Genomic DNA, 57,671 nt, shown 5'->3' on the forward strand with positions numbered 1-57,671 from the left:
AACTGGGAGCCGTACACCACCGACGCGATCGACGAGCTCGAGCGCCTCGGTGCCCAGCGCGCCGTCGCCCTGGTCACCAGCGCCTACTCCAGCTACTCCGGCTGCCGCCAGTACCGCGAGGACCTCGCCGTCGTGCTCGACGAGCGCGGCCAGCTCGGCCCCGACGGCTCCACGGGCGTCCAGTTCGACAAGATCCGCTCGTACTTCAACACCCCCGGGTTCGTGCAGGCCAACGTCGACGCCGTCGTCGAGGCGTTCGAGCAGCTCACCGCCCAGGGCGGGGACGCCCAGGCCGCGAAGATCGTGTTCGTCACCCACTCCATCCCCACCACGATGGAGGAGGCGTCGGGCGTCGGTCACGCCACCTACTCCGAGCAGCACCTGGACGTCGCCGCCGTCATCGCCGCCGCCGTGGGCGAGCGCCTCGGCCACGGCGTCGAGTGGGAGCTCGCCTACTGCTCGCGCTCCGGCCCGCCGAGCCAGCCGTGGCTCGAGCCGGACGTCAACGACCTGCTCGAGGAGCGTGCCGGCGAGGGCCTGCGCAACGTGGTGCTGTCCCCGATCGGGTTCGTCTCCGACCACATGGAGGTCGCTTACGACCTCGACACCGAGGCGCTGGAGACGGCCCGCGAGCTGGGCGTGCACGCCGTGCGCGCCGGCACCGTCGGCACCCGCGAGGTGTTCGTCAAGCAGCTCGTGGACCTCGTCCTGGAGCGCGCCGCCCTGGCCCGCGGCGAGGACGTGCAGGAGGCCGTCGTCGGCAACCTCCCGGCCTTCCCCTCGGTCACCCCGAACGACTGCTGCCTGCGCGTGCACGAGCAGCCCAGCGGCATCCCGGCACTCTGCAGCGAGGACATGCACCGATGAGCGAGAACGCCACCCACGTCCACGGCGACACCGGCGAGGCCGTCGAGACCTCCGCGATCAACGAGACGATCCGTTACGCGCTGATCGCCGCGTTCGCGACGACGACGCCGCTGCCCGCCGACGCCGCCGAGCGCGCCAGCCTGGTCGCCGACGCCGAGGACGCCCTCTGGGGCGGCCAGCCCGAGGCCGCGCGCGACGCGGCCCGTGCCGACGGTGACGTCGTCGTGCGCGGCACCTACGACGTCGGCGGCCTGCGCTCCGACGCCGACCTCATGATCTGGGTGCACGGCCCCTCCGTGGAGTCGGTCCAGGCCGCCTACCACCGCCTGCGCGCCTCCGACCTCGGTGCCGCGCTCGAGCCCGTCTGGTCCACGGTGGCCCTGCACCGTGCCGCCGAGTTCAACAAGGGCCACGTGCCGGCCTTCCTCGCCGGCGAGGCGCCCCGCGGCTACCTGTGCGTCTACCCGTTCGTGCGCTCCTACGAGTGGTACCTGCTGCCCGAGGACGAGCGCCGCACCATGCTGCGCGACCACGGCATGGCCGCCGCCGGCTACAAGGACGTGCGCGCCAACACCATGAGCACGTTCGCCCTCAGCGACTACGAGTGGCTGCTCGCCTTCGAGGCCGACGAGCTGCACCGCATCGTGGACCTCATGCGCGACCTGCGTGCCACCGAGGCCCGCCGCCACGTGCGCGAGGAGACGCCGTTCTTCACCGGCCCGCGCGTGACGCTGGCCGCGTGGGCGGCCCAGCAGCCGCTCGCCTGACCGGCCCTGCTCGCGATGGCGGTTGACCCGGCCGTGCTCGCGATGGTCGGCTGACCCGGCCCTGCGCCCCGCGACGGACGCCCCGCACCCTCTCCGGGTGCGGGGCGTCCGTCGTCGTCGGCCCGGGCGGTGTCCGGGCGCCCGCGCCTCCGGTTCAGCGGCCGGGGTTGGCGCGCCGGACGGCGTCCGCCAGCACCGTCGCGAACGCCGTCCACCCCGCGTAGGGCACCAGGGCCGCGCCAGCACCCGTGCTGGTGGCGGCCGCGCGGCGTGCGAGGTCGGCCGAGCTCACCGCCAGGGCGCCGGACACCACGACGGAGGCGCCCAGGCGGTGCCACACGAAGAACGTCCAGCACCAGCCGGCGTTGAGCGTCATGTTGACCGCGAGAGCCGCGCGGTAGGAGGAGCGGGAGGCGGCGTCCCCGTGCGCCTGGGCGACGAGGGACGCCCCGGCGACCGCTGCGTACAGCGCCGACCACACCACCGGGAACACGGCGCCCGGCGGCTGGATCGCGGGCTTGCGCAGTCGCCGGTACCAGCGCGAGCGCGTGCCGCGGGCCGAGGCGACGCTGCCCGCCACCGCGCCCGCCAGCGGGAGTCCCACGGAGCTGAGGACGACGCGAGGTTCCATCTCGGCAGGCTATGCAGGGACCCGCCCGCTCGCGCCCGGTCCGCCCTCAGCCCGCTCGGCCCTCCCACCGTTGTGGGCGGAAGACTCGCCGCAGTCCTGTGGTAGTTGCGGCGAGTCTTCCGCCCACAACCGTGGCCGGGGGTGGTGGCGCGGGGCCACGGGGGCGGTGCTCAGGCCGCCGCGCTCGTGCGGGCCGTGCCGACGACGACGGTCGCTCCCGCCTCGTCGTCCTGCACCACCGCGGGAGTCAGCCCGGCGCGGCCCAGCAGCGCCGTCGTCTCCGTCAGCTGGTGCTCGTCGCCCACCTCGAAGAGCAGGCTTCCGCCCGGTGCGAGCCACCGGGGCGCGCCCGCGACGACGCGGCGCAGCACGTCGAGGCCGTCCGGGCCGCCGTCGAGCGCCGTGCGCGGCTCGTGGTCGCGCGCCTCGGGAGGCATCGTGGCCAGCGCGGCGGTGGGGACGTACGGGGCGTGGCACAGCAGCAGGTCCACCGTGCCGCGCAACGTGACGGGCAGGGCGGAGTACAGGTCTCCGGTGTGGACGGTGCCGCCCAGGGGCTCGAGGTTCCGCGCGGCGTACGCGGTGGCCGCCGGATCGACGTCGGCGGCGTGGAGCACGACGGCCGGCTCGGGGTGGTGCTTTCCACCGTCGCCGCTGCCGCTGCCGTCGCCGCTGCCGTCGCCGGTGCGCGAGCGGCGGGCGGCCCGGGCGAGGAGCCGTGCCACGACGGCCCCGCCCACGGCCCCGCTGCCGCAGCACAGGTCGAGCACCGTCAGGGTCGGCCCGGCCGTGCGGCACCACGGACCGGCAGCGACGAGGTCCAGCGCCTGGGCCACCATGAGCTCCGAGCGCTGCCGGGGCACGAACACCCCGGGCCCCACGTGCCAGCGCCGCCCGGCGAGCTCGACCCAGCCGAGCAGGTGCTCGAGAGGCTCGCCGGCCTCCCGCCGGGTCACCAGGGCGTCCAGCGCCTCCAGGCTCGCTGCTCGTCCCGGCGGCGCCGTGCCCGCGTCCCGCTCGGCAGCCCCCTGCGGGATCGGCAGCTCGAGCTGCCGATCCGGCGACGTCCTGCCGGGCGGCACGTCGAGCCCCGCCGCCTCCAGCAGCAGCCGCGCCTCCTCCTCGGGGAACACGCAGCCGGCGGCACGCAGCCGCGCCACGACGTCGTGGCGCAGCCGCGTGCCGCCGGCCGGGAGCGGTGCCTGGGTCAGGGGTAGAGCCCGCGGATCTTGTGCGCCTCCGCCACCCGCTGCACACCGATCGTCAGGGCGGCGTCACGCAGCGACAGACCGTCGCGGCGGGCGTGCTCGGCGACGTCCTGGTACGCGGTGACCATGCGGTGGGCGAGCTTCTCGGAGATCTCCTCAGCGGTCCACCAGTACGCCTGGTTGGCCTGCACCCACTCGAAGTAGGAGACGACGACGCCGCCGGCGTTGGCCAGCACGTCGGGCACCACGGTGATGCCGTTCTTCGCGAGGATCTCGTCACCGGCCGTCGTCGTCGGGCCGTTGGCGCCCTCGACCACGAACCGGGCGCGCACGTGCTGGGCGGTGGTCTCGTCGATGACGCCCTGGATCGCGGCGGGCACCAGCACGTCGACGTCGAGGGCCAGCAGCTCGGTGTTCGAGACGGGGTCGGCGTCCTCGAAGTCCACCACGGACCCGGTGGCGGCCACGTGCTGCACCAGGCGGGCCACGTCCAGGCCGTCGTCGGCCCGCACACCGCCGTACTGGTCGCTGACGGCCACGACGCGGGCGCCGCGGGCGGCGAAGATCTCGGCGGCGTGCCCACCGACCTTGCCGAAGCCCTGGATGGCGATCCGCGTGCCCTCGAGCCGTTCGCCCGCCTGCCGCAGGGCAGCCTCGGTGACGTGCACGATGCCCGCGCTCGTGGCGGTGCCGCGGCCCAGCGAGCCGCCCACGGCGATGGGCTTGCCCGTCACCACGGCGGGGATGGTGTACCCGCGGTTGACGGAGTAGGTGTCCATGACCCAGGCCATGGTGCGCTCGTCGGTGCCCATGTCGGGCGCCATGATGTCGGTGTCCGGGCCGATCATCGGCATGATCTCGGACGTGTACCGCCGGGTGACGCGCTCCAGCTCGGCCCTCGAGTGGTCGCGCGGGTCGATGGTGACGCCGCCCTTGGCGCCCCCGTACGGCAGGTCCACGATGGCGCACTTCCACGTCATCCACATGGCCAGCGCCCGCACCTCGTCGATGTCGACGTCGGGGTGGAAGCGCAGGCCGCCCTTGCCGGGCCCGCGGGAGACGTTGTGCTGCACCCGGAAGCCGCGGAACAGCCGCACCTCGCCGGAGTCCATGCGCAGCGGCACCGAGACGTGGATCTCGCGGCGCGGGGTGGCGAGGTTGGCGTGCAGGCCCTCGTCGTAGCCCAGGTGGCGCACGGCGGCGGCGAGCTGGGCGTGGGCGGTGGCCAGCGGGGAGTGTTCCGCGGGTGTGGTGGTGGTGTCAGGCGTGGTGATCGACGGCGTCGTCACTGGTCCTCCTGGTGCGGCGCCGGGGGCTGGGCACGATGAGCCGGGCCGACGGCGCGGGGTGGCAGGGCGCGGGATGGGCGCCACGCCACCAACGTAGCGACCGTCGGGCCTTCCGCGCGACGCCACGTCGGCTGACGGGGGCATTCACCCGCGGTGGCGCGCCCCGGTGCCGGTGCCGGGCGTGCGGGGCACCGGCACCGGGGCGTGCGCGGTCAGTGGCCGAACTCGTCGGAGTCGGTCACGTGCTCCTCGCCGCGGTCGAGCGCGCTGATCGCGGTGATCTCCTCGTCCGTGAGGGTGAACCCGAAGATCTCGAGGTTCTCCACCTGGCGCTGCGGGGAGGAGGACTTGGGGATGGGCACGTACCCGAGCTGGGTGTGCCAGCGCAGCACCACCTGGGCGGGCGTGACGCCGTGGGCCTCGGCGGCGGCCGCGATCGCGGGCTCGGCCAGCATCTCGGCGGGCTTGATGGGGCTCCACGACTCGGTGACGGTGCCGTGCTCGGCGTTGGCGGCCACGCTGGCGCCGCGCGTGGCGTACGGGTTGAGGTTGATCTGGTTGACGTCCGGCGCGAACCCGGTGGCCTCGACGATCCTCGCCAGGTGCGCCGGCTTGAAGTTGGAGGTGCCGACGGCCCGCACCTTGCCCTCCTCGTGCAGCCTCACGAGCCCCTCCCACGCCTGGACGTAGGTGCCCTGGTCGGGGTTGGGCCAGTGGATGAGGAACAGGTCGAGGTAGTCGACGCCGAGGCGCCGGACGCTGTTCTCCCACGCCTCGCGCACGCCCTGGGCGGAGTGCCACTCGCGGTTGAGCTTGGTGGTGAGGAACACCTCCTCGCGGGGCACGCCGGAGTCGCGCAGGGCGCGCCCGACGCCCACCTCGTTGCGGTAGTTCTCGGCGGTGTCGACCAGCCGGTAGCCGGCCTGGAGGGCGGAGCGGACGGCGACGGCGGCCTCGGCGTCGTCCATCGGCCAGGTGCCGAGGCCGATCGCCGGGATCTGTGCGCCGTGGGGCAGCGTGAGGGTGGGTGCGAGGCTCATGGCTCCCAGGACACCAGGTCAGCGGGCGAGTCGCCACGCGGCCGGGAGCAGGGCGGCGGCGAGCACGGCCTTGAGCACGTCGCCGGGCAGGAACACCGCCAGGCCGCCCCACAGCGCCTGCGCGGGGTCCATGCCGGCCACGACGGCCAGCCACGGCACGCCCACGGCGTAGACGGTGAGGGTGCCGACGGCGTAGGCGCCGGCCGCGCCCAGCACGCGGCGGTCGGCGCCGCGGCGGGCGAGGGCGCCGACGGCGAGGGAGGCGAGCACGAACCCGACGATGTAGCCGCCGCTCGCGCCGACGATCACCTCCCAGCCCGAGGCGCCCCCGGTGAACACGGGCATCCCCGCCACACCGACGCCGATGTACAGCACCTGGGCGAGGGCGCCGCGCACCGGCCCGAGGGCGGCGGCGCCGAGCAGCACGGCAAAGGTCTGGCCGGTCACCGGCACGGGCAGGCCGGGCACGGGGACGCGCACCTGGGCGGCGAGCGCGGTGAGCAGGGCGAGGCCGGCGACGAGCGCGACGTCGCGGGCGATCGCACGGGCGCGGGTGCCGGCGGGCAGCAGGTCGGCGAGGACGGCGGGGGCGGGGTGCAGGGGGAGAGCGGCGGTCGTCATGTCCGACGACGCTAGGTGCGTCCGCCGAGCGGGGTCACGAGGCCCGGTGGCCAGCACCGCCGGGCCACCGTTGTGTGGTTCCTCCAACGGGAGGGGTGGTTCGACGACGTTCGCTGCTCGTCGTTGTGGGGATCGCCCAAGGCCCGGGTGTCGGCGGAAGAGCGGACGGCGCCGTGCTGCCGGGCGGTGCTGCCCGGCTCAGTGCCGCCGTGCCCGGCGCCGGAACGACGACGGCGTCTCGCCCGTCAGCCGGGCGAACTGCCGGGTGAACGACGGCTGGTCGTAGAACCCGGCGGCGGCGGCCACCTGCGCCAGAGGCGTGGCGGTGTCGGCCAGCAGGTGCGCGGCCCGGTCGACGCGTGCCCGCAGCACGAGCTGGCGGGGGGACAGGCCGAACACGCGCCGTACCCGCCGGTCGAGCACGTGCGTGCTGCACCCGGCCATCGCCGCGAGGTCGGCCACCGACAGGCCGGTGCCCGGGGTGGCGTCGAGGTGTGCCTGGATCCCGGCCACGAGCCGGGACATCGCCTCCATCGTCGCGTCGTCGGCGTTCTCGGAGCGCAGGTCCTGAGACACGGACACCAGGCCCACCACGCCGCCCTCGGCGTCGTGCACCGCGAGCTTGGAGGTGAGGAACCAGCCGGGGGCCCCGCCGGTGCGGCGGATCAGCTCGAGCTCGCCGCGCAGCGGGCGGCCGGTGCGCAGCACCTCGGCGTCCTGCGCCTCGTAGCGCTCGGCGAGGTCGGGCACGAACAGGTCGGTGGCGCGCCGGCCGACGACACCGCGGCGCGAGCGCTCGTGGGTGCGGCGCACGAACACCTCGTTGACGAGCACGTAGCGGCCGCTGACGTCCTTGGCGCAGAACATGACGCTGGACAGCTCGTCCATGAGCGCCACCATGGCAGGGGAGAGGGCCGCCAGCAGCGCCTCGGCCTCTGGCCACGTCGTGTTGTCAGAATCCCGTGCCATGGCGGGCCCAACCGTACAAGACGAGCACCCGCCGCCGGATGCACCCTGTCACCATGACCACCCATGCCACGACCGCGCCGGCCACCGCCGGCGCGACCCCTCCGATCGCGGACCTCGTCGAGGACGCCGTCGCCCTCGCCGGGCGCTGGGCCGCGGCGTCGGAGGGCACCGGCGGCCGCGCCACGCGCGCCGACCGCCGGGCCAAGGCCGACGCCGAGCGTCTCGGCCGCCTCGTCGCCGACCCGGCGGGCCTCGAGCTCGCCGTCGGCTTCGTCGACGACGTCGCCCGCCCGCAGGACGTACGCGTCGCCGCCAAGGCCCTGGCCCGTCTGGGCGAGCGCGCCGGCGACGCCAGCTTCCTCGGCGCCGTCGACCGCACCCTGTTCAAGATCGGCGCACGTCTCGCCCCGGCTCTGCCGGGCGTCGTGGTGCCCGCCGCGCGCGTGCGGCTGCGCCAGCTCGTGGGCCACCTCGTGGCCGACGCCGGCAAGGGCCTCGGCGCCCACCTGGCCCGCACCCGCGCCGAGGGCTACGCCCTGAACGTGAACCTCCTGGGCGAGGCCGTGCTCGGCGAGGACGAGGCCAGGGCCCGCCTCGAGCGCACCATCGCGCTCGTCGAGCGGCCCGACGTCGACTACGTCTCGATCAAGGTCTCCTCCGTCGCGGCGCAGCTCGTCACCTGGGACCTGGAGGGCTCCAAGAACCGTGTCGTCGAGCGCCTGCTGCCGCTGTACCACGCGGCCAAGGAGCACGGCGTGTTCCTCAACCTGGACATGGAGGAGTACCGCGACCTGGCGCTGACCACCGCGGTGTTCCAGGAGATCCTCGAGCGCCCCGAGCTGCACGACCTCGAGGCCGGCATCGTGCTGCAGGCCTACCTGCCCGACGCGCTCGGCGCCCTGGAGGAGCTCACCGAGTTCGCCCGTGCCCGCGTGGCCGCCGGGGGTGCCCGCATCAAGGTGCGCCTGGTCAAGGGCGCCAACCTCGCCATGGAGCAGGTCGAGGCCGAGCTGCACGACTGGGCGCAGGCCCCCTACACCACCAAGGCCGACGTCGACGCGAACTACCTGCGCGTGCTCGACGCCGCCCTGACGCCCGAGCGCACCGCCGCGGTGCGCCTGGGCGTCGCCTCCCACAACCTCTTCCACCTCGCGCTCGCGGTGCTCGCCGCCCGCGCCCGCGGCGTCAGCGAGGGCATGGACCTGGAGATGCTGCAGGGCATGGCCCCCACGGAGGCCCGGGCCGTGCGCGAGGAGTTCGCGAAGGACGGCGGCCGCGTGGTGCTCTACACGCCCGTGGTGCGCGACGAGGACTTCGACGTCGCCATCTCCTACCTGGTGCGCCGCCTGGAGGAGAACGCCGCCGAGCAGAACTTCCTGCACGCCATGTTCGCCCCCGGCGCCGGTGCCGCTCCGGGGAGCACTGGCGGGAGCACCGCGATGGACCGCCAGCAGCAGGCGTTCCGCGACGCCGTCGCCGCCGCCGTGCCGTTCGGGCCCGACGACGTCGCCCCGCGCCGCAAGGCCGTGCCGGCGCTCGCAGCGGCCGCCCGCGGCGAGTCCTCGCAGGCCCCGGCGCAGGCCGCCGAGGCCGGGCCGTTCCGCAACGCCGTCGACACCGACCCGGCCGTGGCGGAGCACCGCACCTGGGCGCAGCACGTGATCGGCGACGCGTCGGGCTACGTGCCGGTGCAGGCCGCCGAGGTGGGTGCGACCGAGGAGATCGACGCGGCCGTGGCCCGCGCGGTCGCCGCCCAGCGGGTCTGGGGCGCGGTCCCCGCCGCCGCCCGCGCGGCCGCACTGCGCGCGATCGCCGTCCGCCTGGAGGAGCGCCGCACCGACCTGGTGGCCGCGATGGTGCACGAGGCCGGCAAGACGGTGGGCGAGGCCGACCCCGAGGTCAGCGAGGCCGTGGACTTCGCGCGCTACTACGCGGGATCGGCCGAGCGGCTCGGGTCCGTGCCCGGCGCCGAGTTCTCCCCGGAGGGCGTCACCCTGGTGACCCCGCCGTGGAACTTCCCCGTCGCGATCCCGCTCGGCGGCGTCGTGGCGGCGCTGGCCGCCGGCTCGTCCGTGCTCGCCAAGCCCGCCCCGCCGACGCCCCGCTGCTACGAGATCGCGATCGAGGCGGTGCACGCCGGCCTCGCGGACGCCGCGGCCGAGACCGGCCTGAGCGCCGAGCAGGCCGCCGACGTCGTGCAGTACCTGCGGGTGCCCGACGGCGATCTCGGCCGCCACCTGGTGACCCACGCCGACGTCGCGCGCGTCATCCTCACCGGCTCGATCGAGACGGCCGAGATGTTCGCCTCCTGGCGTCCCGAGCGCCCGGTGCTGGCGGAGACGAGCGGCAAGAACGCCGTCGTGGTGACGCCGTCGGCGGACCTGGACCTGGCCGCCGCCGACGTGCTGCGCAGCGCGTTCGGCCACGCGGGCCAGAAGTGCTCGGCCGGCTCGCTGGTGATCCTCGTGGGCTCGGTGGGCGACCCGAGCACGGCGACGGGCGAGCGGTTCCGCCGCCAGCTCGTGGACGCGGTGCGCTCCCTGGCCGTGGGCCCGGCCACCGACCTGGCCACCGTGATGGGTCCGCTGACCGAGCCCGCGAGCGGCAAGCTGCTGCGCGCCCTGACCACCCTCGAGCCGGGCGAGACCTGGCTGGTCGAGCCGCGCCGGCTCGACGAGGAGGCCGCCGCGGCGGGCCTCGAGCCGGGCCGCCTGTGGACGCCGGGCCTGCGCGACGGCGTCGCGCCCGGGTCGTTCTTCCACCTCACCGAGGCGTTCGGCCCGGTGCTCGGCATCATGACGGCCAAGGACCTGGACGAGGCCATCGCCTTGCAGAACCAGGTCGACTTCGGCCTCACCGCCGGCCTGCACTCCCTCGACGAGGACGAGATCGCCACCTGGTGCGACCGCGTCGAGGCAGGGAACCTGTACGTCAACCGGCACATCACCGGCGCCATCGTGCAGCGCCAGCCGTTCGGCGGCTGGAAGTCCTCGAGCGTGGGCCCGGGCGCCAAGGCGGGCGGCCCGCACTACGTGGCCCAGCTCGGCACGTGGTCCGACGCCGCGGACGTGCCCTCCAAGGGCAACGACCCCGAAGGGTGGCTGGCCTGGGCGCAGGCCGACGACGAGCGCGCGTGGACCGAGGACCTCGGCGTCACGCACGATCCGTCCGGTCTGCGGGCGGAGGAGAACTCCTTCCGCATGCGCCCGGTCGAGCGGGTGACCGTCCGCGTGGGCGACGGCGCGCTGCCGGTCGAGGTGCAGCGTGTGCTCGCCGCCGCCCGGCGCGCCGGGGTGCCCGCCGTCGTGGTGCCCGAGTCCGACTCCGGCTGGGGCGTGCCGCACGAGGCCCCCGTCTCCCACGCGGACTTCGCCGCCGCCGTCGCCGCGGGCGAGGTGACCGGCCGCATCCGCGTGGTGGGCTCGGCTCCTGGCCTGCGGGAGGCCGCGGCCGCGCACCCCGGCACGACGACGGTGCTCGACGCGCCCGTCGTGGCCTCGGGCAGCCGAGAGCTGCTGACGTTCCTGCGCGAGCAGGCCCTCAGCCGCACGCGCCACCGCTACGGGCACGTGCACGCCTGAGCAGCACAGACGCCGTCGGGCCCCGGAGGGAGATCCTCCGGGGCCCGACGGCGTCCTGCCGTGCAGCCGCAGCCGGCCGCTGTCGCCTGTGCGGTTGCCGCCGGCACGGTGCCGGAGCGCTCAGGCGCTCCCGCCCTCCGTCAGGCGCGCGGGGTAGGTGCGCGACGGCGGTGCCCCGCCGTCCAGCAGCTCGAGCAGGGCCGCGGTCGCACCGGCGGCCAGGTCGACCACGGGCTGGTGCACCGTCGTCAGGGGCGGGGTGGTCCGCTCGGCCCCGCCCAGGTCGTCGAAGCCGACCACGGCGACGTCCTGCGGCACGCGACGGCCCGCGGCGGCCAGGACGCGCAGCGCCCCCTCGGCCATGAGGTCCGACGCGACGAAGACGGCGTCGAGGTCCGGGTACCGGTCCAGCAGCAGCTCCATGCCGGCGGCGCCCCCGGCCACGGTGAAGTCGCCCTCGACGACGGCGTCGTCCGGCAGCCCCGCTGCCGTGACCACCTCGCGCCACCCGGCGAGCCGGTCGAGCGGCGCCGTCATGTCGAGCGGGCCGGAGATGGTGCCGATCCGGCGCCGGCCACGCTCCACCAGGCGACGGGCGGCGATCCGCCCGCCCTCGAGGTTGTCGGCGTCGACGTACGTGCGGACCCGCTCGTCGAACGGCCGCCCGATGAACACCACCGGCATGGCGCCGCCCGCCAGCTCCGTCTCCAGGCGGTCGTCCCGGTGGTGGGAGACCACGATCGCGCCGTCCACGTGACCGCTGCGCAGGTACCGGGCGCTGCGGCCCGGCTCCCCGGCCCGGGAGAGCAGCAGCACGAGCTGCAGGTCGGTGCCGGCGAGCCCCTCGTTGACGCCCACCAGCACGGCCGAGAGGAACGGGTCGGACAGCAGGCGCCGGTCCGGTTCCGACATCACGAGCGCGATCGAACCGGTGCGCCGGGTCACCAGCGAGCGGGCCGCCCGGTTGGGGGCGTACCCCAGCCGGGCCACCGCGTCCTCCACCGCCGACATCGCCGCCGGCGAGACGCGCGAGCCGCCGTTGATGGCGCGCGACGCCGTCGACCGGGAGACACCCGCCTCCCGGGCGACGTCGTCGAGCGTGGGCAGCGCGGTGCTCGCCGCCTCCGGCACGGACTCTCTCACCGGGCGGGCACGACGCCGGTCGCCGCGACCTGCCCGTACCAGCGGCCGGACGCCTTGACCGTGCGCTCGAGCGTCTCGTAGTCCACCCGCACGATGCCGAACCGCTTGTCGTAGCCGTGCGCCCACTCGAAGTTGTCCATGAGCGACCACGCGAAGTAGCCGCGCACGTCCGCCCCGGCGTCCACCGCGTCCTTGACGGCCCGCAGGTGGAGGTCGATGAACGCCAGACGGTCCTGGTCGTCCACGAACCCCGTCTCGTCGGGCTCGTCGTCGTAGGCGGCACCGTTCTCGGTGACGTACAGCGCCACACCGCGCGGGCCGGTGTAGTCCTGCTGCAGGCGCAGCAGGAGGCGGGTCAGGCCCTCGGGCTGGACCTCCCAGCCCATCGCCGTGCGGGGCAGGCCGCGCGAGCGGTGGTGCACGCCCTCGGGCACGGGCGTCGGCGCCTGCGTCCAGTGCTCGCCCTCGGGCCGGGGCGGCGTCGCCCCCGACGGCCCGGTGGCGGCGTCGTCGGATGGGGCGGGGTGACCCGACAGGGCGGCACCGTTGTAGTAGTTCACGCCCAGGGCGTCGAGCGGAGTCGAGATCACCTCGAGGTCGCCGTCCTGCACCACGTCGCCCAGCCCGTACGGCTCGAGCAGCTCGACGACGTCGGGGGCGTACGCCCCGGCGAAGATCGGGTCCAGGAAGAACCGGTTGAAGATGGCGTCCTCACGGCGGGCGGCCTCGACGTCGGCCGGGTCCTGCGGGTCCACCGGGTCGGCCACCGTGAAGTTCAGCGTGATGCCGAGCGCCGCCTCCGGGTCCGCCTCCCGCAGCGCCTGGGTGGCCAGGCCGTGGGCCAGCAGCAGGTGGTGCCCGGCGTGGACGCCGTCCGTGCGGCTGTGCCCGCCCGGCGCGTGCTCCCCGCCCGTGTACGACAGGAACGAGGAGCACCACGGCTCGTTGAGCGTGGTCCACACCCGCACCCGGTCGCCCAGCGCCTCGTGCATCGTCATCGCGTAGTCGACGAAGCGGTACGCCGTGTCCCGGTTGCGCCAGCCGCCCTTCTCCTCCAGGGCCTGCGGCAGGTCCCAGTGGTAGAGCGTCAGCCACGGCACGATGCCGCGGCCCAGCAGCTCGTCCACCAGGCGGGAGTAGAAGTCCACGCCCTCCGGGTTGGGGGCGCCGCCGCCCGGGCGCACGCGCGCCCACGAGGTCGAGAACCGGTAGGCGCCCAGGTTGAGGTCCGCCATGAGGGCCACGTCGTCCGCGTACCGGTGGTAGTGGTCGCACGCCACGCTGCCGTCGTCACCGTTCTTCACGGCGCCGGGCACGCGGGCGAACGCGTCCCAGATGGAGTCCTGGCGGCCGCCCTCCGCGGCGGCGCCCTCGATCTGGAACGCGGCGGTGGCGGTGCCCCACAGGAAGCCGGGCGGGAAGGCGACCTCACCGCTGCCCGTCGACCTGACCAGCGGCTCCGACGGTACGAACGGCACGGTGGTGCCGCTGGCCGGGAGGCGGGGGCCGGGCTGGGGGGTGCGGGCCGGCAGGCCCTGGTGCTGGAGGTTCATCCCTTGACGGCTCCTTGCATGATGCCGGCCACCAGCTGGCGACCGAGGATGGCGAAGATCACGAGCAACGGTAGGGTCACGAGGAACACGCCGCTCATGACCAGCGAGTAGTCCACGAAGTAGTTGGCCTGCAGCATCCGGACCACGAGCGGCAGGGTGGGGTTGTCCTGGTTGAGCACGATGGACGGCCAGAAGAAGTTCGTCCACTGCTGCACGAACGTGAACAGCGCCAGCATCGCCGCCGCCGGGCGCGCCGCGGGCAGCGCCACGTGCCAGAACGTGCGGATCATCGACGCCCCGTCGACGCGGGCGGCCTCGATCAGCTCGTACGGCAGCGCCTCCGACAGGTACTGGGTCATCCAGAACACACCGAACGCGCTCACCAGCGCCGGCACGATCACCGCCTGCAGCTTGCCGATCCACCCGATCTCGGACATCAGGATGTACATCGGGATGATGCCGAGCTGGGTGGGCACCGCCATGGTGGCGATGACGAAGACGAGCAGCGGCCCGCGGCCACGGAAGCGCAGCTTGGCGAAGGAGTAGCCCGCCAGGGTCGAGAACAGCACCACCGCGAACGCGACGGTCACCGAGACGATCACCGAGTTGGTCAGCGCCTTGACGAAGTTGACGTTGTCCGACGTCACGATCTCGGCGAACCGGTCGAACAGCGAGGCGTCAGGCAGCCACTGCGGGATCGCTCGCTGCGCGATCTCCTGCGGCGTCGAGGAGCCCAGCACCAGCGTGAAGTACAGCGGGAACAGCGAGATCAGCACGGTGGCGGCCAGCACGGTGTACGTCACCCAGCCCGGGCGGCGTGCGGCCCCGTAGCCGTGCGAGCCCCGGGGTCCCTTGCCGGCGGCGCGGCGTCGTGCGGCGGCGCGGGCAGCCCCGCTGCCCGCGGTCTGGGCGGTGACGGCGACGGAGCTCATGCGCCCCTCCTCGGTCGTGCGCCGGAGCGCGGGTCGGACGTCGAGATGCGGCGGGTGATCAGGAAGTTCACCAGGCCGATCACCACGATGATCAGGAACAGGATCCAGGCCACCGCGGCGCCTCGGCCGAAGTTCTTCTGGTTGCCCCACGCGACGTCGTACAGGTACAGCACGACGGTCATCCACTGCCGGTCGGCGCCGCCCAGGCCCTGCTGGTCGAACAGGCGCACCTCGTCGAAGATCTGCAGGCCGCCGATGGTCGCGGTGATGACGATGAAGATGATCGTCGCGCGGATCTGCGGCACGGTCACCGAGAAGAACTGTCGCACCCGCCCGGCACCGTCGATCACGGCTGCCTCGTACAGCTCGCGCGGCACGGCCTGCATCGCCGCGAGGAAGATCAGGGTGTTGTACCCGGTCCACCGGAAGTTGACCATCGTGGCGATGGCGACGTGGCTGGCGAACCGGTCACCGTGCCAGGCCACCGGGTCCATGCCGACGACGCCCAGCAGCTCGTTGATGAAGCCGTACTGGTCGGCGAACAGGCGGCCGAAGATCATCGACACCGCCACGGGCATGACCACGTACGGCACCAGCACGCCCATGCGCCAGAACGTCGCGGCGCGCAGGTTCTGGTCGAGCAGCGCCGCGAGCGCGATCGCCACCAGCACCTGCGGCACGCTCGACAGCACGAAGATCGAGAAGGTGTTGGTCAGCGCCTTCCAGAACGTGGGCTGGGCCAGCACGTCCGCGTAGTTCTGCAGCCCCACGAACTCGCCCTGGCCGCCCAGCAGGTTCCACTGGTGCACCGAGACGTAGGCCGTGTAGAGCAGAGGGAACAGACCCGTCAGCGCGAACAGCACGAAGAACGGGGAGATGTACAGGTAGGGGGAGAGCTTCACGTCCCAGCGGCCGAGCCGCTGCGTGAACCCGATGCGCCGCGCGGGGCGGGGGGTCGTGTCGGGTCCGGGGCCGGGCGGGTCCGTGGCGCCGCGGCCCGCCGTAGGTGTCAGGACGGCCATGTCTTCGCGTTCCTCCGTGCGTCAGGGCGATCGCTGGGGCAGAGCGGACGGGAGCGGACGGGTGCGGGGCGGGCCCGGTCGGACGGCGTCGTCCGGTCCCGCCCCGCACCACGTCAGGCGGTCAGGGGCGTCAGAGCCCCAGGTCGGCGTACGACTGGAGGGCGCCCTTCCAGCTCGTCTCGGCGTCCTGCGTCTTCTCGATGTCGACGCGCTTGATGGCGTCCTGCACCGTCTGGTGGATCGAGAAGTAGTTCGGACCCTTGTACGCGTTGCCCGTGATGGCCTGCGCGCGGGTCGAGAAGATCTGGCCCACCGGCGCGTCGTTGAAGAACGGGTTGGTGAACGACTGGACCTGCTCGGTCTCCTGCGCCTCGAGCTGCGAGGGGAACGTGCCCGCGTTCTCGAACGCCTGGGTCTGCTGCTCCGGGGCGGTCAGCCAGGCGGCGAGCGCCTTGGCCTCCTCGGTGTGCTTGCCGGCCGCCGGGACGGTGAGGAACGAACCGCCCCAGTTGCCGCCGCCGCCGGGGAAGACGTCGGCGACGTCCCAGCCGGTGATGCCGCCGGAGTTCTGCTCGATGGGGCCGGTCATCCACGCCGGGCAGGCCATCGTGGCGAACGCGTTCGCCTGGAAGCCGGCGACCCAGTCGTCGCCCCACTGCTCGAGGCCGGCGGACAGGCCGTCGTCGACGGACGCGGTCACCACGGCGTCGTACAGGCCCTTGACCTCGGTGTTGCCGTCGAGGGGGAGCGGCTCGGCGGTCTCCGGGTCCTCGTAGGCGGCCTCGACCTGGTTGACCATGGCCTGGTAGGTGGCCATGGCGGAGTCGTACCAGGCGGCGTCGGAGGCGGCCACGAACTGGCGGCCCACCTCGAAGTACTCCTCCCACGTGGCGTCCTCGCCGCCCAGGAGCTCGGCGACGGCCTCGCGGTCCGACGGCAGGCCGGCGGCCTCGAACAGGTCGGCGCGGTAGCAGATGGCCTCGGGGCCGATGTCGGTGCCGTAGCCGATGAGGCGGCCGTCGGCCGACGTGGCCTGCTGGACCTTCCAGTCGACCCAGCGGCCCTCGAGGGCGGGGTCGCTCAGGTCGGTGAACAGGTCGGGGTACTGGAGGAGCTCGGGCAGCCAGTCGACCTCGATGGCCTCGATGTCGGCCAGGCCGGCACCGCCGGCGGCGATCTTGGTGGTGAGGTTGCTGCGGGCGTCCTCCGACTTGGCGGCCTTGACCTGCTTGACCGTGACGTTCGGGTGGGCCTCGGTGTACGCGGCGAGCAGCTCGTCGGTGTAGCCGAAGTCGTTGAACGTGGCGACGGTCAGGGTGATCTTGCCGTCCGCGGACTGGTCCGTGGCGTCCGCGCCGCCGCCGCAGGCGGTCAGCGCGAGGGCGAGCGTGGCGGTGCCGGCGGCGGCCGCTGCGGTGCGGCGTCGACGGCGCATGGGGGTGCTGGGCACGGTGACTCCTTCGTCTGACGGCAGGCCCGTGCGTCGTCGCCGGGCCTTGGGAGCGCTCCCACACGTACGGTGGTAGCGCTCCCATGTGCGTCCTGATCGTGGCGTCACCGCCGCCTCGTGGCAAGGGCCGTACGGCCCCTCGTGACGAAGTCGTGACCTGCGGGGGGCCTCAGCGGGTGCCCGCGAGCCAGTCGCGGCCCGCCTGCTCCTCCGCGGCCAGGGTGGTGCGGACGGTCGCCGCAGCGGCCTCCTCCACGAACGAGGCGAACAGCGGCACGGCCGCCTTGACCTCCCCGCGGTACACCTGCAGGGTGCCGTCCGCCGTGGGCTCCAGCGCCACCGTGCCGGTCAGGCGCACGGGCGTCCCGGTGATCTCCAGCGCCACCGTGCCCACCCGGCGGCCCGCACCGCCGTCGGGCGCCTCCCAGGCCTCCGCCTGGCGCACCTCCAGGCGCTCGCCGACGAACGGCCGCACCTGCGCGGGGATCTGGTCGGTGGGCAGCGTGCGGCGCACCACGACGGTGAAGGCACCGTCAGGGGCGTGGTCCACGTCGGCCTGCTCCACGGTGCCCGCCGTGGTGGACCTCTCGGCCCGCCAGCGGACGAACGACTCGTCCGCGAGCATCGCGGCGACGTCGTCGACGCTCGCGGGATAGGTCTGCTCGACGGTCAGGTGCACGAGCCCTCCTTGCCGGGTACCGGTGCGCCGCACTCTACCTCCCAGGCGCGCACCGGCAGGTGGGACGGGCCGGACGGCCTCCCGCGGGCGCACGTACCCTGGGCCCGTGTCCGCCATGAGTGACCTGATCTCCCAGCACGCCGACCTCGAGCCGGCCGACGTCGAGTGGCTGCACCTGCTCGTGGGGGACTGGCAGGTGGTCTCCGACCTGGCGTTCGCCGACCTGGTGCTGTGGCTGCCCTCGCGCGACGGCGGCTTCGTGGCCGTGGCTCAGTGCCGCCCGTCCACCGGCGCGACCGTCCACTACGACGACATCGTGGGCGCCATCGCCCCCGAGGGGCTGCGCCCCCAGCTCGAGGCAGCCCTGGTGGAGGGTCGTGCCCAGCGCTCGCGCGAGCCGCGCTGGTTCGGCGCCTACGCCGTGCGCGAGGAGGCCGTGCCCGTGGTCCATGCCGGCCGTGCCATCGCCGTCGTGGCCCGCCAGACCAACCTGGGCTCGGGGCGCACGCCCAGCCGGCTGGAGCTCAACTACGTCGAGGCGGCCGACGACCTCATCGCGATGATCGCGCGCGGCGAGTACCCGGTGCCCAACGCGGCCACCGGCCCGCGCCGGGGTGCGCCCCGCGTGGGCGACGGTCTCATCCGCCTCAACTCCGAGGGCGAGGTGCTCTACGCCTCGCCCAACGCGCTCAGCTGCTTCCACCGCCTCGGGGTGATCGGGCCCCTCGTGGGGCAGTCGCTCGTCGAGGTGACGAGCGAGATGATCGAGTACCAGTCCACCGTCGACGAGGCGCTGCCCCTGGTGGTCATGGGCCGCGCGCCGTGGCGCACCGACATCGAGGCCCGCGGCGTGGCGCTGTCCTTGCGCGCCCTGCCGCTGACCGACAACGGCCAGCGGATCGGCGCCGTCCTGCTGTGCCGCGACGTGTCCGAGCTGCGTCGGCGCGAGCGCGAGCTGATGACCAAGGACGCGACCATCCGGGAGATCCACCACCGGGTCAAGAACAACCTGGCCACCGTGGCCGCCCTGCTGCGTCTGCAGGGCCGGCGCATGGAGGTCCCCGAGGCGCGCGCCGCGCTGGAGGAGGCCACCCGCCGCGTCACCACCATCTCCCTGGTGCACGAGTTCCTCTCCCAGACCCTCGACGAGCAGGTCGAGCTCGACGGCATGCTCAAGCGGGCGCTGCGCATGACCGCCGACGTCGCCTCCACGCGCACCTCCGTGCGCACCGTGCAGAACGGGTCGTTCGGCCTGGTGCCGGCCGAGGACGCGACCCCGCTGGCCCTGGTGCTGACCGAGCTGGTCACCAACGCCGTCGAGCACGGCTTCCCCGACGGGCGCGAGAGCGGCACGATCTCCATCGACGTGGAGCGGTCCGGCTCGAACCTGCGGGTCGTGGTCGCCGACGACGGCGTGGGGCTCGGCGAGGAGGACATCGCGACGCTCGGGCGCAGCTCCCGCTCCGGTCTGGGCAACCAGATCGTGCGGACGCTGGTGACCAACGAGCTCAGCGGCTCGATCGACTGGCGCCGGCGTGCGGGCGGCGGCACCGAGGTGGAGGTGCAGGCGCGCCTGCGCGACGGCGGGGCCTCGCGCTGAGCGCCGGGTCGCGCCCTGTGCCGCCCGAGCGCTCCTGACGGTGCAGGTCTGCGACCAGCCCGCTGCGCCAGGTCCGACGACGAAGGGCCCCGGACCGTGTGGTCCGGGGCCCTTCGTGGAGCGTTGCGGTCAGCCGGCGCGGCGGGCGCGGGCGGTGCGGCGCTTGAGGGCGCGGCGCTCGTCCTCCGACATGCCGCCCCACACGCCTGCGTCCTGGCCCGACTCGATGGCCCACTTCAGGCAGGTGTCGACGACCTCGCAGCGGCGGCAGACCTGCTTGGCCTCCTCGATCTGGAGCAGCGCCGGCCCGGTGTTGCCGATGGGGAAGAAGAGCTCGGGGTCCTCGTCGAGGCAGGCAGCCTTGTGGCGCCAGTCCATGGCGTTCTCCTTGGTCTCGTGGCTCGACAGCCTGACCGCCACGCTGTGCGCGCTCGGTGGACCCGCGCGAAGAAGGCACGGGTGGGCTACGAGTTCGATAGGGGTTTGGGCGGAAACTGCATCAAGGTTCACACCTCGTGATGCCGTACACAAGGGGTGACGAGAAGATTTCTGGGAGGTAAACCCTGAGGCCTTCCTCACACTGTTGTGAAAGTCCTGGTCGCGGGTAATCTGGCGCGTCATGCCGCAGTCCGAGCCGCCCCGCAGGCCGGGTCAGGAGCCGCTCCCCGAGGGCCAGCCCGCCGGTCGTCCTGCGCCACCGCCCGCCCTCCGCGCGCTCGTCGCGGGGCTCGGGCTCGAGGCCGCGGTGCTCGCGGTGGCCGCCGCGCTGGTGGCCGTCGAGGCGTTCGCCGGAGGCTCCGGATCCATCCCGATGAGCGTGTTCCTCGTCCTCTCCGCCCTCGGCGTCGCCTGGGCCCTCCTGGCCGCCGGCCGGGCGCTGCTGGCCGGACGCCGCGGCGGGCGTTCCGTGGTGATGACCTGGCAGGTGTTCCAGGTCATCGTGGCCTTCAGCGCCCTGACCTCCGGTGCGGGCTGGGCGGTGGCGCTCGGCGTGGGGCTCCTCGTGGTGGGGCTCGGGGTGGCGGTGCTGCTGTTCACGCGACCCGTGGTGGAAGCGACGACCTGGGGCTGACCCGTGCGCGCTGCAGCGCGACCTGGACGGCCTGCGCGACGCCGTCGCCCACGAGCGCCCCGCGCCCCGGTAGCTGGACGCCCACCTCCGTCGCGTCGTCGAGCGGCGTGCCCAGCACCTCGTCCGACCCGCGCTCGGCCGGCGCCAGCACGATCCCGGTGCGGGTGGAGCGCAGGTGGGCGAGCAGCCCGCGGTGCGCGATCCCGGCCGAGAGCGTGGTGGACGCCGCGACCACCGCCACCGTGCCGGCAGCCGCCAGCTCGCCCAGCCGCTCGCACTCGAGCGGGCAGGCCTGCGAGACCACGTCGGCGTCGTCCACCAGCACCAGGGGCGGCTCGCCGGAGTCTCGCCAGCCCTCCTCCAGCAGGGCCAGGAGCTGACGCAGCCCGTCCGGCGTGGGCGGGATCGCCGTCGCACCGGCCTCCGTGGCCTCGGCGAGGAGGGCGCGGTCCCGGGCGACGACCGCCGCCACGGCGGGCAGCCGGTGCAGCAGGAGCCGCAGCGTCGTCGTGCGTCCCGACCCGCGCGGACCGGCGACCAGGGCTCCGGCACCGACCCCGAGGGCGACCGGTGCGGCGGCGTCCCCGCCGACCCCGACCACGGGCCGCCCCTCGGCGTCGTGCGCGGGCAGCTCACCGGCGTCGACGTGGCGGGGCAGCGGCAGCACCCGCGCCGGAGCAGCGCCGGAGCCCCCGGCAGCCGTCTCGTCACCGGGCACGGCCGCGGCAGACGTCCCTCCGGCGTGCGCAGTCGCAGCCAGTGCGGGCACCGCGGTCACGGCCGGCGCGGCATGGGCCTCGGTACGGGCACGGGGCGCAGGACTGCCGGGCATCGCCACCTGGCACTCGACCGGGTCGCCCTGACCGGCCCACGCTGCCCGCCCCGGCACCCGCCCGCGCCCGGCCAGGGCGGAGGGGGCACCCAGCATGACGTCGCCGTGCGCGTCGGGGGACAGGAGCACCAGCCGGGGCCCGACGCGGGAGGCGAGCCCGCCGACGGCAGCGGTGTCGGCCGAGAGGGCGAAGGTGACGGTGCCTGCCCCCAGCGCGGCGGCGAGCGGGTCGTGCGTGGGGGTGGCGAGCGCCCCGCGCAGGTCCTCGACGCCGTCGACCAGCACGAGCACCGGCGGCCGACCGGCGCCGGCAGCGCCGGGGTGCTGGAGCAGGCGCAGGAGCCGGGTGGCGCGGCGCGGGTCGTGCGGGCCGGCGAGGGTGCCGAGCCCGGGGTGGCCGCGGAGCGGCTCGAACGACTCCAGCGCGGGCGGCGGGGCGAGGACGTGCACGTGCCAGCCGCGGGCCAGGGCGGCGTGCGCGAGCCGCCGCAGCGTGGTGGTGCGGCCGGACCGCGCGCGCCCGAGCACCGCGAGGTGGCCGTCGGCGGGGTGCCAGGCGACCAGCGTGCGCGCCTGCTCCGCGGGCAGGTCGCCCAGAGCCAGGGGCAGCGCCCCCTCCCGAGCCGGGGCCGGAGCCGGGGCGGGGTGCGGCGGTGCCGGGGCCAGCCCGTCGGCTCGCGGTGCCGGGGCGAGGTCGCCCAGCTCGGCGTCCGTGACGACGTCGGGCAGCGGGGGCAGCCACGGTGCGGGCCACGGGGCGTGCCCGGCGGCCTCGGCGTCCGCGCGAGCCTGGGCGACCAGGGCCGCCACCACGTCCTGGTCGTCGGGGTGGCCGGGGCCGGTGTCGGCCTCCCGCCGGACGCCCTCGGGCCGTGCTGCGGCGTCGTGCTGCACGCCACCGACGGCCCCGCCAGCACCAGCACCACCGCCGCCAGCCCCGCCCCCCGGGCCGGGCTCCCGCGGCGTGGCGCCGGCGACCTCGGCCCACGCCGGCGCCCGCCGGACGCCCGGACCTCCGGTGGCGGCCGGGGTTCCGGCGTGGGCGCACTGGAGCGCCACGGGGGCGGACGCGCCGACGCGCAGCACGGCACGACCGGGCACGCCGACCGGGACGTGGGCGGCGACGGCGGAGTCCAGCACGTCGTGGGAGTCGGCGGCGTCCACGACGCGCAGCGCGATGCGGGCCGAGACGTTGGCGCGGACGTCCGGCCCCACCGCGCCGGCAGGCCGTTGCGTGGCCAGCACCAGGTGCACGCCCAGGGACCGCCCCTGCGCGGCGACGCGGAGCAGGCCGGGCAGGAGCTCGGGCAGGTCGTCGGCCAGGGCGCGGAACTCGTCGACCACCACCACGAGCCGCGGCAGCGTGCCCGCGGGCAGGGCCGCGAGGTCGCTGGCACCGTGTGCGGCCAGCACGTGCTCGCGCCGGCGCAGCTCGGCACGCAGGCCGTCCAGCGCCCGTGACGCGAGCGCGACGTCGAGGTCGGTCACCTGCCCGACGACGTGCGGCAGGCCCGCGCACGCACCGAACGACGCCCCGCCCTTGAAGTCCACGAGGGCCAGCGCCAGGTCCCGCGGCGGCACGCTCAGGGCGAGGCCGAGCACGAGCGACTGGAGCAGCTCGGACTTGCCCGCCCCGGTGGTGCCCGCGACCAGCAGGTGCGGGCCGTCCTCCACCAGGTCGAACGACACCGTCCGCCCGCGGGCGTCGACACCCAGGGGCACGGCCCACCGGCCCGCTGCCTGGCCGGACTGCAGCAGCCCGGCCAGCGGGACCATGGCCGGCAGGCGCGGGTCGGCAGGGTCCGCCCCTTCGGGGGCCCGCTGCGCCGCCAGGGCCGGGTGCGGAGCCGGGCCGAGCAGCAGGGCGACGTCGCGGCCCAGCCCGTGCAGGCCGGCGAGGCGGCGGGCCAGTCGTTCCGCCCACGCGACACTGACGCCCACGAGCGCCTCGTGCGACGTGGACCCGCCCGGCGTGCTGCGCCGCACGTGCGGCACCCCGGCTCCGGCTGCCCTGCTCCCCGAGCTGGTGCTGGTGCCGGTGCTGGTGCCGGTGCCGATGCCGGGGGCGTCGTCCGCCACGTCGAGCACCGCGCGGCACCACGGCGGCACGGGCACCCCCGCGGGCAGGAGGAGGACGACGGTGCCGCCCGCGCGGTGGGCCTCGTGCGCGGCGTGGAGGTCGACGGCGTCCCCGTCGTCGACGACGAGCACCAGGCGGCCCGGGGCGGTGGCACCAGCGGGACGGGCTCCGGCGGGACCGTCCGACGTGGGCCCGCCGGCGGTGCGGTCGCCGTGCGGACGGCGGTCCGGCAGCCAGCGGCACCAGGCCCACGTGTCACGGCGCTGGCCACGCACACGCACGGCAGCGCCGCCGACGGCCAGGCCTGCCACGACGGCACGGGCGACGGCCGCCGCAGCACGCTCCGGGCCGCGGACGGCGAGCGCACCGTCCGCCAGCAGACCGTCTCCCAGCAGGTCGTTCACCGCGCTGTCGTCCGTCGCACCGGCATCCGTCGCACTGTCGCTCAGCCCGCCGGCGCCCGGCCCGCCCGAGAGGCCCGTCACTGCTGCGGCCCCCGCGAACGGCCCCGGAGCCCGGGCGGCCAGCGCGCGCCGCCACGTGCCGGCCGGCGCCTGGTGCGCCGCCAGGACGGTCCACGCCACACGCGCCGGCCCCCCGCCGCGCGCCGTCGTGCTGTCCGCCACCGCGCCGTCCGCACCCGCCGTGGGGCTGCCGGGCGTCGGCCTGTCACCGTGGGCGCCGACCCCGCCGGCCCCTGCCCTCGCCGCCGCACGGCGCCGTACCGCCGCCACCAGCTGCGGTGCCACGGCCAGCAGGCCCACGAGCGCGAACAGCGCGAACACCGGCTGCCGGAGCGCCACGGCCAGACCGACCGAGCCCAGGACCGGCAGCAGCGCCGTCGCCAGCATGGTCGCGACCCCCGGCGTGCCGGAGCCGGTCGAGGCATGCCGTGCTCCGGGGGCCGGCGCGAGCAGCGCCCCGAGGTCGCCGGAGCGCCGCAGCGCGTACGCGGCGCCCCCGCCGTCGTGCAGCACCTCTTCGGGGCGCCAGCGGCGCCACGCCCGCCCCACGGTGCGACGGCGCTCGCGGCCCCACGGCGTGCGGCGGGAGAGACGGGGACGGACCGTCGCGTGCTGGGCGCGCACCAGCAGGCCGGGCCACGACGTGCCGGCTCGCGGGTCCGGCGGCGGCGGCCCGGCAGGTCGCCACCGTGCTGTGCGCACTCGCGGGGTGGATCGCCGCACGGTCACCGCTCCGCGCGCGCTCAGCCGGACCTCGAGCCCGCCAGGGACGGGCAGCGGCACCCCGGGGGCGAGGCCGGCGAGCTCTCCGGCGTCGAGGCCGGCCACGCGCGCCACCATCCACGGCGCGCCGGGTGCGGCGTCGTCGGACCACCGGGAGGCGGCTGCCGGCCGGCTCGGGCCGACGGCGAGCGTGGCCCCGGGCAGCAGGGGCCGCTCGCCCACCACGCTCCCCGGGGCGAGCGGCACGCCGTCGGCGGTCAGGGGCGCGTGCCGCAGCTCGGGCCGGCGCAGCAGGTCGGCCAGAGGGCCGCGCACGTCGGCGACGGTGCTCCCTGCGGGCAGGAGGACGTCCTCGCCGGGGTGCACGGTGACGCGTACGCCGCCGGTCTCCCGGGAGCCGGCGGCGTACGCGTCACCGATGAGCAGCTCGTGCATGCGCACAGCCTGCCCGCGCTCGTGCAGGGCGGCCGACGCCCTGTGGAAAACCCGGTCGGAGCCCCGGCCGGGGGCCGGGCAGGACCGCCGAAGAACGGCAACGGCGGCCGGGCGGCCCCCCTGGTGCCGCCCGACCGCCGGTCGTCGTCAGTCCGCGCCGAGCGCCGCGACGGGTGACGACTTCGCTGCGGACCGGCCGGGGAGGACCGAGGCGACCAGGCCGGCCACCAGCGCCACCACGGCGATCAGCAGGATCTCGGTCCACGGCACCGCCAGGCGCACGTCGCCCATGACGCCGAGCGCGGCCAGCGAGCCGCCCCAGCCGTAGAGGAGGCCGAGCAGGATGCCCAGCACCGCCCCGACGCCCGCGATGAGCATGCCCTCCACGGCCAGCATCCAGCGCAGCTGGCCGCGCGTGACGCCCACGGCGCGCAGCGTGGCGGACTCCCGGCGCCTCTCGATCACCGAGAGGGACAGGGTGTTGGCCACACCGATGAGCGCGATGATCACGGCCACGGCGAGCAGGCCCAGCACCATGCCGAGCGCCGTGTCGACGACGCTCTCGAAGCTGGCCCGCTCGACGGCGCCGCCCTGGACGCCCAGGGTCTCGCCGGTGTCGGCGACGAGGTCCTGGATGCGGCCCACGGCCGAGGTGTCGTCACCCTCCAGGGCCACCCACAGCGTGGTGACGAGAGGGTTCGGCTCCACCGTCGCGAGGTCCTGCGGCACCACGAGCAGCTCGTTGATCCGGTCGTTCGGCGCGACGGACACCGTCAGGGCCGTGGTGCCGCCCGCGCCCCGGACCTCGACGGTGTCGCCGTCGGAGACCCCGTAGAACGACGCCTGGCCGCTGGGCACCACGACCGTGCCGGGCTCGAGGTGCTGGACGTACGAGTCGTCCGTGAGCGCGGCCTCCGCCTCGGCGGGCTCGATGCCGGCCAGCGCGACCTGCACCTCGTCGTCGGGGGAGGAGGGCTCCCCGGCCACGACGCTGCCCTCGTCGTCGAACCGCTTCCCCTCGAGCGTCGCCAGGGCCATCTGAGGCTGGGCGACGGAGGCCACGCCGGCCACCGACCCCACCGCGTCGGCGATGCCCGCGGGCACGGCGGCCCCCCGGCTGTCGTCCGCGCTGCCCTCGGCCGTCACGTACACGTCGACGGGGTACATGCCCTCGAGCTGGTCGGCGAGGCTGTGGCGGGCGCTGGCCGCACCCGTGGACATCATCGCGACCAGGGTGACGCCGATGAGCAGCGCCGTGGAGGTCGCCGCCGTGCGGCGGGGGTTGCGCAGCGTGTTCGCCGCGGCCAGGCGGGCGGTGGGCCCGGATGCCGCGACCGCCCGGCCGGCCAGGGCCGTGACCTTCGGCAGCCAGAACACCGCGGACACCGTGACACCCACGAACGAGACGGCACCGCCGGCCACCCCGGCCAGCAGGCCGAGCTGCGGGTTCTGCGCGACGGTGCCCAGCACCGCCCCGCCGGCGAGCAGGGCGAGGCCGCCCACCACTGCCAGCAGGGACAGCACGAGCCGCACCCGGCCCGCCGACCCCTTCTCCGACGTCGGCGCCTCGGCAGGCCGCAGCGCCGCCAGCGGCGCGACCCGGGTGGCGACCCGCGCCGGCACCGACGCGGCCGCCACGGTGACAGCCGTGCCCACGAGCACCGGCAGCACCACCACCTGCCAGGTCAGCGTGATCGAGTCGGGCAGGAACACCGCTGCCGGGCCGTTGCCTGCCACCCACAGCGCGACCTGGCCCAGCCCCGCACCGACCGCCACGCCCGTCAGGGAGGCGGCCACGCCGAGGATCGCGGCCTCGGTGATCACGCTCGCACCGACCTGGCGCTTGTTCGCGCCGACGGCGCGCAGGAGCGCCAGGGTGCGGGCACGCTGGGCGACCAGCACCTGAAACGTGTTGGAGATGACGAGCCCGGCCACGACCAGCGCGATGGCGGCGAAGGTGAGCACGAAGACCAGGAAGAACATGTCCTGCCCGCCGGTCATCTCCTTGGCCGTCGCGGCAGCCTGCTCCTGCGGCGTGACCACGTCGACGGCCGAGCCGACCCCTGCGGCCAGCGCCGCGCGCACCGTCTCGAGCGACGCGCCGTCGGCCAGCACCACCGCCACCTGGCGATACGTCACCGGTGCGCCCTGCGCATCAGACTCCCACCCGGCCAGGGTGGCGGCGTCCATGACGGCCGCGCCGCCCAGCACGCCGTACGCGTTCTTCGGATCCTCGACCAGACCTGTGACGGTCAGCTGCTCGGACCGGTCCTCCCACGATTCGCCGTCGTCGACCGGCACCGTGCGCTGCACGTCGACCGTGCCGCCCACCTCCGTGCGCAGCCGCTCCGCCACGTCCGGCGGCAGCGCGACCTCGCCGGCCGCCGAGGGCATCCGCCCCTCCGTCACGGTCAGCGGCATCAGCCGCGGGTCCGACGTCGTCGGGATCACACCCTGGTAGATGGTGCGGCTGCCGCCGTCCGTCATGGCCTGGTAGGACAACAGCTGCCCGCCCGCGGCCGCGACGCCCGGCGTGGTGGCCACGCCCTCCAGCTGCGCCGTCGTCAGCTCCGCCGACGCCGGGGCCGCCACGACCAGGTCGGCCTCGCCGTACTGCGCGGCGATGGCGTCGTAGGTCGACCGGGTGATGAGGTTGCCCGCCAGGAGCGTCGCGGCCACGAACGCCGTGCCGATCACGATGGCGATGCCCGCCGCCGCGAGGCGGCCCATGCTGCGGCGCATCTGCGCCAGCGTCAGACGCAGCATCACGCACCCGCCCCACGGGTGGCGGTGCCGGTCGCGCCTGCCGGGTCGGCGGCGTCGGTCTGGTCGCCGTCCACCGGCGCCTCCAGCGAGCGCAGCGCGTCCAGGCCGGCGAGCACCGCCTCCGGCGTCGGGTCGGTGATCTCGCCCGCGATCCGGCCGTCGGCCAGCAGCACCACACGGTCCGCGTACGCGGCGGCCGCCGGGTCGTGCGTCACCATGATGATGGTGCGGCCCAGCTCGCGCACCGAGCGGCGCAGGAAGCTGAGCACCTGCGCGCCCGCACGGGAGTCCAGGTTGCCCGTCGGCTCGTCCGCGAACACCACGTCCGGCTTGGCGATCAGCGCCCGGGCGATGGCCACGCGCTGCTGCTGGCCGCCCGAGAGCTCGCTCGGCCGGTGGGCCAGCCGCTGCTCCAGGCCGAGCGTGCGCACCAGCGTGGCGAACCACTCGCGGTCCACCTGGCCGCCCGCCAGCTCCACCGGCAGCGTGATGTTCTGCTCGGCCGTGAACATCGGCAGCAGGTTGAACTGCTGGAACACGAAGCCCACCCGGTCACGGCGCAGCAGCGTCAGCTCCTTGTCGCCGAGGCCCGTGATCTCCGTGGTCCCGACGAAGGCCTGGCCCCCGGTGGCCGAGTCCAGCCCCGCGAGCAGGTGCATGAGGGTCGACTTGCCCGAGCCGGACGGGCCCATGATGGCCGTGAACCGGCCAGCCTGGAAGTCGACGTCGACGGCGTCCAGCGCCCGCACGGCGGCGGCGCCCTTGCCGTAGGTCTTGGCGAGCCCGCGGGCGCGCACGGCGGCCTCGGCGGGGCGGGACCCGGCGCCGGGGGCGTCGGTCATGGGGACGAACACGGTGGTGTCCAACGGGGTTCTCTCCGGTTCTTCTGGCCAGCTCTGACGAGCTGTCGGTCAGCTCTGCGACGACACCTCGAACCTAGGAGCCGGGGCACCGGCGCGTCGTCGGCCCTCAGGAGGGTTGTCGCCGCCGCCCTCGTCATACCCAGGTCGTACCCCGTGCTCCGGGGGCCTCAGGGTGTCACCCGGGCGAGGGCGCCGGCGCAGCCGTCGGCCGGCAGGCGGTCACGCGCCCGGCCGCACCAGCCCGGTCTCGTACGCCAGCACCACGGCCTGCACGCGGTCCCGCGCGCCGAGCTTCGCCAGCACCCGGCCCACGTGCGTCTTGACCGTCGCCTCGGCCACGAACAGCTCCTGGCCGATCTCCGTGTTCGAGCGCCCGCGCGCCATCAGCACCAGCACCTCGCGCTCCCGGTCCGTCAGGGTGGCCAGCGCCTCGTGCTCGGGGGAGCGGCCGCCGTCGGCGCTCGCGGGCAGCGCGGTGACGAGGTGCTCGAGGAGCCGCTTGGTGGACGACGGCGCGATCACGGCGTCACCGCGGTGCACGGTCCGGATCGCCGCGAGCATCTGCTCGGGAGGGGCGTCCTTGAGCAGGAACCCGGACGCGCCGCTGCGGATGGCCTCGAGCACGTACTCGTCGAGGTCGAACGTGGTCAGCACGATGACCCGCGGGCCGGTTCCGGTGGCGGTCAGGCGTGCGGTGGCGCCCAGGCCGTCCAGGCGCGGCATGCGCACGTCCATGAGGACGACGTCGGCGGGGGTGCGCTCCAGGACGCGCAGGGCCTCCACGCCGTCGCCGGCCTCGGCCACCACGGTGAGGTCCGGCTGGGAGTCGATCACCATGCGGAACCCCGCCCGCACCAGCTGCTGGTCGTCGACCAGCACCACGCGCACGGCGCCGGCCGCACCCTCCGGGGTGCCGTCGGCGCCGTCGGTCCAGCTCGTCACGTCCTGCGTCACGCGGTCTCCTTCGTCTCCTCGGGCAGCGGCATCGAGAACCGCACCCGCCATCCTCCGCCAGGGCGGGGGCCCGCCGTGACGCTGCCGCCGAACATCGCGGCGCGCTCCCGCATCCCCAGCAGGCCGTAGCCGGACGACCCGGCCCGGCCGTCGCCCGAGGAAGGCTCGGCCGCGGCGCCGCGGCCGTCGTCGGCCACCTCCAGCTCGACCGACCGCGGGCCCCACCGCGTGACCACGGTGACGGAGACCTCGGGCCCGGCGTGCTTGCGGACGTTGGTGAGCGCCTCCTGGCAGACCCGGTGCAGGGTGAGCCCGGCGCCGGGCGGCAGCCGCCGGGGGTCGCCCACGCGCACGAGGGACACGCGCATCCCGGCGCCGCGGGCCTGTTCGAGCAGCGACTCCAGGTCGGCGTCGTCGGGGCCCGGCGCCAGACCGGCCGGCACCGCCGGTGCCACGGGGGCGGGATGCCCGACGGCGCTGCTGACCGTCCCCGGCATGGGGGCCAGCGGGGCACGGGAGCCCGAGGGCAGGGGGTGAGGCGCGTCCGTCGTGGCGCGGGGCGCGTCGTCGGACCGCAGCACGCCGAGCAGCCGGCGCATGTCGGCCAGGGCCGCACGGCCCGTCTCCGAGACGACCCCCAGCACCCGCGCGGCGGCCTGGGGGTCGGCCTGGGCGGCGTACCGGCCGCCGTCGGCCTGCGCCACGATCACCGACAAGGAGTGCGCCACGATGTCGTGCATCTCACGGGCGATGCGCGCCCGCTCGGCCGCCGTGGCGATCTGGGCCTGCTGGTCGCGCTCGATCTCCAGCCGCAGCGCCCGGTCCCGCAGCGCCTCCAGGGTCTCGCGCCGGGAGCGGCGCACCAGCCCGAACGCCCACGCGGCCAGCGCGGTGATGCTCGCGGTGATCGCCATCGCGGCGCCGGCGTTGACGTCACCGGCGGCCAGCGACATGGTCCCGCCGAGCATCGCGGCACCCATCAGGGCCAGCCCGAGGGCGGCGCGGTGCGCCCAGACCGGGCCGTAGGCGGTCACGGCGTACAGGGCCCACAGCACCGCCAGGTCGGCCGGGAAGATGATCGGGGGCCCGAGCAGCAGGTGGCTGAGGGCCGCCGCGGCCACCACGGCCGTCGACCACACCGGCTGCACGCGGCGCCACGCCAGCGGGGCCACGAGGGCGACGGACCAGGCGAGCAGCTCCCACGTGCCGCTGCGCCCGAGGCTCCCGCCCGCCACCGTCGCCAGCGAGGCGGGCACGACGAAGAGCGCGGCCGTCGTCGTCCCCACCGCGTCGATGGCGAACCGGTGCCGCTCGCCCCACGCCACCGCGCGCTCGTACCAGCCCATGCCCCGAGGCTAGAGGCCGAGGGCCCCGGTGGCGTCCGCCCGTGGTCGCGGCACGGCGAGTCCCACGTCATCCTGCAGGTGGACCGAGTCGCCAGGCCGTCACCAGCCGGGATGCCGCTACCATGGCGGAATGACCCACGTGCTACTAGCCGAGGACGACCCGGCGATTGCCGAGCCGTTGGCCCGGGCGCTCACGCGTGAGGGTTACGACGTCGTGGTGCAAGGAACTGGTCAAGGAGCGATCGAGAACGCTGCCTCGGCCGACGTCGTCGTCCTGGACCTCGGCCTGCCGGACATGGACGGTCTCGACGTGGCGCGTGAGCTGCGCGGGAGCGGCCTGACCGTGCCGATCCTGGTCCTGACGGCCCGTGCCGACGAGGTCGACCTCGTGGTGGGCCTCGACGCCGGCGCGGACGACTACGTCACCAAGCCCTTCCGCCTGGCCGAGCTGCTCGCCCGCGTGCGGGCGCTGCTGCGTCGTACCCACGGCGAGACGCCCGAGGAGGAGGAGCTGCGCGCCCAGGACGTGCGCGTCGACGTCTCCGCGCACCGGGCGTTCCAGGGTGACCGCGAGCTGCACCTGACCACCAAGGAGTTCGACCTCCTCAAGGTGCTCGTCGCCAACGCCGGCTCGGTGGTGGTGCGCGACACGCTCATGCGCGACGTCTGGGGCTCGGACCCGGTGGGCTCGACCAAGACGCTCGACATGCACGTGTCGTGGCTGCGCCGCAAGCTCGGCGACGACGCGAACGCTCCCCGCTACGTGTCCACCGTCCGCGGTCTCGGTTTCCGCTTCGAGCTCGGGGCGAGCTGACCGGTGCGTCGCCGCGTCCTCCTGGCGACGATCTCCGCCGTGGCGGTCGCCGTCATCCTGCTCGGCGTGCCCCTCGGGATCTTCGGCGCCCGCTACATGGTCAGCGCCGAGGCGCAGCGGTTGTCCGACCGCCTCGACCAGCTGACGCGCAGCGTCCAGTCGGCGCAGGACCGCGGCGACGACGTCTCCGAGACGGCGATCCGCCGGGCGGTCGAGGGTCGCGCGGGGGACATCCCCGCGCACGTCGTCATCTCGCTGCCCGACGGCACCCAGATCGAGGCCGGGTCGCCGGTCACGGGTCCCGCCATAGGCCAGGGGCAGTGGACCGAGGACCGGGCGAGCGTCACCCTGACCGTCTCCGCGTGGTCGGCCTGGATCAAGGCCGCCCAGGTGGTGGTGCTCGTCGCGGCCGCGGGGGTGGTCGCCATCGGCGCGGGCGTGGCCATGGCGGTCTGGCAGGCCAACCGGCTGTCCGCACCGCTCGTCTACCTCGCCGCCTCCGCGGAGCAGCTGGCATCCGGCCAGGTGCGGCCACGTCTCGAGCCGTCCGGCGTCGAGGAGATCGACCTGGTCGCCGCCGAGCTGGCGCGCACCTCCGACCGGCTCGCCGCCCGGCTCGCCGCCGAGCGGCAGTTCACCTCCGACGCCTCGCACCAGCTGCGCACCCCGCTCACGGCGCTGACCATGCGCCTGGAGGAGATCCAGGCGGCCTCCCAGGACCCGGACGTCCAGGAGGAGGCCCGCATCTCGCTCGAGCAGGTCGAGCGCCTGGTCACCGTGGTGGACGACCTGCTGGCCGCCTCGCGCCGCTCGCAGGGCGGCACCACCGAGCCGGTGGTGCTGCTCGACGTCGTGCGCCAGCAGGAGGAGGAGTGGCGCCCCACGTTCGAGCGTGAGGGACGCAGCCTCGTGATCGACGTCGGTGGCGACCACCGCGTGCTCGCCACGCCGGGCGCGCTCGCCCAGGTGCTGGCGACCCTCCTGGAGAACTCGCTGCGCCACGGCGACGGCACCACCACGGTGCGCTCGCGCCCGTCCGGCACCACCGGCGCCGTCGCGGTGGAGGTCGCCGACGAGGGCCCCGGGGTCCCCGACGAGATCGCCGCGAAGATCTTCGACCGTGGCATGACCTCCGGGGCCGGGACCGGCCTCGGCCTCGCCCTCGCCCGGGACCTCGCCGCAGCCGACGGCGGCCGCCTCGAGCTCGCCCAGCGCCGGCCCCCGGTCTTCGCGCTGTTCCTCGCCGGCGTGCCGAAGACGCTCGACCCCGGCGTCGTGCTCCCGCCCGGCACCACCATCAGCTCGCGCGGCCGCCGCGGCCGCCGCCGCACGCGCGAGGCGTGACCGTGGTGGGCGACCGGCGCCCCGGAGACGACGCGGCGCCGGCCGGGCGGGGCCCCCGCAGCCGGATGCCCCTGTGGAGCCGCGTCCTCGAGCTCGGCCGCTTCGGCTCCGTCGGTCTCGTCGCCTACCTGGTGGACGTGGGCGTGTTCAACGCCGTGCGGCTCAGCGACGCGCTCGGTCACAAGCCGCTGACCGCCAAGGTCATCTCCGTGGCTGTCGCCACCCTGGTGGCCTGGCTCGGGAACCGGTACTGGACGTTCGCCGACCGCCGCACCGGCACCCGGAGCCGGGAGCTCGCCGGGTTCGTCCTGGTCAACGTCGGCGGCATGCTCGTCGCCCTCGCCTGCCTCGCCGTGTCCCACTACGTGCTCGGCTTCACCTCCGCGCTGGCCGACAACATCGCAGCCAACGGCGTCGGCCTCGTGCTGGGCACCGCGTTCCGCTACGTCGCCTACCGTCGCTGGGTCTTCACCGGCACGCGCTGACGTCCCGGTACCCTGGTCGTCCGTGACAGCACCCGTGATCGCCGTGGTCGGCGGAGGACAGCTCGCCCGCATGATGGCCCCCGCGGCCGGGGAGCTCGGGGTCCGGCTCCGGGTCCTCGTCGAGGCGCCCGGCACGTCCGCCGCTCAGCTCGTGACAGACGCCCCCGTGGGCGCCGCGTCGGACGAGGAAGCCGTCCGTGCGCTGGTGGCCCCCGACGACGGCGAGGCCGCCGCGGTGCTCACCTTCGAGCACGAGCACGTGCCTGACACCCTGCTGCGAGAGATCGCCGCCGCCGGCACCCCTGTGCACCCCGGGCCCGACGCCCTCGTCCACGCGCAGGACAAGATCGTGATGCGCGCACGGCTGACCGAGATGGGGGTCCCGTGCCCCCGCTGGGCCGCCGTGCCCACCGACCCCCAGGAGGCGCGAGCCGTGCTCGCGGAGTTCCTCGCAGGCGCCCCCGACGGCCAGGCCGTCGTCAAGACGTCCCGCGGCGGGTACGACGGCAAGGGCGTGCGGGTGGTCTCCTCGCCCGACGACGTCGCCGACTGGATCACCGCGGCCGCCGAGGGCGCCCCCCAGCTCCTCGTGGAGGAGAAGGTGCCGTTCACGCGGGAGCTCGCCGCCCTCGTGGCGCGGCGGCCCTCCGGGGAGGTGCGCACCTGGCCGGTCGTCGAGTCCGTCCAGCGCGACGGCATCTGCTCCGAGGTCGTGGCTCCCGCCCCGGACCTCGCCCCGGCTCTCGAGGCGCGGGTGCGCGACATCGCCGTGCAGGTCGCCGAGGGGCTGGGCGTCACCGGCGTGCTCGCCGTCGAGATGTTCGAGGCCCCGGCCGACCCGCAGCAGCCCGACGGCGAGACCACCGTCTACGTCAACGAGCTCGCGATGCGGCCCCACAACAGCGGCCACTGGACCATCGACGGTGCCGTCACCAGCCAGTTCGAGCAGCACCTGCGCGCCGTCCTCGACCTGCCTCTCGGCGCCACCGACCCCGTCGCCCCCTGGACCGTCATGGCCAACGTGCTCGGCTCCCGGCTGGAGGACCTCACCGACGCCCTGCCCGAGGTGCTCGGTCGGTTCCCCGACGCGAAGGTCAACCTGTACGGCAAGGACGTACGTCCCGGCCGCAAGCTCGCCCACGTCAACGTCAGCGGCAGCGACCTCGAGCAGGTCCGCCGTCGTGCCGTCGCCGCTGCCGCGCTGCTGCGCGGCGAGAAGATCGAGGAGACCCACTGATGACCACCACCGAGGCACCCGCCGCGCCCGTCGTCGGCATCGTCATGGGGTCCGACTCCGACTGGCCCGTCATGGAGGCCGCGGCGACCGCCCTGGACGAGCTCGGCGTCCCCTACGAGGCCGACGTCGTCTCCGCCCACCGCATGCCCGTGGAGATGATCGAGTACGGCCGCACCGCCGCGGAGCGTGGTCTGCGGGTCGTCGTCGCCGGCGCCGGGGGAGCGGCCCACCTGCCCGGCATGCTCGCCGCCGTCACCCCGCTGCCCGTCATCGGCGTGCCCGTGCCGCTCAAGCACCTCGACGGCATGGACTCCCTGCTCTCCATCGTGCAGATGCCCGCCGGCGTGCCCGTGGCCACCGTGTCGATCGGCGGGGCCCGCAACGCCGGCCTGCTCGCCGCCCGGATCCTCGCAGCCGGGACGGACGCCGAGGCCCTCGCGCTGCGCGACCGCATGGTCGCGTTCCAGGCCGAGCTCGGCGACGTCGCCAAGGCCAAGGGCGAGGCCCTCCGCTCGCGCCGGGCGGGGGAGCGGAGCACCGGCTTCCGCGCCTGACCCGGACGGGCAGCGGCACGCCCGCGAGGGCGTGCCGCTGCGTCCTGGTGGGTCAGAGACCGCCGACGGTGCTACCGGGCTCGAGCCTTCCGTCGCGGACGTCGGTCCAGAACTGACCCACCGTGTCCGGGTCGAGCAGCACGCTCGCGCCGGAGCCGTCACCGGCGCGGTAGCCCAGGTTCTTGATCGGCGGCGTCCCGGTCACGCCCTGCGGCCCGTTCGCCTCGCGGAAGGCGAGCGCCATGCGCCCCAGGTCCACGATGTTGGTCTTCTCGTCCGTGGTGAGAGCACCCAGCCCTGCCGAGGCCAGCGACACCTGCTTGGCCGGCTGGAACAGCAGCCCCGAGTCGTTGAGGGACCCGCTCACCGCGCCGATCACCTGACGCTGGCGCTCCGCCCGGCCGATGTCGCCCTTCGGGTCGGCGTACCGCATGCGCGAGAACGCCAGGGCGGTGCGGCCGTCTGCCATGTGGCATCCCGCCTGCCAGACCAGCTGGCTGTGCGGCTCGTCCACGTCGTAGTCCAGGCACAGCTCGACACCGCCGACGGCGTCGACCACCTGCTCCACGCCGCCGAACCCGATCTCCACGTAGTGGTCGACCGTCAGCCCCGACAGCTCCTCGACCGCACGCACGAGCAGCGGCGGGCCGCCCCACGAGTACGCGGCGTTGATCTTGTTCGAGCCGTGGTCCGGGATCGCCGCATACGTGTCGCGGGGGATGGAGATCAGGGCCGCAGGGCCGCTCGACGGCTTGTGCAGGAGCATGATCGTGTCGGTACGCGCACCGGAGACGTCCTCGTTCTCGATGCCGCCGCTGCCACGGGCGTCCGACCCGGCGATCAGATACGTGCTACCGGGCGTGCCCGATGCGCCGGACAGCGCCTCGATGTGCTGGATCTTGCCGTTCGCCCATACGAGCAGGCCCACCGGCCACGCGATCACCAGCAGCAGCACCACGACGAGCGCCAGCGCCACCACGCGGCCCTTGCGCACCCGCACCCGACCGTCACCGTGGGGCGGGCCCGCGAGACCCGCCGCGCCACCAGCGCCAGGACGGCGGGGGCCGCCCGGCTGCGGGGACCGTCCCCGCCCTCCAGCCGGAGTCGCAGCGCCAGGCCGCTGAGAGCGACCGGCGGCGCCCCCGGGCATCAGCCGCGTGCCGCCGTCCTGCCCGCCTGAGCGAGACGCGGGAGCCGCGCCCGCCGGCGGGATCGCCCGCGGCTGACGGGACGGCTGACGCGACGACTGCCGGGCCGGGCGAGACCCGGCAGGGCTACGCCGCTCCGGCGGGGTCACCGGCACCTCCCGCGACGACTGGCGGCGCACGCGCGGCTCAGCACCCGCAGGGACGGCGTCGTCAGGGCGGCCGACCCGGCCACCCGGCGTCGGACGCGTGGCCCGTGCGCCGTCGACCGAGATGGCGTCGTCCGCCGACGGAGGCCGGCCGGGACGGCGAGCCGGTGTGAAGGACGGCGGAACCTGGGGAGTGTCGCTCATGGGGTCATCCGCAGACAGAGGTCACGTCGGCGCCCGTGAACGCCTCGCGACCGGCTTGCTTGGTCTCGGTGGGGGACGGCTCCGGTGCCGGGGCCGCGGACGGCGACTCGGCCGGCTCCGGTGCGGCGGCCGAGGCCGTCGGCTCGGACGGGGCCGGCGCACCGTCGGTCGCGGCCTCGGGGGCGGCCTCAGGATCGGTGGCGCCCGGGGCCGGCTGCTCGTCCGGGCGCGAGTCGACCGGCCGGTCGTACTTCAGGTTCTCCCACACGACGTCGGCCTCGTCGGTCCAGACGACGTTGGCCGGGTTCCGAGGATCGCCCGCATAGGGAACGGTCATGAAGGTGATCGTGTCAGGACGCACGTCACGGATGCTGTAGGCCAGACCGGCGAGCCCCTGCACGGAGGCGAAGTTGTCGCTCATCGTCAGGGAGCCCGTCACGGCGCCGAGGAACCGCAGCAGCGCCGGAGAGTCGGTCAGGAGGTTCTTGCTCAGCACGGTCCGTGCCAGCGCCGCCATGAGTTCCTGCTGACGGCCGATCCGCCCCAGGTCGGAGCCGTCGCCCAGGCCTGCGCCCTTGCGGGCACGGGCGTACTGCAGCGCCGTGTTGCCGTTGAGCTTCTGCACGCCCGGGTGGAGCACCAGGCCACCCGCCTCCGGCGCGTCGATGTACTCCGGGATGCACATCTCCACGCCGCCGATGGCGTCGATCATCCGCTGGAAGCCCGCGAAGTCGATCACCACGAACCCGTCCATGCGCACATCGGTGAGCGACTCGATGGTCGCGACCGTGCACAGAGCGCCCGAGGCGATGTCACGCCCCCCGATGACCCCCTGCGCGAAGGCGGAGTTGAACTTCGTGCCCCGCAGCGGCGAGGTGGTGCGGCCGTTCGTGGTGGGGCAGCTCGGCACGTTCACCGTCGAGTCGCGGGGGATCGAGACCAGCTCGACGCGTTCCCGGTCCGCCGAGATGTGCATGATCATGGTCGTGTCCGACCGGGCGCCGTCCGTGCCCTCGGACGACGCGAACTCCGCGTTGTCGCCGTCGCGCGAGTCCGAGCCCATCAGCACGATGTTGAGCGGGGTGCCCGCGTTCGGGTCTGCCGGCGCGACAGCCTCGGGGCGGTTCTGGCCCAGCAGGGCGTCGGCGTCCACGCCGTCGATGTTGCCCGTCAGGGTCACCGCCGCCGTGGCGCCACCGACCACACCGAACGTCAGCGCCCCCGTAGCCACCATGCCCACCACTCGTGCGAGCGTGTGGGCGCGCAGGCTGCGCGCGTGCGCCGGCGGGCGGGACGGCGTGCCGTCGCCCTTGCGGACGGATGGGAGCAGCGTCCGGCTGGATCGCTGGGAGGCATGGCGGGGACTCACGGTCACCGAGCGTAACCGCACAGTGTTACGGCGCCCCACGTACACCGCGCTGGTGACGGGCGGGAGTTGTGAAGACGGGTCGTTTCAACCCCGGGAAGGGCTGAGACGACCCGTCTGGAAGGGCAGCGCACGAGCTGTCCGGTGGTCAGGCGCGGTGCTCCGGGCTCACCTGAGCGGTCAGCGGACGGTGGCGACGGCGTGCCGCACAGCAGCCACGACCCGCTCGACGTCCGCGTCGGTGAGGTCCGGGAACATCGGGAGCGAGATCTCGCGGCGGTAGTAGTCCTCCGCGACAGGGCACATGCCGCGCTGGTAACCCAGGTCCTCGAACACCGGGTGCCAGTACGCCGGGATGTAGTTGACCTGCACCCCGATGCCCTGCTCGCGCAGAGACTCGAAGATCGCGCGGCGGCGCTCAGCCGGGACACGCAGGGGGTACAGGTGCCAAGCGGGTGCCGCGCCGGCCGGGGCCGTCGGCAGCTCGAGCTCGTCGATGCCTGCGAAGGCCTCGTCGTACAGGGCCTTGACCGCAGCACGCCGGGCGACGAAGGCGTCGAGGCGGGCGAGCTGGTTGGTGCCCAGCGTCGCGAGCACGTCCGGGAGCCGGTAGTTCAGGCCGAAGGCGTGGACCTCCTGGTGCCACGGGCCCTCGTCAGGGTGCCGCTGCAGCGCGCGGTCACGGACAAGACCGTGGTTCTTGAACGACCTCGCCCGTGCGGCGAGCGTGGCGTCGGCCGTCACGACCGCACCGCCCTCGGCGGTGGTCATGTTCTTCGTGGGGAAGAACGAGTAGGTCGTGATGTCGGCCAGCGCCCCGACCGGGACGCCGTCGAGCGTCGAGCCGATCGAGTGCGCGGCGTCCTCGAGGAACAGGATCTCCTTGCGGCTGGCCAGGTCACGGAGGGCGGGAGCGTCGACCGGCACGCCGGCGTAGTCGACTCCCGCCACGACGCGCGTGCGGTCCGTGACGGCCGCCTCTGCGGCCTGCGGGTCGAGGTTGCCCGTGACCGGGTCGACGTCCGCGAAGACGATCTTGGCGCCGTGGAGAGCGGCACCCGCCGCGGTCGCGACGAACGTCAGCGGGGTGGTCACCACCTCGTCCCCCGGCTGGAGGTCGGCAGCCGCGTACGCGACGTGCAGCGCGGCCGTCCCCGAGGTCACCGAGATCGCGTGCTCGACGCCCGCGCGTGCGGCGATCGCAGCCTCGAACCGGTCGACCTCGGGACCGGTGGTGAGCCAGTCGCTCCGGAGCGCCTCGACGACGGCTGCGACATCGCCCTCGTCGATCGACTGACGGCCGTAGGGGAGGACCACGTCAGATCCCGCCCTCGATGATCTCGGCGATCTCCTGCTGCGTGTACCACTGGTCGTTGGAGTCCGACCGGTAGGCGAAGCCCGGCTCGACGGGCACGCCGTCCGCCGGCGGCTCGTAGCCCCACGTCGCCAGGTCCGGCTGGATGATGAAGTACTTGCCGTCGCGGATGACCACCGCGCGGCGGCCCTCCTCCGGGCTGATCATCTCCTCGTGGAGCTTCTCGCCCGGGCGCAGGCCCACGTCCACGAGCTCAGCACCGGGCACGACCGCGTGGGCGAGGTCGGTGACCTTCATGGAGGGGATGCGCGGCACGAGCAGCTCGCCGCCCTGCATCAGCTCGAACGTGTCGATGACCATCTGCACGGCCTGCGGCAGCGTGATGAAGAATCGGGTGCAGCGCAGGTCGGTGATCGGCAGGGGCTTGCCGGCGTCGCCGAGCTTGCGGAAGAACGGGATGACCGAGCCGCGCGACCCCATGACGTTGCCGTAGCGCACCACCGCGAAGCGGGTGTCGTAGTTCGCGGCGTAGTGGTTGCCCGTGATGAAGAGCTTGTCGGCGGTCAGCTTGGTCGCGCCGTACAGGTTGATCGGGCTCGAGGCCTTGTCCGTGGAGAGCGCGACGACCTTCTTGACGCCGGCGTCGATGGAGGCCTCGATGACGTTCTGGCTGCCGAGGACGTTCGTCTTGACGAACTCGAACGGGTTGTACTCGGCCGTGTCGACCTGCTTGAGCGCGGCGGCGTGGACGACGTAGTCCACACCGTGCAGCGCGCGTGCCAGGCGACGCTCGTCACGGATGTCGCCGATGAACCAGCGCAGGCGCGGGTCGTCGTTGAACTGCTGGCGCACCTCGTACTGCTTGAGCTCGTCGCGCGAGAAGATGACGACCCTGCGCGGGTTGTGGTTGTCGAGCACCTCGCGGAGGAAAGCCTTGCCGAAGGAGCCGGTACCACCCGTGACAAGGATGGAAGCACCGTTGAGGAGCGACATTCAGAACTCTTCCGTCGTCTGGTGTGGAGTGCGCGCGGGAGGGTCCCCGCTGCAGCGCGTGCCATTATGGCACGGTGACTGAAGCACAGGTTGTGGCCGTGATCCAGGCCCGCACAGGGTCCTCCCGGCTGCCCGGCAAGGTGCTCCGGCCCCTTGCTGGAAGGCCCGTCCTGGGATGGATGGTGCGGGCCGCGCGCTCGGCCGAGGGGGTCGACCGGGTGGTGGTCGCGACCTCGACGGCACCGGGTGACGACGCGGTCGCGCGGCTCGCCGAAGAGCTCGGCGTCGAGGTGGTGCGGGGGAGCGAGGACGACGTGCTGTCCCGCTTCGTCCTCGCGCAGCAGGAGACGGGCGCGGACGCCGTCGTCCGTCTCACGGCGGACTGCCCGCTCGCCGACCCCGGGCTCGTCACCAAGGTGGTGGCGCTGTGGCGTGCGGAGCAGCAGCTCGACTACGTCGCCACGACGCTCGTGCGCACGCTCCCGCGCGGTCTCGACGTCGAGCTTGCCTCCCGAGCCGCGCTCGCTGCCGCGGACGCGGAGGCGGAGGGGTACCACCGCACGCACGTCACCTCCTACCTCTACGCCGGCCCCCGACGGTTCCGCACCATGGGCCTCGTCGTGGACCCGCCTGCGAACGACCTGCGCGTCACGCTCGACACGGCAGAGGACGCCGAGACCCTCGACGCGGTCGCGGCCGAGCTGGGGGACCGTGCACCGGCCTGGCACGAGGTCGTGGAGCTGCTCCGCTCCCGTCCCGACATCGCAGGTATCAACGCCGAGGTGCGGCAGAAGGCCCTGGCCGACGGATGACCCACGTGGTGATCCGGTGCGACGCGAGCCCCGAGGGCGGCGTCGGGCACCTGGTCCGGGCCGTCTCGGTCGCCGGTGCGGCACGGGACGCCGGGCACTCCGTGGTGCTGGCGGGTTCTGTCGAGTCGGACCTCGGGCGCGCGCTGGCCGCAGCCGCGGACCTCGAGGTGGTGGAGTCACCCGAGGACCTGGGGGTGCTCGCCGCCGAGCAGGGCGCCACCGTGGTCCACGTCGACCACTACGGGATCGGGCCCGACGCCGCCGCACAGGTGCGTGCCGCCGGGGCGCTGCTCTCGTCGATGGAGGACGGGACGTTCGGCCGCCGCACGGCGGACGTCGTCGTCGACTCGACCGTCCGCGCGGAGCACGCCGGCCGGCCGGACGACGGGTCTGGCACCGTGCTGCTCGGCATCCGGTACGCACCGATGCGCGCCGAGGTGCGCGCCGCCCGCGCCCTGCGCGCGGCCGAGTACCGCGGACCGGGCGGGAGCGTCGACGTGCTGGTCGTCATGGGTGGGACCGACGCGACGGGGTCGGCCGCGACGGTGGCCGCCGTCTGCCGGTCCGCCGCAGGCGTCGGCGGCGTGACCGTGGTGGCGCCGCAGCAGCACTGGGACGCGGTGCGCGGTGCGGCCGGCACCGACGTCGAGCTGGTCGCACCGGCGTCCGACTTCCTGGAGCGCGCGGCGCTCTCGGACCTGGTGGTCAGCGCCGCCGGCACCACGTCGTGGGAGCTCGCGTGCATCGGGGTGCCGAGCCTGCTGGTCGCCGTGGTCGAGAACCAGCGGGCCGGGTACGAGGCGGCGCTCTCGGAGGGCATCGCCCGGGGGATCGGCACGCTCCCGGAGGTACGTGCCGACCTTCCGGGCGCGGTGCGGCGAGTCGAGGAAGCGGTCGCAGCGCTCCGAGGCGGGCGCTCCTGGGCCGGTGGCGGGCTCGCGAAGGTGGACGGCCGGGGCGCCGAGCGGATCGTCGGCGCGTGGTCCGAGGCCCTGGCCGACCGCGTCGCGCGGGGTGCCGACGGCGTCGTGGCTCGACGGGCGACCACCGACGACTCCAGGCTGCTGCTGCGCTGGCGCAACGACCCCACCACGAGGGCCGTCTCTCGCAGCACGGAGGCGATCTCCTGGGTGGCTCACCGCGGCTGGTACGAGCGGGTGCTGCAGGACCCGGCCAGGGAGCTGTACGTCGCGGAGCGGGGCGGAGTGCCCGTCGGCACGGTGCGGTTCGACGAGCACGGTCCTTCCGAGTGGGAGGTCTCGATCACACTCGCTCCCGAGGCGCGCGGGCACGGCCTCGCCCGCCAGGTCCTCGCCGCGGGCGAGGCGGCGTTCCGTGCTGGGCACCCTGCTGTCACGCTCGTCGCGGCGATCCTGCCTGACAACGCCGCGTCACAGCGCCTGTTCCAGGGGTCGGGGTACGTGACCGACCCCGCACGCCGGGACGGCGACTTCGAGATCCTGGTCCGGCCGGTCTGACCACCCGCGCCGTCACGGGAGGGGAGACGGCCATGGCCTCCGGCGGCGGGTGCCGCCGGAGGCCATGGCCGGTCTTCTAGACGAGGTCCCAGCTCAGGGGCGTGCCCCGCTGGACGTCCTGGGTGAACGTCCGGCCCTGCACCAGGTCCAGGTATCGCGGTTCGAGGCCACCGGCCGGCCGGATCGAGCGGACGTTCTCCGGTGTCACCGGGTCCCCCGCACGGACGTCCTTGACGACGAACAGCGACCGGCGCAGGCGGCGGCTCTCGGCCTCGCCCTGCGTCGGGCCGATGTGGACCTTGCCGAGCGCGAGCCACGCGCTGTGGGACTCCTCGACGAGCGCCTTGAGCTCCTCCGGCTCGAGCGAGAAGTCGGAGTCGACACCGCCGTCGGCCCGGCGCAGCGTCACGTGCTTCTCCAGGATCGAGGCGCCGAACGCCACGGCGGCGACGCTCACGCCGATGCCCTTGGTGTGGTCGGACAGGCCGCTGACGACGTTCCAGGTGTCGCGGAGCGCTGGGATGGTGCGCAGGTTCGTCTCCTCGGCGGAGGCCGGGTACGACGACGTGCAACCCAGCACGGCGATCTGGTCGTTGCCCTCCGCGCGGATCGTCTTGACCGCGAGGTCGACGTCGGACGCGTCCGCGGCTCCCGTCGAGAGGATCACCGGCTTGCCCGTGCGCGCCACCTTGCGCAGCAGCGGGATATCCGCGATCTCCAGCGAGGCGATCTTGTAGACCTGTGCGCCGAGGTCCTCGAGGAGGTCGACGGCGCTGTCGTCGAACGGGCTGGAGAACGGGATCATGCCGTGCTCGCGGGCCCGCTCGAAGATCGGCGCGTGCCACTCCCAGGGGGTGTGCGCCTCCTGGTAGAGGCTGTAGAGGTTGCGCCCGCCCCACAGACCGTGGCTGTCGGTGATCCGGAAGGCAGGCCCGTCAGCGTCGATCGTGATCGTGTCGGCGGTGTAGGTCTGGAGCTTGATCGCCGGAGCGCCCGTCTCGGCGATCGCGTCGACGATGGCCAGCGCACGGCCGAGGTCGCCGTTGTGGTTCCCCGACATCTCGGCTGCGACGAACGGGCGGTAGTTCTCGCCGACCTTGTGGTCGCCGATCTGGAGGAAGCGGTCCTGAGTCTCGGGCATGACGACGACGATACCGGGAGTGGACCGGGCCGAGCGCGGGGCGTGCGCCTGACTCGGCCGCGGCGTGTGTGGCGCCGGGTCGTGCGCCGCCGAAAGATCCCGCCGTCAGGCGCGGGTGAATGGGCGCTCCTTCGTGATCCACTTCCAGGTCCGGAGCGGATGGAGGGCCGCCCGGTAGACCTTCCGCGGGCTCCAGAAACCACGGCTCGTCACCCGTGTGAGCCACCACCCAGCAACTGACGTCGGTTCCGCGGTCTTGCTCAGCAACCGCCCGAGGCGGATCGCCGAGCGTCCGTCCCGGCCGCCCAGGTTGTAGTACGAGACCGCTGCTGCGGTCTGGGCGAGGCGTTCCTCACGGAAGTCCTCGTCTTCCAGCAGCCTCTGGATCGTCGCGGCGAGGTCAGAAGGTTCGACACACTCCACGCCAGAAGCCTCGTCGAAGGGCGGCGGGTAGGGGACCCGGAGGTGCCCCATGAGATTGATCGAAGGGGTGCCGGCGATCATCGACTCGATCGTGAAGTTGGAGCTGACTCCGACCGTCACGTCCGATGCGATGACGAAGTTCTCCGTGTCGTCGGTCGCATAGGTGTAGGACACGGACGAACCCTGGTGCGCGTCGACGATCTCCTGCAGCCAGATCCCGCCGACATCCTTGTTCCATCGGCGGTCCTTGACGACGGCCTGGAACTTCACGCCGAGACCCGCGAGCTGTTCGCACGCGTTGACGAAGGCCCTTACCCCGGAGACCCAGAGATCGCTGGTCTCCGAGGCTGTCAGCCCCCCGTTCCAGGTCGTCGCGAACGTGACCAGGGGAACACCGGGGTCCAGTCCGTACTTCTCAGCCAGGTTCTCGCGGATCTCGTCCCTCTTCTTGACGAGGTTCGCATATCGGTCCCAGGCGGGGTTGCCGGTCGCCACGATACGCGCCGGCGGCACACCGAGGTCGATGTAGCCCTCCGCGCCCCGCTGACCGAAGACAGCCATGACGTCCGTACGGAAGTGGGCGTTCACCGTAAACGGATCGATCAACGCCGTCCCGTGGGAGACGAGGACGCTTCTCAGGTTCCTCTTCTGTGCCCATATCGCAGCGACGCTCGCGAGTGCGGTCGAGTCCTCTGAAGCGGTGAACAAGATCACTCGGTAGCGCTCGTTGATCGTGTCGAGCGTCTCGAGCAGGCCTTCGACTGCGGGCAGGTCCAGCTCTGCCCGTTCGCGGATGAGGCTCTTCACGGATTCTCTGAGCAGAGGATCAAGGTCCTCGATGACGCCTGCCCGCGACAATGAGCCTTCTGTGATCTCTCGACCTCGAGCACTCATCTCCCGCTGGGGGGCGGTGGTGTTCTCAAAAGAGCTGAAGGGCACCACCGTGATGTCCGGGTACCCATCGAGGATCGTGGAGACGAACTCGTCGGGCATGGCGATGGTCAAGGGCCCGAGTTCCCGTGCCATCGCGCCGAAGGCGCGATGGTGCTTGGGCCACAGGAAGGAGATGACGATCGGGTTCCGGATCAATTTAGGAGCGGCTCTCAGCGCGAAGGAGTTTCAAGAGGTCACGTACCAGGGCGTAGCGCATCCCCACTGTGGGGTCCACCCCGTCGGCGCCTGCGACGTGTTCCGTGGTGGCCCAGTTGCTGGCGATATTCATGGCGAGCGCATCGTCCTGGCGTGCCCTCAGCCATTCGTCGTACGCCTGGAGGTTCGTGTCGGACAGCCACTCGGAGGCGGGTGACCCGTTCAAAGAGAAATGGTTGACAGCCGTGAAGAGCAAGTACTTGGGCGTCGTGCCGCTCGCGAGCTGGTTGATCCGCGCCTTGACCTCGGGTAGCGGCGTGCTCTGGGGCGGCAACGCCTCCAGGATGCTCACGAGCTCTGAGATGCGCGGGTCTCTCGCCCCCCACGATGCTGCTCGGCGCCATGCCCGTGTGCTGGCGTAGGCCGGGCGCGGGCGGGACGGGTTGAGCGGGAGGGCGGGCGGATCGAGCTCATCCAGTGCCTGGCGGGGGTTGTCCGAACGAGAGAGCACGTATATGTGCCCTGAGCTGGTGAGATATCGCGAGAGGTTGTGTCCGCCTGGTTCGCGAAGAAGCTCAATCGCCGACAGGGACTCGTCGCCCTCGGTGTGGATGATCCAGGTCGCGTCAGGCTTGGCGTAGACCTGGGCCTGCTTGAGGGTCTCCGGAAGGCGCTCGCCGAGCGCGGCCACTCTCACGACGTCGTACTGGCCGGCGGAGGGGTAGTAGGTCCGGAAAGTGTCCGAGTCGATCTCGTAGAACCGGAACGAAGGCTCGTCCGGGCTGAGCGGCTCGACCTCGATCGCACGTGGGTCGAAGGCGAAGGAGCGGCACACGGAGGTCTTCCTCCACGCGCGGACATGGGCGATGGTGCCACCGTCACGCACGCCGAACTCTATGTAGGACGCTTCCTGTGTGCGCTTCGGCAGAGCGTTCTGTATGAGTTCGAGGAGGGCGTCGTCGGGCGCGACGAACGGCTCAGGTGTAACCGGCACCCCAAGTGCGTTGAGCGTCTCAGAAGCGTTGTGGCTGATCTTCTCGACGGACGCTCCGACTTTCCGCAGGATCAGCTCCTGCGCCAGGACGTGGCTGCGGACCTCGACGTTCTCCATGGCCGAGAACTGCTGGGCGAAAGCGCCGTGCCACCGCTCGTGACGGACGAACACGTCGATCTGCTTCGGGGGTTCGTCTCTCGGGATCTCCAGCATCATCAGAGTGTGGAACGCGGAGCCTTCGGGCCCCGCGACCCGTGAGGCGCGTGAGAGGGTCTCGAGCTGCTCGCGCAGCGTCAAAGACTCAGGATTGACGACGGTCCACCCGTTCTGCGCGAGCCTGCGCTCGACGGCGGTGTCGTTGAGGGCTCTCGAGCGCTTCTTGCTCATAGATCGAGAGAGCCATACGTTAAATCCTGGCTCTTGCTTCGGGCCGACGAACCTGGCGAGCGCGCGGACCTGCTCAGGATGAAGATAGTCATCCATCCTGTACCCCACGTCAGGGATGTGGAGGTTTCCGATGAGCGTCGGGGTGGAGACGAGGATGACCTCGTTTTCAACGCCCAGGGCATCCAGAATTTCCTTCTGGAAGTCCTTGAGGGGTGCCGCTGTGTCGTCCTCGGGTACTGACCACACGAGAGGTAGGTCCGGGTGCCTCAGCGCGTACCAAAGGCGTGAGAGGCTCTCGAGGATGAAGTGCCCGTACATCGCGTCGACACGACCCATGTAGATCGCCGTCTTGCCCGCGTGGGACGCGTCCACGGGGCGCGTCGCGGCGGATGCGACCACCGGTTCGGGGGGGAATGCGTATCGCATCGCTCGAGGGTGGGTGTTCCCTCCTCGCTCGAGCACGGTGCCAGGGACGAACCGCCCGTCCTGGGCCACCCCTGAGAACACCCAACCCGGGTACCGGTGGTCGGTGAGCTCGGGATACACGGTCGCGTCGCCGATCTCAAGGTGCGAGAGGGGATGCGCGTGTGCTGGGGCGGTTGCCATTGAGTCCAGTTTCAGTCGTCCATCGGCGCCTCGGTGCGTCGTACACGCTCCGGCGCGGCGTCAGTGCCCGAAGATTGTATGCCGAGTCATCGGGACCTCGAACGGGACGAGGTCGTGGGGCGAGGTAGCCAGTCGGAACAGGCCGGACTCGACGTCCTGAAGGGTCTCCTCGTGGCCGGGGACGGGGATGACGTACGTCGGACGGCCGAGCGCAGCGGACTCCCACAGGGAGGTGGAGAAGCAGCCGACGCTGACCTGCGAGCGCTTGATCGTCGTGAGGGTGTCGTCCGGTGCGATCGTGACCTTGTCCGCGAGGCCCGCCGCAGCCAGCAGGGCAGGCATCTGCGGGCGCTGCGCAGGGTGGGGGGCGATGACGACGCGCAGCCCGGGGCGCTCGCGGACGAGCTCGGTGACGAAGGCGAGGATCCGGCGCAGGACGCGCGGCTGGGAGACCACGCACACGTCCCACTCGGTGCTGTCCGGCAGCGCCTCCTCGCCGGTGGACAAGAACTCCTGCTGCTGGCGCGGCACGACGACGTGCTCCTGGTACACGTTGGTCCGCTCGGCCCAGAAGTCCGACCAGGCATAGAACCGGGAGGCTCCGTACCGGGGGAGGTCGCCGAACCAGAAGCTCGGCGCGTACCGGCTCGTGAGCGCGTACTGGATGTCCGACACCCTGGCTCCCGAGCGCTGTGCCGCTGCGCTGATACCGGCCCACCAGTGGCTGGAGGCGATCAAGACCTCCTCGGGCTGCACGCGCTCGAACACCGGGGTCCAGAAGTCCCGCTCGTCGAGGAACTTGATCAGGCGGTTGCGCAGGTGGTCGCCGAGGTCGACCTTGATGCCGAGCGCCTGGGTGAGCGCCTCTTCGAACGGGCGAGCGTCGATCTCGGGGACCCGCTGGTGCGCCCAACGGCGCCGCCAGTCCTGGCGCCACCTGGTGAACTCGTGGAACGGGTACACCATGTTGGTGTCCGTGACCTCGGGATAGCCCTCCGGCTCGGGCTGGACGACGAACATCGTCTCGTCGTCGCGGTAGGCGGCCGTGCGGTAGTCGCTCTGGCCTCGGCGCGTGTAGTCGAACACCACACGTCGTGCTGCAGGCGCCGTCGTGAGGCGCTTGGCACCTTCGTACTCGTCCTTGACCTTGCTGCCGACGGCGGGAGCGGAGCCCCACATCCCGAGCGACTCTGCGAGCTGGATGATCAGCGCCGACCGGCCCAGCTCCCACACATGGACGCCGTCGCGCGTGGTGAGCTCGAAGAGGCCGTGCTGCTGCTCGGCCTCGCAGACGCGCTCGAAGAGCTCGCCGTAGCCAAAGGGCGGCTCGACCTTGCGTTCCGACACCGCGTCCCGCAGCAGGAGGGAGTCGTACTCTCCCCTGATGAAGACGGTCGGGCGGCGGGCGGACCCCGCGTTGCGCACCTCGACCCCACCGGGCTGGTTGATCGGCGTGCCAAAGCTGTCCACACCCGAGCTCACGGGGAAGCGGGGGTGGCGCGGGATCTCGCGCCGCGCGGGCGCTCCCGGCTTCGCGGCGAGCTTCCCGACGGCCGCGGAGACGGAGACGGCGTAGGCCGACGCAAGCCGTCGCGCCGACCCCAGAGCGGCCCGTCCACCGGTGCTGCCGGTCGCCGTCCGGCGCTGGGCCACCACCGGCGCGGCCGGTGCTGCCTGCGCGGCCGAGGCCGTCGGCCGGGGCGGGGCGGGGGCCGAGGGGCGTTCCGCTGACACCTCGGCCGGCGATGTCGTGGCCGGCGGACGCGTCTCCTTCGGGCTCTGCAGGCTGGGATCGACGACGGCCACCGCAGACCGGGAGCGTGTGGTCACCTGCCGCACCTTCCAGGCGACGTCGCCACGGACCTTCTTCGTGAGCGACTGGAGCGCCGGAGCGAGCTCGCGCACCGCCAGCTTCTTGATGCCCCCGGACGTGGCGAAGATCGTGTCCCCGACGGCGGGGGTACCAGCGCCGTAGCTCGCGTCGCGTCGCAGGTACGGCAGCACCTCGAGCTCGTTGTCCTCGGTCGTGCTGGCCAGGTAGTGGCGGTCCGTGGAGCCCGGAGCCGGGACGTACGAGACGACCTCGTTGCCTGAGCCCGAGAACTCGATCCGGGTGGTGCCGCTCTCACGGTGCACCGCCGGCGTCCGGACCTCCTTGCCGTCATCGATCTGGATGTCGTGCAGCGGGACCGGTGAGGACACGGTCACCACGTGCCTCCTGCGCCCGAGCGCGAGCCGGGTCCGGAGGGAGATGGCGTCCAGCGGGACGGGTGCGTGCCCGTCGGCGGCGAAGGCCGCCGCAAGGTCCACTGCGGAACCGGGCCGGCTCCCGAGGAGCTGCCGGTACTGCTCGACGACGGCCGGTGTCGCGAACATCGCGCCAAACCGTTCATGTGCCTGCCGCCCGAACTCCTTGCGCAGCGTCTCGTCGGCCGCGAGCCTCGTCAGTCGCTCCGCCAGCTGTTCCACGTCCCCGACAGGGACGATGAAGCCCGTCTTCCCGTCCTCGATGGCGTCCCGGGGCCCGAACTCGAAGTCGTACGTGACGGTGGGGAGTGAGTTGTACGCGGCTTCCAGGAGGGGGTAGCCGAAGCCCTCCGAGAGAGAGGTCATCAGCACGATGTCCGCGGTCGAGTAGACGTCGGCCTCCGTGCCGAATCCCGCGAAGCGGACGCGCTCACCGAGCTGCAGCTGTTCGACGAGCTCCCGGACTGCGAGGTAGTACGGGTTGCGCGGGTTGATGCTCCCCCAGAACGTCAGGTGCACCGACTCGTCCTCGACCAAGGACAGGGCGCGCACGGCGTCGAGCTGGTTCTTCCGGTGCTGGTAGGACGCGGGCATGGCGACGTTGACGCCCTCGTGCGCGACCCGAGCCACGGCGTCCGGCCTCTCGCCCGCGAAGTTCGGGATGAAGACGACGTCGTCCTCGTCGAACGTGGGGACGAACTGCCCCCGCAGACCGCTGGCGACCGTCTGGACGCGGTCGATGACCTCGCGCGCCTCCATCATGAGGTCCCAGAGGCCGGCGTGGTGCAGGTAGTCGCCGTGGATCTGCAGCACGGTGCGCACCCGCCGCTCGTCGCCCTGGAGCGCATGCTTCAGAGCGGAGGCCTGGAAGGGCGACGTGAGGATGACCGTGTCGTCGGGGGAGAGGATCGCGTTGATCTGGCGCAGCACCGCGAGCTGGTTCGCGGTGAAGGAGAACGGCATCGCACCCATGTGCCCGGCGAGGGCGGGGTGGTAGTTGCGGTGGAGCAACCGCCCCTGGTCGGCAGCGAGCGTCTGGAGAGGCAGCACCGGGACGCCTGCGTCGAGCGGCCACAGCGGCAGCGCTCGCCTCGCCCCGTCCGAGGGGTCGAGGAAGCTCAGGATCGTGACTGGGTAGCCCGCGCGATGGAGAGAGTTGGCGGTCTCTACCATCGACTTGTGGTAGCCGGTCGTGCCGGAGAGCTCGTTCACGCAGAGCAGGATCATCGTCGTGGTCAGTCCTCGGGGCGGTCTACTGGGTGGTGGTGGGTGCGCAGAGGTTCCGTCAATGGAGCCTCACGAAACGGCCGATCAGGGCGCGGCCCCACTTGGCGGGGTACCACAACAGGGGCAGGTCGGACTTGAGGGCGGAGTAGACGGCGATCGCGCGGCTCACGGGCCGGACGAAGCCGCGCGGCGTCGCGGGGCCTCCGACGGCGGGCAGCAGGTCGCGGATCGTCTCGGTGACGCTCTCCGCCGCGTCGTGCAGGTAGTTGGCCGCGAGCCAGTCCGGGTCCGGGACCGGCCCGCCCGCACGCAGGACGGTGCCCAGCTCGCGGAGCGGAACGATGCAGCCGCTGCCCTCGTACACGGCGTTGCCCAGGTCAGGGGTGACGCCGAAGTCAGGGAGGACCACGGTGGGCAGGCCGAGGCTCAGGGACTCGAGGGCTGCCGTCGAGCTCACCGTGACGAGGGCGGTGCCCGGGGAGAGCCAGTCGCTCATCGAGCCCGCCTCGAAGCGCAGCGCGTCGCGGGCGTGGCCGAGCCTGCCGTGCTCCTGGCGCCACAGCGTCTCGAAAGGGAGCGCCTCGTGGTGCGTCTGCTGCTCGCCCGCGCTGGTGCGGACCTTCACCACGACCTCGAACCCGTCGTCGTGGAGGCGAGCGAGCCCACGCAGCAGTGCCACGCGCTCGCTGCGCGTGTGCGGGACGATCGACTGCGGCGCGAAGACGACTCGGCGGACCGGTGCCTGTGGGCGGGTGGTCGGCGGCTCAGCGAGGAACGGCAGGCGCGTCAGCACGATCCGTGGAGCGGAGCCGTACCGCTCGAAGGCGGTCGTGAACAGGTCAGCCTCGCGGGGGCTGTGGACGATATAGGCGTCGCACCACCGGTAGCGCCATCTGACGCCGGTGGTCGCCGCGGGCGACATGGCGACGCCGGGCGGTCCGGACAGGAGCACGGCGCGGCGGTCGCCGGCGGCGCGCAGGACGGTGAGCGCGATCATCTCTGCGACGGGCCCGGTCGCGGCCACGAGCACCGCGTCAGGCTGCTCATCCTTGACGATGCGAGCGAGGCGCTGCCGGCTGACCACGGGGGCGCTGGTCATACGGGTGCCGGCCAGAGCAGCCCGGACCTGGGCCGGGGACGGCTCGAGAGGACCCTTGACGAGGGTGACGTCTCCGTGGACGCCGGTGCCGTCGAGAGCGAGCCGTTCGAGGGTCGTCGCCGCCCACTTGAGGAAGGACTCGGAGTCGGCGACGGCCAGGACGCGGAGGGTCATCGGGCCGCTCCTGCCGGTGCCGGGGCGTCCAGAGGCCGGTGCGCGAGGATCTCCGCGACCACCCGCTCGCACGCGTGGCCGTCCCTCCTGGTGAAGGTCTGTGCGATCCGCGTCGCGTAAGGCTCTGAGGGGCTCCGGCCCGCCTCGACCAGCGCGGCGAGCAGACGCTCCGCCTCGGGGAGTGTCGAGGCGACGGGCCCGAACCCGTCGCGCTCGTAGTCGAAGTAGCCGGGGCGGCCGATGTGCTGGGTCCCGGAGTGGAACTCCTCGGCGTCGAACTGGAAGTAGAGGACGGGGCGGTCGACGAGTGCGGCGTCGAACGCGGTCGACGAGTAGTCGGTGACGACGTGGGCGGCGCGGGCGAGCACGTCCTGGACGTCGACGTCGGAGTAGCTCAGCACGCGGACGTGGGAGGGCAGCCGCAGGGCGGAGAGATGAGGCCCCATGTTGGGGTGCGGCAGCAGCACCATCTCGAGGCCGTGCCGCTCGACGGCGTCCCGCACCGTGGGCGAGTCCAGGAGCCCGCTCCAGTTGCGCACGTAGGGCGAGTCGAGAAAGTCCGGCCGGGCGCTGCGCTCGTTGCCGGTCCCGGCTCCCTGCAGGAGCCACTTGCGCCAGGTCGGCATGACGACGAGGAGCGTGCGTTCCGTGTCGGGGGTCTGCGCCGCCTTCCGGACGAGGGCGTCGTGGCGCGGCTGCCCCGTGAGCACCACCTCCCGGCTCGTCCAGGTGTAGGGCGGTCGCGTCAGCGAGGCGTGCTCGGCGGGGGTGGTGGTGACGACGGTGCGAGGACGCTTGGTGTTGAGCCATCCGGACAGGTCGCTCTGGATCACGCCGTGCTGCAGCCAGGTGAACCACCAGGGCCGCCGGCGCAGCCACAGCATGATCGGGGGGCTGACCACGTAGTGGTCGATCTGGGACGAGACGAGCTCGTGGCACTGCGCGAGCGCGAGCGCGTGCCGGGAGGAGCCGTGGGCGACGAGGCGGAACCCCTCGGCGGCGAGCCGCGTCCAGTCGGGGGAACGGCGGTCCAGCACGAACCAGGCGTTGATCTCGGGGTGCTCCGCCCGCAGGTACCGGTAGAGGTGCTCCGCGTTGTCGTGCGCCTCGGTGTCCCTGTCCATCAGCAGCCAGCAGGCGTGCAGCTCGGGGGCTAGGGCGCGCGCCAGCCGTGTCGCCCAGGTGGTGCGGGGCGTCCGGCCCACCGTCGCCTGGTCGATGCGGACGATCCACTGTTTCGCGCGCTGCGCGTCGAATGAGAGGAATGTCCGGTTAGCGCCTCCGGAGCCCTCGCGACGTCGACGGCGGCTCAGTTGCACGGAAGGGACTCTAATCCCATTTGGGCTCAGGTCAGCGGTCGCGGGGCTGGCGGTCTGCCGCCACCTGACCGCCGTTGTGGCGAGCCTCCGACAGCGCCAGCTGGCGTGCCAGCACGGTGATCTTGCGCTGGAGCTCGTTGGAGCGGCGGTGCGAGCGGGCCACCTGGGCGATGAAGAGGATGACGAGCCCGTACAGCAGGAGGTCGGTGCCGCGACCCACCCCGACGAGCTGGGCCACCCGTGTCAGGGCGTGGGGCCACAGGATCGTCCCCAGCGCGGCGACGAAGAAGAGGCCGATCGCCAGACGGGTGATCGCCTGGTGGCGTGCGTCGGCCGTCGAGCGAGCGAGCATCACCAGGAGCGCGACGACCGCGATCACGAGGAGGATCTGAATCAGCATCGGTGGCTCCGGGCGTCAGTGGATGAGCAGGTCGACGAGGATGTTCACCGAGTTCCACAGGGACTGGCCCTTGCCCCGGGAGTACTCGGTGTAGTGGATGTGGACGGGGTGCTCCGCCCATGGCAGCCGGGTGCGGTGCAGCTGCAGCACGATCTCGGAGGCGTGCGCCATGCGGTCTTGCTCGAGGTGGATCTGGCGGGCTGCGTCCGAACGGATGACGCGGAGGCCGTTGTGGGCGTCGGTGAGGCTCATGCCCGTGCTCTTGTTGGTCACCCAGACGGCGGTCCGCAGCACGACCGACTTCAGCCAGCCGGGACGGGTGCGTCCGTCGAGGAACCGCGAGCCGAAGACGATGGCGAGGCCCTCGCCCTTGGCGCGGTCCACCATGCTGACGGCGTCCTCGATGCGGTGCTGGCCATCGGCGTCGAACGTCACCACGTAGGCGGCGCCCCGTCCCAGGGCGTAGGCGAGACCGGTCTGGAGCGCGGCGCCCTGGCCGAGGTTGATGGGGTGGACCACCACCTCGGCGCCGGCCGACGCCGCAGCCTCCGCGCTCCCGTCGCGCGAGCCGTCGTCGACCACGACGACGTGGGGGAAGTGCGTGCGCACGGTCGCGACGACGTCGGCGACGACGGTCGCCTCGTTGAAGGTGGGGATGACGACCCACGTGTCCTCGTGCGCGGTGGTTGGCATGGCGTGCATCCTCTCAGAACGAGGGCACGCCCAGACAGGGGAGCGCGTGGGGCCCGTCCGGGGGGCGTGGCCGTCAGATGGTGCCCTTGCGCAGCGCGGCTATCGCGTCGGTGACCAGGTGCACCGCCGCGGCGGGCACCGACAGGCCCTCCTCCTCGCGAAGCACCCGCCACACCGCCTGCACGGCGCGCCAGCGCTGCGCCGAGTGCGACCCCGGCTGGGCGGTGCGGTAGAGCGCGAGCGGTTCGTCGATGCCCACGGCCGTGCCCCCGCCGCGGAGGATGCGGAGCCACAGCGCCCAGTCCTCCGCACCCGGGATGTCGGGCATCCGGACCTCGCCCGTCCTGTCGCGGTCGTACATCGCGGTCAGGCAGCCGACGGCGTTCCTGCGCAACAGCTCCGCTCGGGTGAGCGTCGTCGGCACCCGAACCACCCGGCCAGCGGGGCGGAACGCCGCGGCGCCACCGGTGAATCCCGCGTCGATCCGGTGGTAGCCGCTGTAGACGAGGGGGGCGCCGGACTCCTCAGCCAGAGCCAGCTGGCGCGCGAGCTTCTCCGGCAGCCACAGGTCGTCGGCGTCGCAGAAGGCGACGTAGCGGCCCCGGGCCACGTCGAGGGCCGCGTTGCGAGCCCGGGCCGGTCCGTTGCGGCCCTCGAGCCTGATCACCCGCACTCGTGGATCCCGGCCCGCGAGGCGCGCGAGGAGGTTTGGTGTCGTGTCCGTAGAGGAGTCGTCCACCACGACGAGCTCGAGATCGGCGAACGTCTGGTCTAGTACGCTCTGTGCCGAATCGAGCAGGGTCCCGGCGCTGTTGTACGCGGGCATCACCACCGACACCCGGGGTGTAGGTTCCGTCCGACCTGGCACGATGGATCATCGTACCGCCGCGCGCAGACCGCACGACTGCGGGCAGCCGGCGAAGGAGGGCAAGTTGAACCAGCAGCACGGGCGTGCTGTCACCCAGCGCCTGACGTCTCACGAAGCCGCCGAGCTGGCGGCGGCGCACGGCCTGCACGAGATGGGGGTGCGCCCGCCGCTGGGCCGCTACGTGAAGTCGGTCTGGGGGCGACGGTCCTTCATCTGGAACCTGTCGGCCTCCCGCGCCTACGCGCGCAACCAGGGCTCCTACCTGGGGCAGGCGTGGACGGTCCTCAAGCCCGTGCTCGACGCCGCGACGTTCGTCATCATCTTCGGCTTCATCTTCCACACCAGCGCGCCGGGGATCGACAACCGGGCGGCGTTCATCGTCATCGGCACCTTCACCTACGCGCTCTTCCAGAGCTCGGTCATGGGCGGGATCGGGTCGGTGCCGGCGAACCTGCAGCTCATTCGGTCGCACCAGTTCCCGCGGGCCGTCGTGCCGCTCTCGACGGCGCTGACCGAGACGATGCTCTTCGGTCCCGTCATGGTGGCGATGCTGGCCGTGGCGATGCTCACGGGGTTCCTCCCCGGTATGGCGCCCGTCGTGCCCGACTGGTCCTGGCTGCTGCTCCCGTTCGCGGCGCTGCTGCTGGCGATCTTCTCCTCGGGGCTCGGCCTGGTCTTCGCCCGCCTGGGCGCGCGTACGCCCGACATCGCCAACGTGCTGCCGTTCCTGCTCTCGCTCGGGCGCTACGGGTCCGGCGTGATGTTCTCGATCGCGGGCATGGTCGGCACCGACAGCTGGTTCCGGCCGCTGCTGCTGCACCAGCCGGTCGCCGTGTTCCTCGAGCTGTTCCGCTCGGTGATCGGCAACGAGCCGCTGATCCCCATGACGCCCAACCTGTGGCTCGAGGCGACCGCCTGGGCGGTGGGTGTGTTCGCCGTCGGGTTCCTGTTCTTCTGGGGTGCTGAGGAGACCTACGGCCGTGACTGAGGACATCGACTTCGAGATCGACGCCGAGGACCTGCCCCAGAGGGCGGGTGAACGGACCCTGGGATCGCCGTCCGTCATCGTCGACGACCTGCACATCACCTACCGCGTCTTCGGTGGGCGTCGTGGCGGGACCACCCAGACCAAGACCTCCCTGCTCAACCGTGCCATCAACCTCGGGCGGCCGGACAGCGGGCCGATCACCGAGGTGCCGGCCGTCCGCGGAGTGTCGTTCGTGGCGCACCACGGCGAGACGATCGGCATCGTCGGTACGAACGGCTCGGGCAAGTCGACGCTCCTGCGAGCCGTCGCCGGGCTCCTCCCGCCCACCAAGGGGCGCGTCTTCGTCTCGGCCGAGCCGGCGCTGCTCGGCGTGAACGCCGCGCTCCTGCCCCGGCTGTCGGGCGAGCGCAACATCATGGTGGGTGGTCTCGCGCTCGGTCTGAACGCGAAGGAGGTCCGGGAGCGGACGCAGGACGTCGCGAGCTTCGCCGAGCTGGGCGACTTCCTCTACCTGCCGATGAACGCCTACTCCTCCGGGATGGCGTCACGTCTCCGGTTCGCGATCTCGACCATCACCACGCCCAAGATCCTCATGATCGACGAGGCGCTGGCCACCGGTGACGCGTCCTTCCGCAAGAAGAGCACGGCGCGCATCGAGCAGATCCGGGACCAGGCCGGCACCGTCTTCTTCGTCTCGCACTCGCTCGGTTCCGTGCGCGCGATGTGCACCCGCGTCCTGTGGATCGACAAGGGCGTGCTGGTCGCGGACGGTGACGTCGACGAGGTCTGCGACGCGTACCACGAGTTCGTCCAGGGCCGGAAGGACGCCTCCTCGGGCGCCAAGCTCCGGTGACCTAGGACTCACATGAGCTGGGGGTCGGCCGCGGACGAGCTGGTGCTGGCGGCGCTCTGGGCCGTCGGGCCGGGAGCGCTGCTGGCGCTGGCCGTCGGTCTGCGCCGGGAGTGGGTCCTGTTCGCGGCGCCGCTCCTCTCGGTCGCCCTGCTCGCCGCCTGGCCGGTGCTGCTCGGAGCCGCGGGCGTGCCCTGGGGGAGGGGCGTCGCCGTGGCGGTGACCGTCCTGACGGCGGCCGCCTCCGCCGGCGTCCGCGTCGCAGCCGCCCGGCGGTCCTCGGCACGAGCGGCGGGCCGGCACGCACGGGCCGCCGCAGCCCGGCGCGACCCCCGCCGGGACGTCCTGCGGCCTGTCGTCATGGCAGCCGCGCTCGCCGGGGC

The 57,671-nt window shown here is 73.4% G+C and carries 46 protein-coding genes (2 of these 46 cut by a window edge); 15 read left to right on the plus strand and 31 right to left on the minus strand.

The genetic code is table 11. From position 1 onward, the window contains the following. Both DNL40_RS05195 and hemQ read left to right on the plus strand, forming a co-directional pair. A protein-coding gene (locus DNL40_RS05195; protein ID WP_111250159.1) for a ferrochelatase crosses the window boundary here: on the plus strand, nt 1-867 show its 3' portion. It extends 285 nt beyond the left edge of the window; only the last 867 of its 1,152 coding nucleotides appear in the window; its start codon lies off the left edge, out of view; its stop codon occupies nt 865-867. After that, complete coding sequence (hemQ, locus tag DNL40_RS05200) at nt 864-1,634, plus strand: hydrogen peroxide-dependent heme synthase (RefSeq protein ID WP_111250160.1); 771 nt, start codon at nt 864-866, stop codon at nt 1,632-1,634. The genes DNL40_RS05195 and hemQ overlap by 4 nt, the downstream gene beginning before the upstream one ends. Before the next feature lie 154 nt (nt 1,635-1,788). Here the strand turns inward: hemQ and DNL40_RS05205 are convergent, their stop codons facing one another. The 6 genes from DNL40_RS05205 to DNL40_RS05230 form a co-directional block, all read right to left on the minus strand. Beyond that, the gene (locus tag DNL40_RS05205) at nt 1,789-2,265 is read right to left on the minus strand and encodes a TspO/MBR family protein (RefSeq protein WP_111250161.1); all 477 of its coding nucleotides are present in this window, start codon (nt 2,263-2,265) and stop codon (nt 1,789-1,791) included. A 170-nt stretch (nt 2,266-2,435) separates the two neighbouring features. Next, nucleotides 2,436-3,425, minus strand: coding sequence for a class I SAM-dependent methyltransferase (locus DNL40_RS05210; protein ID WP_245885675.1), 990 nt, complete (start codon nt 3,423-3,425; stop codon nt 2,436-2,438). A 47-nt stretch (nt 3,426-3,472) separates the two neighbouring features. After that, nucleotides 3,473-4,762: a Glu/Leu/Phe/Val family dehydrogenase gene (locus DNL40_RS05215; protein ID WP_245885676.1), complete on the minus strand. Its 1,290-nt coding sequence runs from the start codon at nt 4,760-4,762 to the stop codon at nt 3,473-3,475. A 212-nt stretch (nt 4,763-4,974) separates the two neighbouring features. Beyond that, nucleotides 4,975-5,802, minus strand: a complete 828-nt coding sequence (locus DNL40_RS05220) for an aldo/keto reductase (protein ID WP_111250163.1) — start codon at nt 5,800-5,802, stop codon at nt 4,975-4,977. 18 nt (nt 5,803-5,820) lie between these two features. Continuing rightward, nucleotides 5,821-6,423: a biotin transporter BioY gene (locus DNL40_RS05225; RefSeq protein WP_111250164.1), complete on the minus strand. Its 603-nt coding sequence runs from the start codon at nt 6,421-6,423 to the stop codon at nt 5,821-5,823. Between the two features lie 198 nt (nt 6,424-6,621). Next, on the minus strand, nt 6,622-7,392 hold the full coding sequence (locus DNL40_RS05230) for an AraC family transcriptional regulator (RefSeq protein ID WP_111250165.1): 771 nt from the start codon (nt 7,390-7,392) through the stop codon (nt 6,622-6,624). A 53-nt stretch (nt 7,393-7,445) separates the two neighbouring features. Between DNL40_RS05230 and DNL40_RS05235 the strand changes: the two genes are divergently transcribed. Continuing rightward, entirely contained in the window at nt 7,446-10,973 is a 3,528-nt protein-coding gene (locus DNL40_RS05235) for a bifunctional proline dehydrogenase/L-glutamate gamma-semialdehyde dehydrogenase (RefSeq protein WP_179950946.1), read from the plus strand. A gap of 120 nt (nt 10,974-11,093) precedes the next feature. On the opposite strand, the gene DNL40_RS05240 is transcribed toward DNL40_RS05235, so the two are convergent. The 6 genes from DNL40_RS05240 to DNL40_RS05265 form a co-directional block, all read right to left on the minus strand. After that, nucleotides 11,094-12,116, minus strand: coding sequence for a LacI family DNA-binding transcriptional regulator (locus DNL40_RS05240; RefSeq protein WP_179950947.1), 1,023 nt, complete (start codon nt 12,114-12,116; stop codon nt 11,094-11,096). Continuing rightward, nucleotides 12,113-13,669, minus strand: coding sequence for a glycoside hydrolase family 1 protein (locus DNL40_RS05245; protein ID WP_111250168.1), 1,557 nt, complete (start codon nt 13,667-13,669; stop codon nt 12,113-12,115). Before DNL40_RS05245 ends, DNL40_RS05240 begins: the two co-directional genes overlap by 4 nt. Beyond that, entirely contained in the window at nt 13,666-14,601 is a 936-nt protein-coding gene (locus tag DNL40_RS05250) for a carbohydrate ABC transporter permease (protein ID WP_111250169.1), read from the minus strand. The genes DNL40_RS05245 and DNL40_RS05250 overlap by 4 nt, the downstream gene beginning before the upstream one ends. Continuing rightward, nucleotides 14,598-15,623: a carbohydrate ABC transporter permease gene (locus tag DNL40_RS05255; RefSeq protein WP_111250170.1), complete on the minus strand. Its 1,026-nt coding sequence runs from the start codon at nt 15,621-15,623 to the stop codon at nt 14,598-14,600. The genes DNL40_RS05250 and DNL40_RS05255 overlap by 4 nt, the downstream gene beginning before the upstream one ends. Before the next feature lie 130 nt (nt 15,624-15,753). After that, on the minus strand, nt 15,754-17,058 hold the full coding sequence (locus DNL40_RS05260) for an ABC transporter substrate-binding protein (RefSeq protein WP_111250171.1): 1,305 nt from the start codon (nt 17,056-17,058) through the stop codon (nt 15,754-15,756). A gap of 184 nt (nt 17,059-17,242) precedes the next feature. Further along, a complete protein-coding gene (locus tag DNL40_RS05265; RefSeq protein WP_111250172.1) occupies nt 17,243-17,752 on the minus strand; it encodes a DUF2505 domain-containing protein in 510 nt (169 codons plus the stop codon). Nucleotides 17,753-17,867: 115 nt separating this feature from the next. Here DNL40_RS05265 and DNL40_RS05270 point away from each other — a divergent pair, with 115 nt between their 5' ends. Further along, entirely contained in the window at nt 17,868-19,352 is a 1,485-nt protein-coding gene (locus DNL40_RS05270; protein WP_111250280.1) for a sensor histidine kinase, read from the plus strand. 129 nt (nt 19,353-19,481) lie between these two features. Here the strand turns inward: DNL40_RS05270 and DNL40_RS05275 are convergent, their stop codons facing one another. Next, nucleotides 19,482-19,730, minus strand: a complete 249-nt coding sequence (locus DNL40_RS05275) for a WhiB family transcriptional regulator (protein ID WP_066133069.1) — start codon at nt 19,728-19,730, stop codon at nt 19,482-19,484. A 241-nt stretch (nt 19,731-19,971) separates the two neighbouring features. On the opposite strand from DNL40_RS05275, the gene DNL40_RS05280 reads away from it, so the two are divergent. Beyond that, nucleotides 19,972-20,424 (plus strand): hypothetical protein, encoded by a 453-nt coding sequence (locus DNL40_RS05280; RefSeq protein ID WP_111250173.1) that lies wholly within the window; start codon nt 19,972-19,974, stop codon nt 20,422-20,424. Here the strand turns inward: DNL40_RS05280 and DNL40_RS05285 are convergent. The 5 genes from DNL40_RS05285 to DNL40_RS05305 form a co-directional block, all read right to left on the minus strand. Then, on the minus strand, nt 20,387-24,958 hold the full coding sequence (locus DNL40_RS05285) for an FtsK/SpoIIIE domain-containing protein (RefSeq protein ID WP_146252022.1): 4,572 nt from the start codon (nt 24,956-24,958) through the stop codon (nt 20,387-20,389). The genes DNL40_RS05280 and DNL40_RS05285 overlap by 38 nt on opposite strands. 147 nt (nt 24,959-25,105) lie before the next feature. Then, the gene (locus tag DNL40_RS05290; RefSeq protein ID WP_111250281.1) at nt 25,106-27,724 is read right to left on the minus strand and encodes an ABC transporter permease; all 2,619 of its coding nucleotides are present in this window, start codon (nt 27,722-27,724) and stop codon (nt 25,106-25,108) included. Continuing rightward, a complete protein-coding gene (locus tag DNL40_RS05295; protein ID WP_111250282.1) occupies nt 27,724-28,566 on the minus strand; it encodes an ABC transporter ATP-binding protein in 843 nt (280 codons plus the stop codon). The genes DNL40_RS05290 and DNL40_RS05295 overlap by 1 nt, the downstream gene beginning before the upstream one ends. A gap of 240 nt (nt 28,567-28,806) precedes the next feature. Then, nucleotides 28,807-29,529 (minus strand): response regulator, encoded by a 723-nt coding sequence (locus DNL40_RS05300; RefSeq protein ID WP_425450761.1) that lies wholly within the window; start codon nt 29,527-29,529, stop codon nt 28,807-28,809. Nucleotides 29,530-29,537: 8 nt separating this feature from the next. Then, nucleotides 29,538-30,887, minus strand: coding sequence for a sensor histidine kinase (locus tag DNL40_RS05305; protein WP_111250176.1), 1,350 nt, complete (start codon nt 30,885-30,887; stop codon nt 29,538-29,540). 130 nt (nt 30,888-31,017) lie between these two features. Between DNL40_RS05305 and DNL40_RS05310 the strand changes: the two genes are divergently transcribed. Genes DNL40_RS05310 through purE form a run of 5 tightly spaced genes read left to right on the plus strand, consistent with a single transcriptional unit; the run spans nt 31,018 to nt 35,321 of the window. Continuing rightward, nucleotides 31,018-31,701 (plus strand): response regulator transcription factor, encoded by a 684-nt coding sequence (locus tag DNL40_RS05310; RefSeq protein WP_111250177.1) that lies wholly within the window; start codon nt 31,018-31,020, stop codon nt 31,699-31,701. A 3-nt stretch (nt 31,702-31,704) separates the two neighbouring features. Next, nucleotides 31,705-33,045 carry an ATP-binding protein gene (locus DNL40_RS05315; protein WP_111250178.1) on the plus strand — a complete coding sequence of 447 codons (1,341 nt, stop codon included), beginning with the start codon at nt 31,705-31,707 and terminating at the stop codon, nt 33,043-33,045. Beyond that, nucleotides 33,042-33,530 (plus strand): GtrA family protein, encoded by a 489-nt coding sequence (locus tag DNL40_RS05320; protein WP_245885677.1) that lies wholly within the window; start codon nt 33,042-33,044, stop codon nt 33,528-33,530. Before DNL40_RS05315 ends, DNL40_RS05320 begins: the two co-directional genes overlap by 4 nt. A 22-nt stretch (nt 33,531-33,552) precedes the next feature. Then, nucleotides 33,553-34,767 carry a 5-(carboxyamino)imidazole ribonucleotide synthase gene (locus tag DNL40_RS05325; protein WP_111250179.1) on the plus strand — a complete coding sequence of 405 codons (1,215 nt, stop codon included), beginning with the start codon at nt 33,553-33,555 and terminating at the stop codon, nt 34,765-34,767. Then, the gene (gene purE, locus DNL40_RS05330; RefSeq protein WP_111250180.1) at nt 34,767-35,321 is read left to right on the plus strand and encodes a 5-(carboxyamino)imidazole ribonucleotide mutase; all 555 of its coding nucleotides are present in this window, start codon (nt 34,767-34,769) and stop codon (nt 35,319-35,321) included. Before DNL40_RS05325 ends, purE begins: the two co-directional genes overlap by 1 nt. A gap of 52 nt (nt 35,322-35,373) precedes the next feature. On the opposite strand, the gene DNL40_RS05335 is transcribed toward purE, so the two are convergent. From DNL40_RS05335 to pseB, 4 genes are all read right to left on the minus strand, one after another. Beyond that, complete coding sequence (locus DNL40_RS05335; RefSeq protein ID WP_245885678.1) at nt 35,374-36,315, minus strand: LCP family protein; 942 nt, start codon at nt 36,313-36,315, stop codon at nt 35,374-35,376. A gap of 508 nt (nt 36,316-36,823) precedes the next feature. Then, nucleotides 36,824-38,188, minus strand: a complete 1,365-nt coding sequence (locus tag DNL40_RS05340) for an LCP family protein (protein ID WP_245885679.1) — start codon at nt 38,186-38,188, stop codon at nt 36,824-36,826. 177 nt (nt 38,189-38,365) lie between these two features. Further along, entirely contained in the window at nt 38,366-39,502 is a 1,137-nt protein-coding gene (locus DNL40_RS05345) for a DegT/DnrJ/EryC1/StrS family aminotransferase (protein WP_111250183.1), read from the minus strand. A 1-nt stretch (nt 39,503) separates the two neighbouring features. Next, entirely contained in the window at nt 39,504-40,493 is a 990-nt protein-coding gene (gene pseB, locus DNL40_RS05350; RefSeq protein ID WP_111250184.1) for a UDP-N-acetylglucosamine 4,6-dehydratase (inverting), read from the minus strand. A 74-nt stretch (nt 40,494-40,567) separates the two neighbouring features. On the opposite strand from pseB, the gene DNL40_RS05355 reads away from it, so the two are divergent. Beyond that, nucleotides 40,568-41,305: a cytidylyltransferase domain-containing protein gene (locus tag DNL40_RS05355; protein WP_179950948.1), complete on the plus strand. Its 738-nt coding sequence runs from the start codon at nt 40,568-40,570 to the stop codon at nt 41,303-41,305. Then, nucleotides 41,302-42,783 (plus strand): bifunctional UDP-2,4-diacetamido-2,4,6-trideoxy-beta-L-altropyranose hydrolase/GNAT family N-acetyltransferase, encoded by a 1,482-nt coding sequence (locus tag DNL40_RS05360; protein ID WP_111250185.1) that lies wholly within the window; start codon nt 41,302-41,304, stop codon nt 42,781-42,783. Before DNL40_RS05355 ends, DNL40_RS05360 begins: the two co-directional genes overlap by 4 nt. A 76-nt stretch (nt 42,784-42,859) precedes the next feature. On the opposite strand, the gene pseI is transcribed toward DNL40_RS05360, so the two are convergent. The 9 genes from pseI to DNL40_RS05405 form a co-directional block, all read right to left on the minus strand. Beyond that, nucleotides 42,860-43,924, minus strand: a complete 1,065-nt coding sequence (pseI, locus tag DNL40_RS05365) for a pseudaminic acid synthase (RefSeq protein WP_111250186.1) — start codon at nt 43,922-43,924, stop codon at nt 42,860-42,862. Between the two features lie 105 nt (nt 43,925-44,029). After that, complete coding sequence (locus DNL40_RS05370; protein WP_146252023.1) at nt 44,030-45,340, minus strand: glycosyltransferase family protein; 1,311 nt, start codon at nt 45,338-45,340, stop codon at nt 44,030-44,032. A gap of 97 nt (nt 45,341-45,437) precedes the next feature. Then, the gene (locus tag DNL40_RS05375) at nt 45,438-47,423 is read right to left on the minus strand and encodes a glycosyltransferase family 61 protein (RefSeq protein WP_111250188.1); all 1,986 of its coding nucleotides are present in this window, start codon (nt 47,421-47,423) and stop codon (nt 45,438-45,440) included. Nucleotides 47,424-47,483: 60 nt separating this feature from the next. Next, nucleotides 47,484-50,882 (minus strand): glycosyltransferase, encoded by a 3,399-nt coding sequence (locus DNL40_RS05380; protein WP_245885680.1) that lies wholly within the window; start codon nt 50,880-50,882, stop codon nt 47,484-47,486. A gap of 73 nt (nt 50,883-50,955) precedes the next feature. Further along, a complete protein-coding gene (locus tag DNL40_RS05385) occupies nt 50,956-52,170 on the minus strand; it encodes a DUF6716 putative glycosyltransferase (protein ID WP_111250190.1) in 1,215 nt (404 codons plus the stop codon). After that, nucleotides 52,167-53,375, minus strand: a complete 1,209-nt coding sequence (locus tag DNL40_RS05390) for a CDP-glycerol glycerophosphotransferase family protein (RefSeq protein ID WP_111250191.1) — start codon at nt 53,373-53,375, stop codon at nt 52,167-52,169. Before DNL40_RS05390 ends, DNL40_RS05385 begins: the two co-directional genes overlap by 4 nt. Before the next feature lie 145 nt (nt 53,376-53,520). Next, complete coding sequence (locus DNL40_RS05395; RefSeq protein ID WP_111250192.1) at nt 53,521-53,889, minus strand: DUF2304 domain-containing protein; 369 nt, start codon at nt 53,887-53,889, stop codon at nt 53,521-53,523. 15 nt (nt 53,890-53,904) lie between these two features. Beyond that, nucleotides 53,905-54,582: a glycosyltransferase family 2 protein gene (locus DNL40_RS05400; RefSeq protein WP_425450758.1), complete on the minus strand. Its 678-nt coding sequence runs from the start codon at nt 54,580-54,582 to the stop codon at nt 53,905-53,907. Between the two features lie 73 nt (nt 54,583-54,655). Next, a complete protein-coding gene (locus tag DNL40_RS05405; RefSeq protein WP_245885681.1) occupies nt 54,656-55,450 on the minus strand; it encodes a glycosyltransferase family 2 protein in 795 nt (264 codons plus the stop codon). Between the two features lie 64 nt (nt 55,451-55,514). Between DNL40_RS05405 and DNL40_RS05410 the strand changes: the two genes are divergently transcribed. The 3 genes in view from DNL40_RS05410 to DNL40_RS16365 are tightly spaced (at most 12 nt apart) and all read left to right on the plus strand, a layout consistent with a single transcriptional unit that may run on beyond the window. Next, complete coding sequence (locus DNL40_RS05410) at nt 55,515-56,438, plus strand: ABC transporter permease (protein WP_245885682.1); 924 nt, start codon at nt 55,515-55,517, stop codon at nt 56,436-56,438. Further along, nucleotides 56,431-57,291 (plus strand): ABC transporter ATP-binding protein, encoded by an 861-nt coding sequence (locus tag DNL40_RS05415; RefSeq protein ID WP_111250195.1) that lies wholly within the window; start codon nt 56,431-56,433, stop codon nt 57,289-57,291. Before DNL40_RS05410 ends, DNL40_RS05415 begins: the two co-directional genes overlap by 8 nt. Before the next feature lie 12 nt (nt 57,292-57,303). Continuing rightward, nucleotides 57,304-57,671 carry the beginning of a DUF6541 family protein gene (locus DNL40_RS16365; RefSeq protein WP_179950949.1) on the plus strand. Its footprint extends 1,594 nt past the window's final position, so only the first 368 of its 1,962 coding nucleotides appear in the window; the start codon lies at nt 57,304-57,306; its stop codon lies off the right edge, out of view.

The sequence above is a fragment of the Xylanimonas oleitrophica genome, assembly GCF_003244315.1.
Classification (GTDB): Bacteria; Actinomycetota; Actinomycetes; order Actinomycetales; family Cellulomonadaceae; genus Xylanimonas_A; species Xylanimonas_A oleitrophica.

What these genes read in the sequence shown, in the direction of transcription:
- hemQ (WP_111250160.1), top strand. Translation starts at nt 864, where the DNA reads ATGAGCGAGAACGCCACCCACGTCCACGGCGACACCGGCGAGGCCGTC.
- DNL40_RS05205 (WP_111250161.1), bottom strand. Translation starts at nt 2,265, where the DNA reads ATGGAACCTCGCGTCGTCCTCAGCTCCGTGGGACTCCCGCTGGCGGGC.
- DNL40_RS05220 (WP_111250163.1), bottom strand. Translation starts at nt 5,802, where the DNA reads ATGAGCCTCGCACCCACCCTCACGCTGCCCCACGGCGCACAGATCCCG.
- DNL40_RS05225 (WP_111250164.1), bottom strand. Translation starts at nt 6,423, where the DNA reads ATGACGACCGCCGCTCTCCCCCTGCACCCCGCCCCCGCCGTCCTCGCC.
- DNL40_RS05230 (WP_111250165.1), bottom strand. Translation starts at nt 7,392, where the DNA reads ATGGCACGGGATTCTGACAACACGACGTGGCCAGAGGCCGAGGCGCTG.
- DNL40_RS05235 (WP_179950946.1), top strand. Translation starts at nt 7,446, where the DNA reads ATGACCACCCATGCCACGACCGCGCCGGCCACCGCCGGCGCGACCCCT.
- DNL40_RS05245 (WP_111250168.1), bottom strand. Translation starts at nt 13,669, where the DNA reads ATGAACCTCCAGCACCAGGGCCTGCCGGCCCGCACCCCCCAGCCCGGC.
- DNL40_RS05250 (WP_111250169.1), bottom strand. Translation starts at nt 14,601, where the DNA reads ATGAGCTCCGTCGCCGTCACCGCCCAGACCGCGGGCAGCGGGGCTGCC.
- DNL40_RS05255 (WP_111250170.1), bottom strand. Translation starts at nt 15,623, where the DNA reads ATGGCCGTCCTGACACCTACGGCGGGCCGCGGCGCCACGGACCCGCCC.
- DNL40_RS05260 (WP_111250171.1), bottom strand. Translation starts at nt 17,058, where the DNA reads ATGCGCCGTCGACGCCGCACCGCAGCGGCCGCCGCCGGCACCGCCACG.
- DNL40_RS05270 (WP_111250280.1), top strand. Translation starts at nt 17,868, where the DNA reads ATGAGTGACCTGATCTCCCAGCACGCCGACCTCGAGCCGGCCGACGTC.
- DNL40_RS05275 (WP_066133069.1), bottom strand. Translation starts at nt 19,730, where the DNA reads ATGGACTGGCGCCACAAGGCTGCCTGCCTCGACGAGGACCCCGAGCTC.
- DNL40_RS05280 (WP_111250173.1), top strand. Translation starts at nt 19,972, where the DNA reads ATGCCGCAGTCCGAGCCGCCCCGCAGGCCGGGTCAGGAGCCGCTCCCC.
- DNL40_RS05285 (WP_146252022.1), bottom strand. Translation starts at nt 24,958, where the DNA reads ATGCACGAGCTGCTCATCGGTGACGCGTACGCCGCCGGCTCCCGGGAG.
- DNL40_RS05290 (WP_111250281.1), bottom strand. Translation starts at nt 27,724, where the DNA reads ATGCTGCGTCTGACGCTGGCGCAGATGCGCCGCAGCATGGGCCGCCTC.
- DNL40_RS05295 (WP_111250282.1), bottom strand. Translation starts at nt 28,566, where the DNA reads ATGACCGACGCCCCCGGCGCCGGGTCCCGCCCCGCCGAGGCCGCCGTG.
- DNL40_RS05305 (WP_111250176.1), bottom strand. Translation starts at nt 30,887, where the DNA reads ATGGGCTGGTACGAGCGCGCGGTGGCGTGGGGCGAGCGGCACCGGTTC.
- DNL40_RS05310 (WP_111250177.1), top strand. Translation starts at nt 31,018, where the DNA reads ATGACCCACGTGCTACTAGCCGAGGACGACCCGGCGATTGCCGAGCCG.
- purE (WP_111250180.1), top strand. Translation starts at nt 34,767, where the DNA reads ATGACCACCACCGAGGCACCCGCCGCGCCCGTCGTCGGCATCGTCATG.
- pseB (WP_111250184.1), bottom strand. Translation starts at nt 40,493, where the DNA reads ATGTCGCTCCTCAACGGTGCTTCCATCCTTGTCACGGGTGGTACCGGC.
- DNL40_RS05360 (WP_111250185.1), top strand. Translation starts at nt 41,302, where the DNA reads ATGACCCACGTGGTGATCCGGTGCGACGCGAGCCCCGAGGGCGGCGTC.
- pseI (WP_111250186.1), bottom strand. Translation starts at nt 43,924, where the DNA reads ATGCCCGAGACTCAGGACCGCTTCCTCCAGATCGGCGACCACAAGGTC.
- DNL40_RS05370 (WP_146252023.1), bottom strand. Translation starts at nt 45,340, where the DNA reads ATGCCCGACGAGTTCGTCTCCACGATCCTCGATGGGTACCCGGACATC.
- DNL40_RS05375 (WP_111250188.1), bottom strand. Translation starts at nt 47,423, where the DNA reads ATGGCAACCGCCCCAGCACACGCGCATCCCCTCTCGCACCTTGAGATC.
- DNL40_RS05385 (WP_111250190.1), bottom strand. Translation starts at nt 52,170, where the DNA reads ATGACCCTCCGCGTCCTGGCCGTCGCCGACTCCGAGTCCTTCCTCAAG.
- DNL40_RS05395 (WP_111250192.1), bottom strand. Translation starts at nt 53,889, where the DNA reads ATGCTGATTCAGATCCTCCTCGTGATCGCGGTCGTCGCGCTCCTGGTG.
- DNL40_RS05400 (WP_425450758.1), bottom strand. Translation starts at nt 54,582, where the DNA reads ATGCCAACCACCGCGCACGAGGACACGTGGGTCGTCATCCCCACCTTC.